Annotated in this window: 55 protein-coding genes, 1 pseudogene and 1 riboswitch; of the genes and pseudogenes, 9 read left to right on the top strand and 47 right to left on the bottom strand. The window is 74.4% G+C overall.

The genetic code is table 11. From position 1 onward, the window contains the following. Both F8274_RS07880 and F8274_RS07875 read left to right on the top strand, forming a co-directional pair. Positions 1 to 1644 (top strand): beta-1,3-glucanase family protein (locus F8274_RS07880; RefSeq protein ID WP_151461619.1); only part of this gene is annotated, 1644 nt, incomplete at its 5' end. A gap of 170 nt (positions 1645 to 1814) precedes the next feature. Next, positions 1815 to 3332 (top strand): AfsR/SARP family transcriptional regulator, encoded by a 1518-nt coding sequence (locus tag F8274_RS07875; RefSeq protein ID WP_192579746.1) that lies wholly within the window; start codon positions 1815 to 1817, stop codon positions 3330 to 3332. Between the two features lie 49 nt (positions 3333 to 3381). Here the strand turns inward: F8274_RS07875 and F8274_RS07870 are convergent, their stop codons facing one another. The 3 genes from F8274_RS07870 to F8274_RS07860 are packed head-to-tail and all read right to left on the bottom strand — an operon-like array spanning position 3382 to position 6366. After that, positions 3382 to 5259, bottom strand: a complete 1878-nt coding sequence (locus F8274_RS07870) for an ABC transporter ATP-binding protein (protein ID WP_151461617.1) — start codon at positions 5257 to 5259, stop codon at positions 3382 to 3384. Further along, complete coding sequence (locus F8274_RS07865) at positions 5256 to 5795, bottom strand: hypothetical protein (RefSeq protein WP_151461616.1); 540 nt, start codon at positions 5793 to 5795, stop codon at positions 5256 to 5258. The genes F8274_RS07870 and F8274_RS07865 overlap by 4 nt, the downstream gene beginning before the upstream one ends. Before the next feature lie 19 nt (positions 5796 to 5814). After that, the gene (locus F8274_RS07860; protein WP_151461615.1) at positions 5815 to 6366 is read right to left on the bottom strand and encodes a MauE/DoxX family redox-associated membrane protein; all 552 of its coding nucleotides are present in this window, start codon (positions 6364 to 6366) and stop codon (positions 5815 to 5817) included. 158 nt (positions 6367 to 6524) lie between these two features. Here F8274_RS07860 and F8274_RS07855 point away from each other — a divergent pair, with 158 nt between their 5' ends. Next, the gene (locus F8274_RS07855) at positions 6525 to 6740 is read left to right on the top strand and encodes a hypothetical protein (protein WP_151461614.1); all 216 of its coding nucleotides are present in this window, start codon (positions 6525 to 6527) and stop codon (positions 6738 to 6740) included. A 45-nt stretch (positions 6741 to 6785) separates the two neighbouring features. Here F8274_RS07855 and F8274_RS07850 read toward each other — a convergent pair whose 3' ends face one another. From F8274_RS07850 to F8274_RS07800, 11 genes are all read right to left on the bottom strand, one after another. After that, a complete protein-coding gene (locus F8274_RS07850; RefSeq protein WP_225853654.1) occupies positions 6786 to 7250 on the bottom strand; it encodes a S26 family signal peptidase in 465 nt (154 codons plus the stop codon). Position 7251: 1 nt separating this feature from the next. After that, entirely contained in the window at positions 7252 to 9801 is a 2550-nt protein-coding gene (pheT, locus tag F8274_RS07845; protein ID WP_151461613.1) for a phenylalanine--tRNA ligase subunit beta, read from the bottom strand. Between the two features lie 40 nt (positions 9802 to 9841). Further along, the gene (gene pheS, locus F8274_RS07840) at positions 9842 to 10915 is read right to left on the bottom strand and encodes a phenylalanine--tRNA ligase subunit alpha (RefSeq protein ID WP_151461612.1); all 1074 of its coding nucleotides are present in this window, start codon (positions 10913 to 10915) and stop codon (positions 9842 to 9844) included. 171 nt (positions 10916 to 11086) lie between these two features. Continuing rightward, positions 11087 to 11971: an RNA methyltransferase gene (locus F8274_RS07835; protein WP_151461611.1), complete on the bottom strand. Its 885-nt coding sequence runs from the start codon at positions 11969 to 11971 to the stop codon at positions 11087 to 11089. A gap of 32 nt (positions 11972 to 12003) precedes the next feature. Beyond that, positions 12004 to 12396 (bottom strand): 50S ribosomal protein L20, encoded by a 393-nt coding sequence (gene rplT, locus F8274_RS07830; protein ID WP_091263835.1) that lies wholly within the window; start codon positions 12394 to 12396, stop codon positions 12004 to 12006. A 32-nt stretch (positions 12397 to 12428) separates the two neighbouring features. After that, a complete protein-coding gene (gene rpmI, locus F8274_RS07825) occupies positions 12429 to 12623 on the bottom strand; it encodes a 50S ribosomal protein L35 (RefSeq protein ID WP_151461610.1) in 195 nt (64 codons plus the stop codon). Between the two features lie 19 nt (positions 12624 to 12642). After that, complete coding sequence (infC, locus tag F8274_RS07820) at positions 12643 to 13293, bottom strand: translation initiation factor IF-3 (RefSeq protein WP_151461609.1); 651 nt, start codon at positions 13291 to 13293, stop codon at positions 12643 to 12645. A gap of 317 nt (positions 13294 to 13610) precedes the next feature. Next, positions 13611 to 14084 (bottom strand): PH domain-containing protein, encoded by a 474-nt coding sequence (locus F8274_RS07815; protein WP_225853653.1) that lies wholly within the window; start codon positions 14082 to 14084, stop codon positions 13611 to 13613. After that, positions 14081 to 15043 (bottom strand): DMT family transporter, encoded by a 963-nt coding sequence (locus F8274_RS07810; protein ID WP_151461608.1) that lies wholly within the window; start codon positions 15041 to 15043, stop codon positions 14081 to 14083. The genes F8274_RS07815 and F8274_RS07810 overlap by 4 nt, the downstream gene beginning before the upstream one ends. Continuing rightward, on the bottom strand, positions 15040 to 15885 hold the full coding sequence (hisG, locus tag F8274_RS07805; protein WP_151461607.1) for an ATP phosphoribosyltransferase: 846 nt from the start codon (positions 15883 to 15885) through the stop codon (positions 15040 to 15042). Before hisG ends, F8274_RS07810 begins: the two co-directional genes overlap by 4 nt. A gap of 43 nt (positions 15886 to 15928) precedes the next feature. Beyond that, a complete protein-coding gene (locus F8274_RS07800; RefSeq protein WP_091263821.1) occupies positions 15929 to 16192 on the bottom strand; it encodes a phosphoribosyl-ATP diphosphatase in 264 nt (87 codons plus the stop codon). A gap of 70 nt (positions 16193 to 16262) precedes the next feature. Between F8274_RS07800 and F8274_RS07795 the strand changes: the two are divergent. Next, positions 16263 to 16450 (top strand): annotated as a pseudogene (locus F8274_RS07795) (MFS transporter); the annotation flags it as partial. Between the two features lie 277 nt (positions 16451 to 16727). Here F8274_RS07795 and ribH read toward each other — a convergent pair. The 7 genes from ribH to rpe all read right to left on the bottom strand — a co-directional run bounded on the left by ribH (position 16728) and on the right by rpe (position 22926). Further along, entirely contained in the window at positions 16728 to 17225 is a 498-nt protein-coding gene (ribH, locus tag F8274_RS07790) for a 6,7-dimethyl-8-ribityllumazine synthase (protein ID WP_151461606.1), read from the bottom strand. Positions 17226 to 17227: 2 nt separating this feature from the next. Then, entirely contained in the window at positions 17228 to 18496 is a 1269-nt protein-coding gene (locus F8274_RS07785; protein WP_151461605.1) for a bifunctional 3,4-dihydroxy-2-butanone-4-phosphate synthase/GTP cyclohydrolase II, read from the bottom strand. Next, positions 18493 to 19191, bottom strand: coding sequence for a nicotinamide riboside transporter PnuC (gene pnuC, locus F8274_RS07780; protein ID WP_151461604.1), 699 nt, complete (start codon positions 19189 to 19191; stop codon positions 18493 to 18495). Before pnuC ends, F8274_RS07785 begins: the two co-directional genes overlap by 4 nt. Further along, positions 19188 to 19799: a riboflavin synthase gene (locus F8274_RS07775; RefSeq protein WP_151461603.1), complete on the bottom strand. Its 612-nt coding sequence runs from the start codon at positions 19797 to 19799 to the stop codon at positions 19188 to 19190. Before F8274_RS07775 ends, pnuC begins: the two co-directional genes overlap by 4 nt. Position 19800: 1 nt before the next feature. Beyond that, positions 19801 to 20862: a bifunctional diaminohydroxyphosphoribosylaminopyrimidine deaminase/5-amino-6-(5-phosphoribosylamino)uracil reductase RibD gene (gene ribD, locus F8274_RS07770; protein WP_151461602.1), complete on the bottom strand. Its 1062-nt coding sequence runs from the start codon at positions 20860 to 20862 to the stop codon at positions 19801 to 19803. A 169-nt stretch (positions 20863 to 21031) separates the two neighbouring features. Beyond that, positions 21032 to 21204, bottom strand: a riboswitch (FMN riboswitch). A gap of 82 nt (positions 21205 to 21286) precedes the next feature. After that, entirely contained in the window at positions 21287 to 22243 is a 957-nt protein-coding gene (locus F8274_RS07765; RefSeq protein ID WP_151461601.1) for a response regulator, read from the bottom strand. Positions 22244 to 22245: 2 nt separating this feature from the next. Continuing rightward, the gene (gene rpe / locus F8274_RS07760; RefSeq protein WP_151461600.1) at positions 22246 to 22926 is read right to left on the bottom strand and encodes a ribulose-phosphate 3-epimerase; all 681 of its coding nucleotides are present in this window, start codon (positions 22924 to 22926) and stop codon (positions 22246 to 22248) included. A 259-nt stretch (positions 22927 to 23185) separates the two neighbouring features. Here rpe and F8274_RS07755 point away from each other — a divergent pair, with 259 nt between their 5' ends. Next, on the top strand, positions 23186 to 24073 hold the full coding sequence (locus tag F8274_RS07755) for a septum formation family protein (protein ID WP_151461599.1): 888 nt from the start codon (positions 23186 to 23188) through the stop codon (positions 24071 to 24073). An 87-nt stretch (positions 24074 to 24160) separates the two neighbouring features. Further along, a complete protein-coding gene (locus F8274_RS07750) occupies positions 24161 to 25051 on the top strand; it encodes a septum formation family protein (protein WP_151461598.1) in 891 nt (296 codons plus the stop codon). 43 nt (positions 25052 to 25094) lie between these two features. Here the strand turns inward: F8274_RS07750 and F8274_RS07745 are convergent, their stop codons facing one another. The 20 genes from F8274_RS07745 to pyrR form a co-directional block, all read right to left on the bottom strand. After that, positions 25095 to 26816 carry a M28 family peptidase gene (locus F8274_RS07745; protein ID WP_151461597.1) on the bottom strand — a complete coding sequence of 574 codons (1722 nt, stop codon included), beginning with the start codon at positions 26814 to 26816 and terminating at the stop codon, positions 25095 to 25097. Positions 26817 to 27034: 218 nt separating this feature from the next. Continuing rightward, a complete protein-coding gene (locus tag F8274_RS07740; protein WP_151461621.1) occupies positions 27035 to 28525 on the bottom strand; it encodes an RsmB/NOP family class I SAM-dependent RNA methyltransferase in 1491 nt (496 codons plus the stop codon). Then, the gene (fmt, locus tag F8274_RS07735; RefSeq protein ID WP_151461620.1) at positions 28480 to 29406 is read right to left on the bottom strand and encodes a methionyl-tRNA formyltransferase; all 927 of its coding nucleotides are present in this window, start codon (positions 29404 to 29406) and stop codon (positions 28480 to 28482) included. The genes F8274_RS07740 and fmt overlap by 46 nt, the downstream gene beginning before the upstream one ends. A 5-nt stretch (positions 29407 to 29411) precedes the next feature. Continuing rightward, on the bottom strand, positions 29412 to 29972 hold the full coding sequence (gene def / locus F8274_RS07730; protein WP_151461596.1) for a peptide deformylase: 561 nt from the start codon (positions 29970 to 29972) through the stop codon (positions 29412 to 29414). A gap of 42 nt (positions 29973 to 30014) precedes the next feature. Next, the gene (locus F8274_RS07725; RefSeq protein WP_370518202.1) at positions 30015 to 31307 is read right to left on the bottom strand and encodes a cytochrome P450; all 1293 of its coding nucleotides are present in this window, start codon (positions 31305 to 31307) and stop codon (positions 30015 to 30017) included. A gap of 66 nt (positions 31308 to 31373) precedes the next feature. Next, complete coding sequence (locus F8274_RS07720; RefSeq protein ID WP_151461594.1) at positions 31374 to 32357, bottom strand: AAA family ATPase; 984 nt, start codon at positions 32355 to 32357, stop codon at positions 31374 to 31376. 226 nt (positions 32358 to 32583) lie between these two features. Continuing rightward, positions 32584 to 34515: a primosomal protein N' gene (locus F8274_RS07715; protein WP_151461593.1), complete on the bottom strand. Its 1932-nt coding sequence runs from the start codon at positions 34513 to 34515 to the stop codon at positions 32584 to 32586. Between the two features lie 59 nt (positions 34516 to 34574). After that, positions 34575 to 35780: a methionine adenosyltransferase gene (gene metK / locus F8274_RS07710; RefSeq protein WP_151461592.1), complete on the bottom strand. Its 1206-nt coding sequence runs from the start codon at positions 35778 to 35780 to the stop codon at positions 34575 to 34577. 83 nt (positions 35781 to 35863) lie between these two features. Continuing rightward, the gene (coaBC, locus tag F8274_RS07705) at positions 35864 to 37072 is read right to left on the bottom strand and encodes a bifunctional phosphopantothenoylcysteine decarboxylase/phosphopantothenate--cysteine ligase CoaBC (protein WP_151461591.1); all 1209 of its coding nucleotides are present in this window, start codon (positions 37070 to 37072) and stop codon (positions 35864 to 35866) included. 15 nt (positions 37073 to 37087) lie between these two features. After that, on the bottom strand, positions 37088 to 37351 hold the full coding sequence (gene rpoZ, locus F8274_RS07700) for a DNA-directed RNA polymerase subunit omega (RefSeq protein WP_007075826.1): 264 nt from the start codon (positions 37349 to 37351) through the stop codon (positions 37088 to 37090). A gap of 63 nt (positions 37352 to 37414) precedes the next feature. Beyond that, entirely contained in the window at positions 37415 to 37948 is a 534-nt protein-coding gene (locus F8274_RS07695) for a guanylate kinase (protein ID WP_151461590.1), read from the bottom strand. A 25-nt stretch (positions 37949 to 37973) separates the two neighbouring features. Continuing rightward, on the bottom strand, positions 37974 to 38291 hold the full coding sequence (mihF, locus tag F8274_RS07690) for an integration host factor, actinobacterial type (RefSeq protein WP_013285515.1): 318 nt from the start codon (positions 38289 to 38291) through the stop codon (positions 37974 to 37976). Positions 38292 to 38466: 175 nt separating this feature from the next. Then, a complete protein-coding gene (pyrF, locus tag F8274_RS07685) occupies positions 38467 to 39306 on the bottom strand; it encodes an orotidine-5'-phosphate decarboxylase (protein ID WP_151461589.1) in 840 nt (279 codons plus the stop codon). A 121-nt stretch (positions 39307 to 39427) separates the two neighbouring features. After that, on the bottom strand, positions 39428 to 40702 hold the full coding sequence (locus F8274_RS07680) for an adenosylmethionine--8-amino-7-oxononanoate transaminase (protein ID WP_151461588.1): 1275 nt from the start codon (positions 40700 to 40702) through the stop codon (positions 39428 to 39430). Between the two features lie 91 nt (positions 40703 to 40793). Further along, complete coding sequence (locus F8274_RS07675) at positions 40794 to 41810, bottom strand: quinone-dependent dihydroorotate dehydrogenase (RefSeq protein ID WP_151461587.1); 1017 nt, start codon at positions 41808 to 41810, stop codon at positions 40794 to 40796. Between the two features lie 97 nt (positions 41811 to 41907). Continuing rightward, a complete protein-coding gene (gene carB, locus F8274_RS07670; RefSeq protein ID WP_151461586.1) occupies positions 41908 to 45255 on the bottom strand; it encodes a carbamoyl-phosphate synthase large subunit in 3348 nt (1115 codons plus the stop codon). Then, positions 45248 to 46420, bottom strand: a complete 1173-nt coding sequence (gene carA / locus F8274_RS07665; RefSeq protein WP_151461585.1) for a glutamine-hydrolyzing carbamoyl-phosphate synthase small subunit — start codon at positions 46418 to 46420, stop codon at positions 45248 to 45250. The genes carB and carA overlap by 8 nt, the downstream gene beginning before the upstream one ends. Continuing rightward, the gene (locus F8274_RS07660; protein ID WP_151461584.1) at positions 46417 to 47694 is read right to left on the bottom strand and encodes a dihydroorotase; all 1278 of its coding nucleotides are present in this window, start codon (positions 47692 to 47694) and stop codon (positions 46417 to 46419) included. The genes carA and F8274_RS07660 overlap by 4 nt, the downstream gene beginning before the upstream one ends. Further along, positions 47691 to 48617, bottom strand: a complete 927-nt coding sequence (locus F8274_RS07655; protein WP_151461583.1) for an aspartate carbamoyltransferase catalytic subunit — start codon at positions 48615 to 48617, stop codon at positions 47691 to 47693. Before F8274_RS07655 ends, F8274_RS07660 begins: the two co-directional genes overlap by 4 nt. Beyond that, complete coding sequence (gene pyrR / locus F8274_RS07650; RefSeq protein WP_151461582.1) at positions 48614 to 49195, bottom strand: bifunctional pyr operon transcriptional regulator/uracil phosphoribosyltransferase PyrR; 582 nt, start codon at positions 49193 to 49195, stop codon at positions 48614 to 48616. Before pyrR ends, F8274_RS07655 begins: the two co-directional genes overlap by 4 nt. Positions 49196 to 49480: 285 nt before the next feature. Here pyrR and F8274_RS07645 point away from each other — a divergent pair, with 285 nt between their 5' ends. Beyond that, positions 49481 to 49969, top strand: a complete 489-nt coding sequence (locus F8274_RS07645) for a transcriptional regulator (protein WP_013285505.1) — start codon at positions 49481 to 49483, stop codon at positions 49967 to 49969. Between the two features lie 57 nt (positions 49970 to 50026). Here the strand turns inward: F8274_RS07645 and nusB are convergent, their stop codons facing one another. The 4 genes from nusB to aroB are packed head-to-tail and all read right to left on the bottom strand — an operon-like array spanning position 50027 to position 52597. Beyond that, a complete protein-coding gene (gene nusB / locus F8274_RS07640; RefSeq protein ID WP_192579747.1) occupies positions 50027 to 50437 on the bottom strand; it encodes a transcription antitermination factor NusB in 411 nt (136 codons plus the stop codon). Positions 50438 to 50460: 23 nt separating this feature from the next. Then, a complete protein-coding gene (gene efp, locus F8274_RS07635; RefSeq protein WP_151461581.1) occupies positions 50461 to 51018 on the bottom strand; it encodes an elongation factor P in 558 nt (185 codons plus the stop codon). Positions 51019 to 51062: 44 nt separating this feature from the next. Further along, positions 51063 to 51524 (bottom strand): type II 3-dehydroquinate dehydratase, encoded by a 462-nt coding sequence (aroQ, locus tag F8274_RS07630; protein ID WP_151461580.1) that lies wholly within the window; start codon positions 51522 to 51524, stop codon positions 51063 to 51065. Further along, the gene (aroB, locus tag F8274_RS07625) at positions 51521 to 52597 is read right to left on the bottom strand and encodes a 3-dehydroquinate synthase (RefSeq protein ID WP_151461579.1); all 1077 of its coding nucleotides are present in this window, start codon (positions 52595 to 52597) and stop codon (positions 51521 to 51523) included. The genes aroQ and aroB overlap by 4 nt, the downstream gene beginning before the upstream one ends. Positions 52598 to 52735: 138 nt before the next feature. On the opposite strand from aroB, the gene F8274_RS07620 reads away from it, so the two are divergent. Both F8274_RS07620 and F8274_RS07615 read left to right on the top strand, forming a co-directional pair. Continuing rightward, positions 52736 to 53260: a DUF2243 domain-containing protein gene (locus F8274_RS07620; RefSeq protein ID WP_151461578.1), complete on the top strand. Its 525-nt coding sequence runs from the start codon at positions 52736 to 52738 to the stop codon at positions 53258 to 53260. Then, entirely contained in the window at positions 53257 to 54030 is a 774-nt protein-coding gene (locus tag F8274_RS07615; protein ID WP_151461577.1) for a cytochrome c oxidase assembly protein, read from the top strand. Before F8274_RS07620 ends, F8274_RS07615 begins: the two co-directional genes overlap by 4 nt. Here the strand turns inward: F8274_RS07615 and F8274_RS07610 are convergent. After that, positions 54020 to 54529 carry a shikimate kinase gene (locus F8274_RS07610; protein ID WP_151461576.1) on the bottom strand — a complete coding sequence of 170 codons (510 nt, stop codon included), beginning with the start codon at positions 54527 to 54529 and terminating at the stop codon, positions 54020 to 54022. The two genes, F8274_RS07615 and F8274_RS07610, sit on opposite strands and share 11 nt — an antisense overlap. Then, the coding region (gene aroC, locus F8274_RS07605; protein ID WP_151461575.1) for a chorismate synthase at positions 54526 to 55373 on the bottom strand (848 nt) is incomplete at its 5' end. The genes aroC and F8274_RS07610, both read right to left, overlap by 4 nt.

The raw sequence follows: 55373 nt of genomic DNA, 5'->3' as shown, positions 1-55373 counted from the left end.
GCCTCGCTGGCCCGCGCCACCGGCCCCGCCCTGCTCCCGCTGACCGTCACCAACGCCACCGGTCGCACCGACGCCACCTGGCTGTACGTCCTCGGCACCGACCTGACCACCGGCCGGCTCGGCTACGTCACCGCCGGCGGCGCCTTCACCCCCTGGCCGGCCGGCGGCCTGCCGCCCACCCCCGCACCGGACGTCGCCGTGCCCGGCCCGGCCAACGGGGCGAGCACCGTGCTGCGGCTGCCCCGCAACCTCTCCGGCCGGGTCTACTTCTCCTTCGGCGCCAAGCTCAAGCTCTTCCTCACCCCGGACGGCCTGGTCCAGCCCGCCCCCTGGGCGGCCGGTGACCCCAACCGGGACCTGCTGTTCGACTGGTCCGAGTTCACCTACAACGACGCCGGGCTCTGGCTCAACAGCTCGCAGGTGGACATGTTCGCCGTGCCGCACGCGGTGAGCGTCACGGGCGCCACCGGGACCACCCGGCGGACCGGGCAGCCGGTCGACGACGGGCGCAACAGGGTCATCGCCGCGATCCGCGCCCAGTCGGGCTGGAGCGGCGCCGTGCAGACCCGCTCCGACGGCACGGTGCTGCGGGTGCTCGCCCCCGGCAAGGCCGCCGACGCCGGGCTGTTCAGCCGCACCTACCTCGACCCCTACATCGCCTCGGCCTGGCAGGCGTACGCAACCAGGACACTGACCGTCGCCCCCTTCACCGACCAGCCGGGCGTCCGCTACTACGGGCGGACCAGCGGGGACGTGCTGGCCTTCACCGACGGCGGCGGCCGGCAGGTGGCCACGTTCCGCCGGCCGTCCAGCGCGGACGTCTGGGGCTGCGACGGCGCGCTGGCCGCCCCGAACGACCAGGTCGTCGGCCCGATCGCCCGGACCCTCTGCGCCGCCCTGCACCGCTCCACGCTGGGCACCCTCGACCTGCAGCCCTCCGGCGGCCCGGCCGACTTCTACCGGGGCACGCTGACCAACCACTACTCGCGGATCGTGCACGCCAACATGGCCGACGGGAAGGCGTACGGGTTCGCCTTCGACGACGTGCTGAACCAGGAGTCGCTGGTGCACGACGGCGACCCGCGGGCCGCCGGCATCACGCTCAGCCCGTTCGGCCCGGGTGGCGGCCCGAGCCCGTCGCCCAGCCCGTCCACCACGGCCACCCCGGGCCCGTTCAGCGCCACCCGCTACCTGCGGGCCGGCGGCGCGCTCGACCCGGCGGCGGGCTCGCCCGGCACGGTGAGCCTGGCGACGGCCGGTGGCAACCATGACGGCACGCCCACCAACGCGCAGGTCTTCACAGCCCGGGGCCTCACCGGCCGGTGGACCGGCGGCGCGACGGCCTTCGACCTCTCCGTCGACGCCGGCACCGCGGTGGGCGACGGCGTCCAGGTGCGGGTCTCGTACGACCGGACCGGCGACGGCGGCTGGGACCGGGTGGAGACGTACGCGTACTTCGCCACCGACCCGGTGCCCGGCTGGGAGCACTACCGGCAGACCCAGGGGCTGCGCTCGGCCACCGGCGTCCTCGGCGACCTGACCGGCGGCACGGTGCGGGTCGAGGTGTGGAACGCCATCGGCGGCACCGCCACCACGCTGGGCGTCGGCGACTCCTCCCGGATCACCCTGCCGTACACCGGCTGAGCCCACCGCCGGCGCCCCACGGCCGACCCGCCCCCGGAGCAACAGCTCTCGTCGCCGAAGCGGTCACTGTCCGAACAAATGTCATGACATGCCGCTTCCATCGATTAACATTGTTGTTTCACGGGGTGCGGGGTCGGGTCGGCCGGCCCGCGGGGGCGCACGGAGGACGCATGGGCCTGACGCTGCAGATCCTCGGTCCGGTACGGGCCTGCCGCGACGGGCGCTGGCTCCGGCTGCCCGCCGGCCGGCCGACCGCGCTGCTGGTGGTCCTGCTGCTGCAGTCCGGCACGCCGGTGCCGGTCGAGCGGCTCCGCGAGGAGTTGTGGGGCGGCCGGCCGCCCGCGTCGGCGGTGGCGAACCTGCGCAGCCACGCCAGCCAGCTGCGCCGGCTGCTCGCCGTGCCCGGCGAGCCGCCCCGGCTCCGCGCGGAGGGCGGCGGCTACCTGCTGCGCACCGGCCCGGGCGAGCTGGACGCCGCCGAGTTCGAGCGGCTCACCGCCGAGGGACTGGCCGCCCAGGCCCGGGGCGCGGTGGCCCACGCGGTGGACCGGCTGGGCCGCGCCCTCGCGCTCTGGTCGTCCGACACGCCACCGCCGGCGTACGGGCCGGGCACCGCCGCCGCTTTCGACCGGCTGCGCGAGCGCCGGGCCGTGGCCCGGGAGGCGTACGCCGCCTGCCGGCTGGAGCTGGGCGACCCCGGCTCGGCCGAACTGCGGAGCCTGCTCGGCGAGCACCTCGTCGAGAACCCGCTGCGGGAGACCGGCTGGGCGCTGCTCATGAGCGCCGAGCAGCGGGCCGGCGACCGGGCCGCGGCGCTGAGGACGTACCGCCGGGCCTGCCGGGCGCTCGCCGGCGAGCTGGGCGTGGCGCCCGGGCCGGAGCTGACCGCGCGGTACCGCGCCGTCGTGCGCGCCGCGCCCGGGTCGCGACCGGACACCCGCCGCCCCGTGGACCGCGTCCCGACGGTCCCGCACGAGCTGCCGTACCCTCTGGGGCCGTTCGTCGGCCGGCACGCCGAGCTGGCCCAGCTCGGCGCCGCGCTGGCCCGGACCCGGGACCGGCCGGTGCTGCTGTCCGTGCACGGCACGGCCGGCGCCGGCAAGTCCGCCCTGGCCCTGCGCGCCGCGACCGCCGCGCTGGACGCCTTTCCCGACGGACAGCTCCACCTCGATCTCGGCGGGTCGGTGGCCGGCGAGCCGCTTCCGCCGCGCCAGGTGGCCGACCGGGTGCTGCGGGCGCTGAACCCGGCGTCCGACCCGGAGCCCACCACCGTGGCCGAGGCACAGGCCCGCGTCCGCTCCGCGCTGTTCGGCCGGCGGGTGCTGCTGATGCTCGACAACGCCGCCGGCCCGACGCAGGTGGACGGCCTACTGCCGGCGCGCGGCGGTTGCGCGCTGCTGGTGACCGGCCGCGCGCGGCTGCCCGACGGGCACGGCCCGGCGCTGCGCCTGGACCCGTTGCCGCCCTGCGACGGGCTCGCGCTGCTGCGCGCGCTGGTCGGCGATCGCCGGGTGGACGGCGAACCCGCCGCGGCCGCCATCGTGGTGGCGCTCTGCGAGGGACTGCCCCGGGCGCTGCGCGCCGCCGCGCGGCGCCTCGGCGAGGGCGGCTCCCTGGCCCGGCTGGCCCGGCTGCTCCGCGCCGAACGATGCCGACTGGCCGGCGCCGCTCACCTGCACGCGAGCTGACCTGCCCCGCCGCCGCCCCGGCCGGCCGGGGTGCACCGGCCCTCGGCCGCTACGCCGCTGGGCTTGCCGCGAGAGCGTCCGGCGCGGCGTCGGGTGGGGCGTCCTGGCGGTAGCCGCGGGCCTGGAGGGCGAAGAGCCGGGCGTACCCGCCACCGGCGGCGAGCAGCGTGTCGTGGTCGCCGTGCTCGGCCACCCGCCCGTCGGCGAGCACCACGATGACGTCGGCGTCCCGGACCGCGTTGAGCCGGTGCGACACGAGCAGGCTGGTCCGGCCCAGGCGCAGCGTGCGCAGCCGGCTGTGCAGGTCGTGCTCGGCCTCGGCGTCCAGCCCCGAGCTGGGCTCGTCGAGGACGAGCAGGTCGCGGTCGGCCCGCAGGAAGCCCCGGGCCAGCGCCACCCGCTGCCACTGCCCGCCGGAGAGCACCACCCCGGCCCGCGGGTCGTCCCGGTCCGGCCCGCCGAAGAAGATCCGGGTGAGCAGGGTGTCGTACCCGTGCGGCAGCGCGGCCAGCACGCCGTCCACGCCGGCCTGCCGCGCGGCGGCCCGCAGCCGGTCCGGGTCGTCGCGGGAAGCAAGGTCGCCGACGGCGATGTTCTCCGCGGCCGTGAGGTCGTACGGCATGAAGTCCTGGAACACGGCGCCCAGCCGCTCCCGCAGCGCCGCCGGGTCGAACTCGCGCAGGTCCACGCCGTCCCACAGGATGGCGCCGCGCTCCGGGTCGTAGAACCGGCAGAGCAGCTTCACCAGGGTGCTCTTCCCGGCGCCGTTGAGCCCGACCAGCGCGGTGGTCGCCCCGGCCGGCAGGAGCAGGTCCACCCCGCGCAGCACCCAGGGGTGCTCCGGGGAGTAGCGGAACCAGACGTCGCGCAGCTCGATGCCGTGCCGCAGCGGCGGGACGGCGCGCGGCGCGACGGGGACCGGCAGGTCCGGTTCGGCGTGGACCACCTCGTCGTAGTGGTCGAACAGCAGCAGCGCCTGGTGGACGGAGCCGACCTGGCCGACCAGTGCGCCGAGCGCGCCCTGCACGCCGGGCACGGCCGCCAGGAACAGGGCCACGTCGCCGACGCCGACCCGGCCGGTGGCGGCGCGGGTGACCACCCAGACCACGCCCACGCCGGCCACCACGGCGCCGAGCAGCGCGAGCAGAGCCTGGGCACGGGTCTCCCGGCCGTCCAGCCGCCGCTCGACCCGGTGCATGCCGTGCAGCTCGTCGAGCATCCGCTCGCCGAAGAAGCGGCCCAGGCCGAACAGCCGGACCTCCTTGGCCGCCGGCACGCCGGTGATGAGCTGGGCGAAGAACAGGTCCCGGCGCTGGAAGTGCTCCAGCCGCAGCACCATGGCCGCGCGGGCCCGGTTGAGCCGGAGCTGCATCCACAGGGTGGGCAGGGCCGCGAGCAGCACCAGCAGGCCGGTCAACGGGCTCAGCGCGAGCAGCACGCCGAGGAAGCCGCCGATCGCCACCACGCTCTGCGCCGCGCCGAGCAGGCTCCCGGTGAGCTGGGTCGGCCCGAGGTGCCCGGTCTGCTGGGCCGCCTGAAGCCGGTCCTGGTAGGCCGGGTCCTCGAGGCGTACGAGGCCGACCAGGCGGGACACGGCGTCGAACAGGCGGTGGCGCACCAGCCGGGACACCGCACGGGTCCGTTCGGCCTCGACGTACCGGCGCAGGTGGGGCAGGACCACGCCGGCCGCGGCCGCCCCGGCCAGGCCGGCCCCGAGTAGCGCCAGCGGCAGGTCCCGGCCGGCGGCGCCGGTGAGCCGGTCCAGGACCAGCTTGGTCAGCCCGGCCACGGCCACCGGCGCGGCGCCGGCGAGCAGCGCGAGCAGGAGGTCGACCAGGGTTCCGGCGGGGGCCGCCCGCCAGGTGAGCCCGAGGGCCGCCCGGGCGTGCCGGGCGGCCCGGCGGGGCGTCAGCCGTGGCTCGGTCACCGCGCCACCGGGAGGTCCAACCGGGCAATGCCGAAGGCGGTGGACTTCACGATGCCGCGCTCGTCGAGCAGGCCGAAGGCCGGGAAGCCCTTGATCGCGAACGCCGTGGGCAGCGGGCCGCTGCCCGGTTCGACGAAGACCGTGGCGAGTCCGGTGAACAGGTCGGCGTACGTCTGGGTCTCCGGGCCCTTGCCGACGACGACCACCCAGACGTGCTCGGCGCCGCCGGGCATCTCGGCGGCCCGCTCGCGCAGCAGCGGCAGCTGCTCCTCACAGTGGTCGCAGCCCGGGGAGATGAACGCCACCAGGGTCATCGGCGGGAGGTCGGCGCGGGTCCGGAGGCGACCGTCCACCGTGGTGGAGACGAAGTCGCCGGGGATCGAACCCACCTCCAGCATCACCTCCGGCGGCGCGGACTGCCGCTCGCTGAGCAGATCGGTGTGCTCCCGCAGCCGGCGGATCACGCCGAGCAGCAGCACGAGGTTGAGCAGGCCGAGGGCGGCGACCAGGACGACGGCGACGGTCAACAGGGGCATGGGGTCTCCTTCAGGGTGGTCAGGAGCGGCCGGCCGGGTGGGCCGCCCGGGACGGGCTCGGGGCGAAGAGGGCGACCAGGTCGTCGAGGCGGACCACCAGCGCGGCGAGCGGCACGGCCAGCCCGGCGGCGAGCAGCAGGCCCGCGGGGCCGGGCGCCGGTCCGCCGACCGCTCCGGCCAGCAGGCCGAGCAGCGCCGCGGCGGTGAGGGCGAGGTTGCGCGTCACGTGCCGGGCGCCGATGGGGGCGTCGCCGGCGCCGAAGCAGCGGCAGGCCGGGCGGGCGCCGCGGCGCAGCGCGCGGACGATCGCGGCCGTGAGCACGCCCAGCAGGCCGGCGGCGAGCAGCAGGCCAGCGGGCGCCGTGCCGGGTGGGGCGAGCAGCACCACCACGGCCGCCTCGGCGGCGACGGCCAGCCGGGCGACCGCACCGGCCCACCGGGCCGGCACACCGAACTGGACGACCGTGCCGACGAACCCGGCGAAGCCCGCCCGGGTCCGCAGCTTGCCGACGACCGCGGTGAGGAACACCAGGGCCAGCAGCAGCCGCGCGGCCAGCTCCACCGCTCGCATCCGTACCACCTCCTTCGGCGGGGGGAGGCCCACGCTGCCAGCGGTGGATACATCGGGGATACATCGAGCGGCGGTGAGCGGCGGTGGCCGCTGTAGGCCCGGTGTACCGGGCGGCCGTAGCGTCCCGGCATCGATCGGTGTCGAAAGGAGGTGAACGAATGTTCCGTCGACTCGAGAGCCTGGGTGAGCGGATGCTCGGCGTGTTCGTGCCGAAGGTGACGGCCGCCGCCGGCTGTCCGCCGGACCCCTGGTGCGCCGTGTGCGGCACCTGCTACCTCAAGCGGTGCAGCTACAGCGGCTCGTGCGCGGTGAACTGCGGCGGGTGCGGCTACTACTGCACGGCCGGGGCCAGCACGATGACCACCCTCTGCTGAACGGGTGTGCCGCGCGACCGGTGCCGGTCGCGCGGCACGTCCTCGTCAGCCGCCGAGACGGGGCCGGATCACCACGCCGAGCACGTCCGGCTCGGGGATGTAGCCGCACTCGCGCGAGTCGTAACTGAACGGCGCGTTGTCGCCGAGCACCACGAGCCGCCCCGCCGGCACGGTGGCGTCGGCGCCCTGCCGCAGCAACGGCACCCGCTGGACCGGCACCGGGTCGCCGGGCACGGCGTGCGCCCGCTTGATGAGCAGCCCCGGCCCCTCGTCGGGCCGGCCCGGCCGCCCGGCGGTCATGGCCGCCGGAGCGCGGACCACCACGACGTCACCGGCCCGGACCCGGTCCAGCGGGATCCGCCGGGCCAGCACCCGGTCGCCCGCGCGCAGCGTGGGTTCCATGCTCCGCCCCACCACCGAGACCAGCAGCAGGTGCCGCCGGGCCCAGAGCAGGCCGGCGACCGCCGACGCGAGCGCGCCGGCCGCCACCAGGCCGAGAACCACCCACACGTCAGGCGCCACGCAGGGTGGCGCCGAACCGGCGGGCGGCCTCGGCCACCGCCGCGTCGCGGGCGGCCACCGCCTCCTCGCCCGCGAGCGTCCGGTCCGGTGCCCGGAACGTCAGCTTGTACGCCAGCGACCGGCGGCCCGCGCCGAGCTGCTCGGACGCGTAGACGTCGAAGAGCCGGACGTCCTCCAGCAGCGGGCCGGCCCCCTCGGCGAGGGCCCGCTCGACCTCGGCGGCCGGCACCGACTCGTCCACCACGAGCGCCACGTCGATGAGGGCCGGCGGGAAGGTCGACACGGCCGGACCGGACACCACCGGCGCTTCGGGCAGCGCGTCCAGGTTCAGCTCCATGGCGCTGGTCCGCCGGGGCAGCTCCAGCGTGGCCACCACGGTGGGGTGCAGCTCACCGGCGTACCCGACCACCGTGCCGTCGACCAGCAGCTCGGCGCAGCGGCCGGGGTGCCAGGGCGCGCGCTCGGCGGCGCGGACGGTGACCCGGTCGGCCGGGATGCCGGCGGCGGCGAGCACCGTCCGGCCGGCCTCGACGGCGTCCGCCCAGCCGGCCGCGCGGCCCGCGCCCCACCAGCCGGTCGGCTCCATCTCCCCGGTGAGCACCACGGCGACGTGCCGCGGCTGGTCCGGCACCACGGCGTCGGCGCGGGCGAACTCCTCGTCGGTGGGGCGCCGGTCCACGCCCATGGCCGGCGGGGCGCCGGCGCCGGGACGCGGGTGGAACACCACGCCGATCTCGTAGATCGCCACGTCCCGCTGGCCCCGGCCCACGTTGCGCTTCAGGATGCCGAGCAGCGGGCCGAGCAGCGTGGTGCGCAGCAGGGGCTCCTCCTCGGACAGCGGGTTGGCCACCCGCACGGCGGGGCGGCGCGGGTCGTCGGCCGGCAGGCCGAGGTGGTCGGCCAGGTCGGCGGCGACGAACGGGTGCGCCAGGACCTCGACGTGCCCGCGCTCGGCGAGCGACCGGGCGACGGCCCGGCGGCGCTGCTGCGACGCGGTGAGGCCGCGGCCGGGGGGCGCGGTGGGCAGCACCGAGGGCACCCGGTCGTAGCCGTCGAGGCGGACCACCTCCTCGACCAGGTCGGCCGGGTCGGTGAGGTCGGGCCGCCAGGTCGGCGGGGTCACGCTCAGCACGTCGCCGCCGGCCACGGCGGCCACGCCGGTCTCGCCCGGGTCGTCGCCGAGCCGGTCGGCGCCCCGGGTGACCGCGCAGCCCACCTGCTCCAGCAGCTCCACGACCCGCTCCGGCCGGTACGCCACGCCGACCCGCCGCGACGGCAGGTCCACCGGCAGGGCCACCGGGGTACGCGGCCGGACGTGGTCGAGGTCGAGGATCTCGGGGCCGACGGTGCCGCCGGCGTGCTCGGTGAGCAGCCGGACCGCCTTCTCCAGCGCGACCAGCGGCAGCGCGGGGTCGACGCCCCGCTCCCAGCGCTTGGCCGCCTCGCTGAACAGCTTGTGCCGCCGCGCGGTGCGCCCGACCATGGCCGGGTCCCAGTGCGCCGCCTCGAAGAGCACGTCGGTGGTGGAGGCGACGACCTCGCTGGTCTCGCCCCCCATCACGGCGGCCAGCGAGATCGGCCCGGTGTCGTCGCAGATCACCATGTCCTCGGCGACCAGCGTGCGGGTGACACCGTCCAGCGTGGTCAGCTTCTCCCCCGGCTCGGCCCGGCGGACCACCAGCGGGCCGCTGACCCGGTCGGCGTCGAACGCGTGCATCGGCTGGCCGAGTTCGAGCATCAGGTAGTTGGTGATGTCGACCGGCAGCGAGATGCTGCGGACCCCGGCCACGCTGAGCCGACGGGCCATCCAGCCCGGGGTCTGGGCGGTCGGGTCGACGCCGCGGACCATCCGCGCGGCGAACCGGTCGCAGCCGACGGTGTCGCGCACGTCGACCGGGTACGCGGGCTCGGCCGTCCCGCCCGGGGCGGGGATGTCGGCCGGGTCCCGGAACGGCACCCCGAGGGCGTGCGACAGCTCGCGGGCGATGCCCCGGACGCTGAGCGCGTACCCGCGGTCCGGGGTGATCTCCAGCTCGACCAGGACGTCGTCGAGGCCGACGACCGGGCGCGCGTCGTCGCCGGGCTTGGCCTGGGTGTCCTCGGGCAGCACGATGATGCCCGAGTGGTCGTCGCCCAGGCCCAGCTCCTTGGCGGAGCAGATCATGCCGTTCGAGTTGCGCCCGTAGGTCTTGCGGGCGCCGATGTGGAAGTCGCCGGGCAGCACGCCACCGGGGAGGATCACCACGACGCGGTCGCCCTGGGCGAAGTTGCGCGCCCCGCAGACGATCTCCTGCGGCTCGCCGGTGCCGTTGGCGGCGCCGACGTCCACGCGGCAGAACCGGATCGGCTTCTTGAAGCCGGTCAGCTCCTCGATCTCCAGCACCTCACCGACCACCAGGGGGCCGGTGACGGTCTCCCGCAGGTCCACCACGGAGTCGACCTCGATGCCGAGGTCGACCAGCGCCTGCTCGAGGTCGCCGGCGGGCAGGTCGGCCGGGAGGTCGACGTGCTCCCGCAGCCAACTGACAGAAACTCGCATGACTGTTAAACCACCGTCTCCGTAACTCGTGCCCGCACCGTCAGACCCCGAACGCGCGGGTGAACCGCACGTCGCCCTCGGCCATGTCCCGCATGTCGCTGACCCCGTGCCGGAACATCACGGTCCGGTCGATGCCCATGCCGAAGGCGAATCCGGAGTAGACCTCCGGGTCGATGCCGCAGGCGCGCAGCACCCGCGGGTTCACCATGCCGCAGCCGCCCCACTCGACCCACTGCGGACCGTCCCGGTGCTCCGGGAACCAGACGTCGAACTCGGCCGACGGCTCGGTGAACGGGAAGTAGTGCGGCCGGAACCGGGTCTTCGCGCCCGCACCGAACATGGCGCGGGCGAAGTGGTCCAGCGTGCCGCGCAGGTGCGCCATCGTGATGCCCTTGTCGACCACGAGGCCCTCGACCTGGTGGAAGACCGGGGCGTGGGTGGCGTCCAACTCGTCGGTGCGGTAGACCCGGCCGGGCACCACCACGTAGATCGGCGGCTTGCGGGTCAGCATGGTGCGCGCCTGCACCGGCGAGGTGTGGGTGCGCAGCACCAGGCCCGAGCTGTCCGCGCCGGCGGGCGGTGCGATGTGGAAGGTGTCCATGAGGCCGCGCGCCGGGTGGTCGGCGGGAATGTTGAGCGCGTCGAAGTTGGTCCACTCCAGCTCGACCTCGGGGCCCTCGGCCACCTCGTAGCCCATCCCCACGAACAGGTCGCTGATCTGCTCCATGAGGGTGCTCAGCGGGTGGCGGGCGCCGCGCGGCCGGCGGTCGTAGGGCAGGGTCACGTCGACCCGCTCCTCGACCAGCACCCGCTCGGCCTGCTCGCGCTCCAGGATCTCCTGCCGGGCCGCGTACGCGGTCTCGATGGCACGGCGGGCCTCGTTGACCCGCTTGCCGGCGTCGGACTTCGCGGCCGGCGGCAGCGCGCCGATCTCCCGGCGCGCGAGGGACACCGGGGACCGGTCCCCCAGGTGCGCGGGGCGCAGCGCGGTCAGCGCGTCCGGGTCGGCGGCGGCGGCGAACGCCTTCTCGGCGTCGGCCACGGCCGCGGCCAGGGCGTCCGGGTCGAGCAGGGCGACCTGCTTCGGGTCGTACGGATCGTTGCGGTAGCTCATGGCGTACGGGCACTCCCTCACGGCGGCGCCGGCCCTCACGGGCGGCTAGGCGAGTCTACGGACGCGCGGCTTCGCCGCAGCCCGCCGGTGGGAGATCGCGCAGGAGGAAGGGTCAGGCCCGCCGCCCGCCGACACCGGCGGGCTGGCTAAACGAACGCCGAGGCGCGTTCATCATCCGGCTGACTCCCCTGCTGTGTGGCCGCGCGGACCCGCGGGTCGGCGCAGTGCTCTGGCTGAAGCGTACAGGCAGACGGCCGCGGCCGCAGCCAGGTTCAGGCTCTCCGCGCGCCCGTGCAGCGGCACCCGGACCCGGGCGTCGGCCGCGGCGGTCAGCTCCTCGGGCAGCCCGTGCGCCTCGGAGCCGAAGAGCCAGGCCGTCGGGGCGGCCAGCCGGCCCGCGTCGGCGAGGTCGTCGAGGTCGCTGTCGCCGTACCCCGTGGTGGCCAGGACGGTGAGCCCGGCGGACCGCAGCGCCCCGACCACCGCGACCGGGTCGGTGGCGCGGACCACGTCGACGTGGAAGAGGCTGCCGGCGGAGGCCCGCACGCACTTGCCGTTGTAGGGGTCGACGGCGTCGCCGGCGAAGATCACCGCGCCCGCGCCGGCCGCGTCGGCGGTGCGCAGCACGGTCCCGGCGTTGCCGGGGTCACGGATCTCCGCGAGCACCGCGACCAGGCGCGGTCCGCGCGCCAGGGCGTCGTCCAGGGGTACGTCGAGGTGCCGGCAGACGGCGACCAGGCCCTGCGGGGCGACGGTCTCGGCGAGCGCGGCGAGCGCCTCGTCGGTGACCTCGGAGACGGGCACGTCGGCGCGGGCCGCGAGCGCGGCGAGGTCGGCGTGCCGGTCCAGGGCGGCCGGGGTGCCGAACAGCTCGACCACGGTGCCGGCGCGGGCGAGCGCCTCGCGGACGGCCTGCGGCCCCTCGGCCAGGAACCGGCCGGTGGTCTCGCGGTCCCGCCGGCGCTGGAGGCGGCGGGCGGCGACCACCCGCGGGGTACGCGGGGTGAACGGGCCGGGAACAGCGTCGAGGCGCCTCCCGTGCGGTGCTGACGGCATGGGAGACGCCTCGATCTGCTGGTGCGGGTGGATCAGGCGGCCTGGGCCGCGGCGCCACCGGTGCCCTCGGCCGCCACGGCGGCGCGGGCCAGCTCGACGATCGCGGCGAACGCCGCGGCGTCGTTGACGGCCAGGTCGGCCAGGATCTTGCGGTCGACCTCGATGCCGGCCAGGCGCAGGCCCTGGATGAGCCGGTTGTAGGTCAGGCCGTTGGCCCGGGCGCCGGCGTTGATCCGCTGGATCCAGAGCTGCCGGAAGTCGCCCTTGCGGTCGCGACGGTCCCGGTAGGAGTACTGCATCGAGTGCAGCACCTGCTCCTTGGCCTTGCGGTAGAGCCGGGAGCGCTGACCGCGGTAGCCGCTCGCGGTCTCCAGCAGGGTACGACGCTTCTTCTGGGCGTTCACAGCCCGCTTGACGCGTGCCATCTCAACTCCTTCTTCGGTTCAGGTGGCGCGCGTCAGCGGCCGAGCAGCTTCTTGATGCGCTTGGTGTCGGCCTTGGCCAGCTCGACCGTGCCGGTCAGCCGGCGGGTCTGGGTGGAGGGCTTCTTCTCCAGCTTGTGGCGGAGGCCGGCCTGCTGGGCGACGATCTTGCCCGTGCCTGTGACCTTGACCCGCTTGCCCGTACCCGTGTGGCTCTTCATCTTCGGCATGTGGAACGTCTTCTCCCTGTTACTGGCCGCTGGTGTCAGCGGTCGGGCCGGTCTCGCCGGCTGCTGCGGTCTCGCCGGCCTCCGGGGTCTCGCCACCTGCCGGGGCGGCCGACTCCTCCGCGGCCCGGTCCCGGGGCCCACCGCGGGACGCCGTGGCGGCGACCGCGGAGGCCTTCACGGCCCGGTGCGGAGCGAGAACCATGATCATGTTTCGGCCGTCCTGCTTCGGCGCGGCCTCGACGTATCCCAGGTCCGTGATCTCGGACTCGAGCCGGCGCAGGAGCCGGTAACCCAGCTCCGGGCGGCTCTGCTCGCGACCGCGGAACATGATCGTCACCTTGACCTTGTCGCCCGCCTTGAGGAACCGCACCACGTGACCCTTCTTGGTCTCGTAGTCGTGCGGGTCGATCTTCGGCCGGAGCTTCATCTCCTTGATGACGGTCTGCTGCTGGTTACGCCGCGCTTCGCGCGCCTTCAGTGCGCTCTCGTACTTGAACTTGCCGAAGTCCATGAGCTTGCACACCGGCGGGCGCGCCATCGGCGCAACCTCGACCAGGTCCAGGTCGACGTCCGCGGCCAGCTGCAGGGCGCGCTCCAGCGGGACGATGCCCACCTGCTCACCCTCAGGGCCGACCAGTCGGACCTCACGTGCCCGGATCTGCTCGTTCACGCGTGGTTCGACGCTGATGGGGCCTCCTCGAGTCGAGTCTTCCGTGGTGCCGACTCCGCGGGCTCCCGGTCGGGAGCCGACCCGGAAAGCAGAAGGCCCCGGCGCATGCCAGGGCCTGCTCGACCGGTCGGCACGATCACAGGATCGCGCATCCGGAACCGGGGCGTGCCCGGAACCGGGAGACCGGGACCCGGCCACCTACGGGGGCGACTCGGGTGGGAGCAGGCGCTCCGCTTCAGGACCGCCCACAGGGCGGTCTGGTCGACTCCGCAACACTACACCCTCGGACCAGCCCGCCCCAAACCGGGGCGCGGCGGTCAGCGCGGGGCGGCCGGGTCGCCGACGAGGGCGGCCAGGTGGGCCTGGTGCAGGCGGCGCAGGGCGCGGACCGCCTCGACGGCGCGCTCCTTGTCGGCGGCCTGGAGGGCGACCATCGGCAGCAGGTCGTCGTCGTGCAGCTCCAGGCTGGCCCACGGGGCGCCCCGGTCGAACCGGACCCCGCGGATCACCTCCCAGGGCAGCTCGTACGAGCCGATCACGTTGCGGACCCGGACACTCCGAGCGTCGGCCACCACCCGGGGGCGGGTGAAGACCAGGAAGCCCAGGGCTCCGAAGACGCCCAGCCCCACCATGGCGAGCTGGTCGCCCCGCTGGAAGCTGCCGTAGCCGTCGCCCGTCGCGCCGGTCAGGGAGGTGGCCACCAGGCTGAACACCACCAGCAGCGTGACGGCCGACGCCCAGCAGACCACCCGGACCCGCCGCGGCCGCACGGTCACCACTGAATCGCTCACGAAACCAGTCTGCCATCCGGCTCGGGCTCACGTTCCGCCGCCACACGGACCGGGCGGCGCCGGCGCACGCCGGCCACGACCACGGCCGCTCCGGTGAGCACCGCCCCGGCCAGCACCGGCAGCCGCACCCCGGCGCCGCCGGGCACCGCCACGTCCAGCACCAGGGCCCCGCCGAGCTGCCCGGCCACCAACGCCAGGCCGGTGCGCAGCACCCCGGCGGCGCGGACGCCGACCAGCAGGGCGAGCACGATGCCGACCCCGAACAGGCCGCCGACGTAGAGCCACCACTCGGTCGGCCAGTTCGGGCGGGTGGCCAGGGCCCCGGCCAGCGCCGCCACCCCGGCGATCACCGAGGTGCTGACCGCGAAGTTCACCGCCAGCCCGGCCGCCGGACCGATCGCCGCGGCGACCCGGCCGTTGAGCGCGGACTGCAGCGCCACCGCCAGGCCGCCGGCCACCGAGAGCAGCACCAGACCGACCGCCAGGTCGCCGACCGGCCGGCCGAGCTGCGCCATGGTCACCGCGGCGATCCCGAGCAGCGCGCCGACGACCCGGGGCAGGGTGAGCGCCAGCCGGCCCGTCGCGGCCAGGCCGACCCGGTCGACGGCCAGCCCGCCGAGGCTGCCGCCGGCCACCTGGGCGATCGTGAAGACCGCCACCCCGAGCGCCGGCACCACGAACGGGCCGATCACCACGATGGCGGCGCCGCCCAGCCCGCCCAGGTAGGCCCACCAGGGCAGGCCGGAGTGGCGCAGGCCGGCCAGCCCGGCGCGCATGGACGGGACGGCGACCAGCCCCAGCAGCACGATCAGGCAACCGCCGAGGTTGTTGACCATGGCGCCGACGAGGGGATCGCCGGCCCGCTCCCCCAGCTCGGCGTTGACCACGCCCTGCGCGGCCGAGGCCACCCCGCCCAGGACCACCACGGCCAGGGCGGCCGGGACCGGCAGCGGCCTCACAGCCGGCAGGCGTGGATGTTGGTGACCAGGATGGCCCGGGCGCCCAGCTCGTAGAGCTCGTCCATGATCCGGTGCACGTCGTCGCGGAGCACCATGGCCTGCACGGCCACCCAGCCCTCCCGGTGCAGCGGGGAGACGGTCGGCGACTCGATGCCCGGGGTGAGCGAGCTGGCCCGGTCCAGCAGGCCGGCCGGCACGTCGTAGGCGAGCATCACGTAACGGCGGGCGACCAGCACGCCGTGCAGCCGGCGCAGCAGCTGCTCCTGCTGGGCGCTGCCGGCGGCGCCGGCCCGGCGGACCACCACCGCCGAGGAACGCAGGAGCGGCTCGCCGAAGACCACGAGACCGGCCTGGCGCAGCGTGGCCCCGGTCTCCACCACGTCGGCGACCACGTCAGCCACGCCCAGCCGGATGGCGTTCTCCACCGCGCCGTCCAGCCGGATCACCTCCGCCTTGACACCCAGCTCGGCCAGGTGCCGCTCGACCAGCCCCGGGTACGCGGTGGCGATCCGGTGCCCGCCGAGCTGCTGGACCGAGTCCACGTCGTCGGGGCGGGCGGCGAACCGGAAGGTGGCCCGGCCGAAGTTGAGGTCGACGACCTCCTCGGCCGGCGCGCCGGAGTCGACCAGCAGGTCCCGGCCGGTGATGCCGACGTCCAGGTCGCCAGAGCCGACGTAGGTGGCGATGTCCTTGGGACGCAGGTAGAAGAATTCGATGTCGTTGGGCTCGTCCCGGCAGACCAGGTCCTTCGGGTCGGTGCGCTGGCGGTAGCCCGCCTCGCGCAGCATCCCGGCGGCCGACTCGGCCAGGGCGCCCTTGTTGGGTACGGCGACACGCAGCATGGGAGTGCTCCTTCGATCGACGAGGTGATCAGCGGACGGGCACTCACAGATGTCGGTAGACGTCCTTCAGCTCGAGACCGGTGGCCAGCATGAGCACCTGAGCCTGGTAGAGCAGCTGGGAGATCTCCTCCGCGGCCCGCTCCGGACCCTCGTGCTCGGCGGCCATCCACGACTCGGCCGCCTCCTCGACGACCTTCTTGCCGATGAAGTGCACGCCCTTCTCCAGGGCGGCGACCGTGCCCGAGCCCGGGGCGCCGGCAGCGGCCTTGGCCTGCAGCTCGGCGAACAACTCCTCGAACGTCTTCACGGTAGGCGATTCTTCCAGCCGTACCGGGTGACGCCTCCCCCCGGGTCCGGCGCGGCGGGACGCCGACCACATGGTGGACGTCTCGCTCGCACTGACGGTCAGCATGATCGCCGAGTCGATCCCGCTGCTGGCCCTCGCGATCTGGGTCAAGGAACTGACCGGCTCCGACGGGCTGGCCGGCGCCACCTTCCTGGCGCTGACCGCGCCGATGGTCCTCGCCCCGGGCCCGGCTGGGTGGTCGACCGGGCGCCGCGCCGTCGGCCGCCGCGCCCTCCGCCGACACGACCACCGGTTGAGCGAAGGCGAGGGGCAGCGGCGGCGGGCTTCCGAAGCCGGGCGGTAGCCCCTGTGTGCCTTTCGACCTGACGTCGGTAACGACTCGGCACGGGCGGCGCCGGCACCCCGACGCCCGGGCGGTGCGAGGTGTCAAGGCTCTCCGGCGGGGTGGCGGCGAGTCGTTGGTGACATCAGCTCGAAAGGCGGTGAGGACCCGTGGCCGGGCCGACAGCGCCAGGCCGAGCGGCGGGCGGCCGGATCAGGCGAAGCCGACCCGGTGGCCGCTCGCGGCGTCCAGGCCACGGATGGCCAGTGCGGCGTCCAGCGCCGCCACCGTGGCCGCCCAGCCCTTGTCCTCCGCCGAGCCGGGCAGCCCGGCCCGGTCCCGGGCCTGCTCGATGGTCTCCACGGTGAGCACCCCGTGGGCCACCGGCTTGCCCTCGTCCAGCGCCACCCGGGTCAGTCCCTCGGTGACCGACTGGCAGACGTAGTCGAAGTGCGCGGTGGAGCCGCGCACCACCACGCCGAGGGCGACCACCACGTCGTACCGGCGCGCCATCGCCTGGGCCACCACGGGCAGCTCGACCGAGCCCGCCACCCGGGCCACCACGGACCGCGCGCCGGACGCCTCGGCGGCGGCCACCGCCCGGTCGACCATGTGGTCGGTGAGGTCGCCGTGCCAGCGTGCGGCCACGATGCCGACGGTCAGCCCGCCGGCGTCCACCGCGGTCACACCCGGTTCGCCGAATCCCGCCATGTCTACGCTCCGATCTCGTCGCCGGCGACCGGGCGGCCCATCGGCGCCTCGGTCACCTCGTCCAGCCCCTCCAGGAGGTGGCCCATCCGGTCCCGCTTGGTCCGCAGGTATCGCACGTTCTCCGGGTTGGACCGCACGGGCAGCCCCTCCCGGCCGCTCACCGTGAGGCCGTAGCCCTCCAGGCCGGCCCGCTTGGCCGGGTTGTTGGTCAGCAGCCGCATGGAGCGGACGCCGAGGTCGTAGAGGATCTGCGCGCCGGTCCCGTAGTCCCGCGCGTCGGCCGGCAGCCCCAGGTCGAGGTTGGCGTCCACGGTGTCCCGGCCCTGGTCCTGGAGCTGGTACGCCTGGAGCTTGTGCAGCAGGCCGATGCCCCGCCCCTCGTGCCCGCGGACGTAGAGCACCACGCCGCGCCCCTCCTGGGCCACCCGGGCCAGCGCGGCCTGCAACTGCGGGCCGCAGTCGCAGCGCAGCGACCCGAACACGTCCCCGGTGAGGCACTCGGAGTGCACCCGCACGAGCACCTCCCGTCCGTCACCCAGGTCGCCCATGACGAGCGCCACGTGCTCGGCGGTGTCGTGCTCGGCCCGGTAGCCGAGCGCCCGGAACACCCCGTACGGGGTGGGCATCCGCGCCTCGGCGACCTGCTCGACCTGCTTCTCGGTGCGCCGCCGGTAGGCGATCAGGTCGGCGATGGTGACCAGGGTCAGCCCGTGCTCGGCGCAGAACTTCTCCAGGTCGGGCAGGCGCATCATGGTGCCGTCGTCGTTGACCAGCTCGCAGAGCACCCCGGCGGGGCGCAGCCCGGCCAGCCGGGTCAGGTCCACGGCCGCCTCGGTGTGCCCGGGGCGGCGCAGCACCCCGCCCTGGCGGGCGCGCAACGGCACCACGTGCCCGGGGCGGGCCAGGTCGGTCGGGCCGGTCGACGCGGCGGCGAGCAGCCGGATGGTGTGCGAGCGGTCGGCCGCGGAGATGCCGGTGCTGACCCCCTCCCGCGCGTCCACGGTCACCGTGTACGCGGTGCCCCGCCGGTCCTGGTTGGTGTGGTGCATGGGCGGCAGGTCCAGCCGGTCGCACTCGCTCTCGGTGAGCGGCACGCAGATGTAGCCGGAGGTGTAGCGGACCATGAACGCGACCAGCTCCGGCGTGGCCAGTTCGGCCGCGAAGATCAGGTCGCCCTCGTTCTCCCGGTCCTCGTCGTCGACCACCACGACGGGCCGGCCGGCGGCGATGTCCGCCACCGCCTGCTCGATGCTGCCGAAGGTGCTGCTCATGCCACGGCCTCCGAGTACGTCGGCGGGATCGGGGTGCGTGCGGGCGGGGTCGCGCGGGAGGTGCGCCACCAGGCGTACAGGCCGGCGAGGCAGAACACGCCGTAGACCAGGTACATGGCGGCCGACGGGTAGAAGCCGCCTTGGAGCAGCAGCGGCACGCCGACCGCGTCGACGGCGATCCAGATCAGCCAGAACTCCACCCAGCCGCGGGCCATGCCGTAGGTGGCCAGCAGGCTGCCGACCAGGATCCAGGCGTCCGGCAGGGGCCCCCAGGAGCCGAGCGCGGCCAGCACCGGGTACGCGGCCGCGGTGCCGACCGCCGCGGCGGCGAGCAGGCCGAGCCGCTCCCGCCAGGTGGCCCAGCGCGGGGTGACCGCCGGGTGCTCGCCGCCGCCGGAGCGGCGGTTGCGCGACCAACGCCACCAGCCGTAGACGCTGACCGCGAAGAAGAAGACCTGCCGGCCGGCCTGGCCGTAGAGGTCGTGCGCCTGCGGGGTGGCGAACACCCCGCCGAGGAAGACGGTGAACAGCAGCGCGTTGCCGATCATGCCGACGGGCCAGGCCCAGACCACCCGGCGCAGCCCGAGCAGCGCGGAGGCGAGGCCGAAGACGTTGCCGACGATCTCCCGGACCAGCACCGGCGAGCCGGCCACGTGCACCTGGGCGTCGAGCAGCCAACCGAGCGGGCCGGTCACCGGACACCTCCGGCCGCGCGGTCGCCGAGCAGCCGCTCGACGTACTTGGCCAGCACGTCCACCTCGAGGTTGACCGGGTGGCCGACGCCCTTGGCGCCGAGGGTGGTGAGCTTCAGGGTGGTGGGGATCAGCCCGACGGAGAACCAGTCGTCGCCGACCTCCGCGACGGTCAGCGAGATGCCGTCGACGGTGATCGAGCCCTTCTCCACCACGTAGCGGGACAGCCCGGCGGGCAGCCGGAAGCGGACCGTCTCCCACTGCGCGGCCGGCTCCCGGGACAGCACCTCGCCGACCCCGTCGACGTGCCCCTGCACCAGGTGGCCGCCGAGGCGGCTGTTCAGCGCGGCGGCCCGCTCCAGGTTGACCGGGTCGCCGGGGCGCAGCGCGCCGAGCGCGGTGCGGCGCAGCGTCTCCCCCATCACGTCGGCGGTGAAGATCCCGCCGTCGACGTCGACCACGGTGAGACAGACCCCGTTGACCGCGATGGAGTCGCCGTGCCGGGCGTCCGAGGTGACCAGCGGGCCGCGGACCGCGACCAGTGCCGAGTCACCCCCGGTCTCCGTGGTCCGGACGATCTCGCCCAGTTCCTCGACGATGCCGGTGAACATGTCAGGCCTCCCTCTTCCGGGGCAGCGCGGTGATCCGCAGGTCGGGGCCGACCTGCGTAACGTCGGTGAGTTCCAGGTCGATGGCGTCGGCGATGGTGGTCACGCCGGCGTCCAGCAGCGCGGTCGGGCCGGCGCCGAGCAGCTTCGGCGCGACGTACCCGACGACCTTGTCGACCAGGCCGGCGGCGAGGAACGCGCCGGCCAGGGTGGGGCCGCCCTCCAGCAGCGCGGCCCGCACGCCGCGGTGGTGCAGCTCCGCGAGCAGCGCCGCGAGGTCGACCCGGCCGTCCGGGCCGGCGCCGACCTCCGCGGCGGTGGCCACCCACGTCCGGGCGGCGCCGTCGCGGACCCGGGCCTCGGCGGGGGTACGCCCCGAGCTGTCCACCACCACCCGCAGCGGCTGCCGGATGGCCAGGGTGCCGTCGCGCAGGTTGCGGGCGGTGAGCCGGGGGTCGTCGGCGAGCACGGTGCCCACCCCGGCGATGACCGCGTCGACGGTGCCGCGCAGGGCGTGCACGTCGATGCGGGCCGCCTCGGAGGTGATCCACATGCTGGTGCCGTCGGCCGCGGCGGAGCGCCCGTCGAGGGTGGCCGCGTACTTCCAGATGAGGTACGGCCAGCCGCGGCGCATCGAGGTGAGCCAGGCGATGTTGCCGGCCTCGGCCTCGTCGCCGCGTACCCCCAGGTCGACCTGGACGCCGGCGGCGCGCAGGGTGGCCGCGCCGCCGGAGGCGACCGGGTTGGGGTCCGGGACGGCGACCACCACGCGGGCGACGCCGGCCGTGATGAGGGCGTGGCTGCAGGGGCCGGTGCGGCCGGTGTGGTCGCAGGGTTCCAGGGTGACGACGGCGGTGCCGCCGCGGGCGCGCCGGCCGGCCTGGGCCAGCGCGACGATCTCGGCGTGCGGACCGCCCGCGTAGGCGTGGAAGCCCTCGCCGACGACCTCGCCGTCGGCGTCGAGCAGGACGCAGCCGACCACGGGGTTGGGGCTGGTGGCGCCGAGGCCGCGGGCGGCCAGCGCGATGGCACGACGCATCGCCTCGTCCACGGAGACGCTCGCCATCGCCAGCCCTGCCCTCTCGCTCGCCGGTCGCGCGCGGGCGGGTCGGGGACAGAACGGCACGGGTGCCGCGGACACGCGGCGGCGGAGATCCGGGGACGGCACAGCCGACCCCGGGGAGCCCACGCGGCGGCTGAGGGTGCTCAGCGCCCGGCAGGGCTCTCCCCGTCCCGCGCGCTGTCTCCCATCCGGACTTTCTGGGGGCGGACGAGCCGCACCCCAACCGTCGGCCCCGGATTCTCACCAGGTCCACCGTCCGGCCGAAGCCGTCCGGGTCGCGGGCTTACCACGGTCGGACCGTGGATCACCGCCGGTTCGGAATTTCACCGAGCCCCGCCAGCGCGTGGTGGGTTACACCGGAAGTCTTACACGTCGCGAGGCGGGTCGCGCCACAGAGGCGAGCTACTTCACAGCACGGGTCGGATCGTCACGTCACGCCCCGCCGGCGGTCGACCGCGACGTACGACCCGGGTTGGCTCTTGGCGACCGTTTTCATCTCGGAGGCCACGGCGATCGCCTCGAGGGGGTCGGTGAAGCGTTTGCCGGCGTCGGAGAGGGAGACGCCGATGGAGAGGGTGACCAGGGCGGCCCGGCGGATGTTGCCCCGCCGGTCCTTCAGCTCGACGAAGCCGCGCTCCCGGTCGGTCGGGTCGTAGAGGGCGTCGGCCGCCTTCTCGAAGTCGACCACGGCCCGGCTGGTCAGCGGCCGCACCTGGGACGGGGTGCACACGATGACGAAGTCGTCGCCGCCGACGTGGCCGAGGAAGGCCGGCGGCAGGCCGATCGAGACCACCGCCCGGTGCAGGCTGCGGGCGAGCGCCGAGATGAACTCGTCGCCGCGGACGAAGCCGTAGCGGTCGTTGACGCTCTTGAACCGGTCGATGTCGATGTAGCCGACGGCGTAGTCGACGCCGCTGCGCACCCGGTCGCTGATCTCCCGCCGGATCCGGCTGTTGCCGGGCAGCCCGGTCAGCGGGGAGACCTCCCGGAACTCCTTGTTGCGGCGCAGCGTGGAGCTGACCCGGGCGACCAGCTCGGCGGTGTCGAAGGGCTTGACCAGGTAGTCGTCGGCGCCCGCGCTGAGGCCGTTGACCTTGTCGGAGGTCATCCCCTTGGCGGTCAGCATGATCACCGGCAGGGCCGAGGTCATCGGGTCGGCGCGCAGCCGGCGGGTCAGCTCCAGCCCGTCGATCCGCGGCATCATGAGGTCCACCACGGCCAGGTCCGGCCGGTGCCGCTCGATGACCTCCAGGGCCTCCTGGCCGTCGCCGGCGTGCAGCACCTCGAAGCCGTGCAACCGCAGGTTGAACTCGACGAAGCGGGCGATGTCCTCGTCGTCGTCGACGACCAGGATCACGTCGGGTCGGTCGCCGGCCGGGTCCATGGTCAGACCCCGGTCGCTGCGCGTTCCGCCAGGCCGCGCAGCCGGCGGACCGCCTCGGCCGGGTCGTCGGCCCCGTAGACCGCGGTGCCCGCGACGAAGGCGTCGGCGCCCGCCGCGGCGGCCTGTTCGATGGTGTCCGCGGCGATCCCGCCGTCCACCTCGATGCGCAGCTCCAGGTGGCCGCTCGCGACGTGCCTTCGGGCGGCGCGCACCTTGTCGAGCAGTTGGGGGATGAACCGCTGGCCGCCGAAGCCGGCCTTGATCGTCATGATCAGCAGCGTGTCGAAGCTCGGCAGCAGGTCCAGGTACGGCTCGATCGGGGTGTCCCGGTCGATCGCCAGCCCCGCCTTCGCGCCGGCCGAGCGCAGGTCCTTGGCCAGCGCCACCGGGTCGTCGCACGCCTCGGCGTGGAACGTCACGTTGTACGCCCCGGCGTCGGCGTACCCGGGCGCCCAGCGCCGCGGGTCCTCGATCATGAGGTGCACGTCGAACGGAAGCTGGGTGGCCGCCCGCAGGCTCTGCACCACCGGCAGCCCGATGGTCAGGTTCGGCACGAAGTGGTTGTCCATGACATCCACGTGCAACCAGTCCGCGGCGTGCTCGACGGCGCGGACCTCGTCGGCGAGGCGGGCGAAGTCGGCGGCCAGGATGCTGGGCGCGACGATCAGCGGCGGTACGGTCACGGGGCCAGTGTACGAAGGCGGTCACCCGGCGTCCGCAGCGCGGCACCGCCGGGAGCCCGCTGTGACCCCGACGTGACCCGCCGTGCAGAATCGGCCGGTCCGGCGCGGAAAGTCGACACGAAAAGTCATCGGCGGCTGGCCGAACGATCGAAACAGGACGAAACTCCTACAGGGACTGTCACGTATGCTGCACGCCCGGTCGCGGGGAACGCCGCACGCGCCGCGGCGACCGGCTGTCATCTCCCGGGAAGGGCGGACGATGCGACGGTGGCTCCTGGCGCTGGCGCTGGCCGGCACGGCGACGGTGGCCCTGACCGGCTGCGTCCCACCGCACCGGGCCGACGGGGACCTCACCGACGACTGGGCCGCGCTGCCGGCGCCGCGCCTGTTCGTCCCCGCCACGGACGCCTGCCTGGCCCGGCTCACCGCCGTGGTGCAGGCCGCCACCTACGAGACGGTCGACTGTGCGGGCAGCCATCTGGCCGAGACGGTGCACGTGGGCACCTTCACCGGGCCGGCGGCGGAGGGCGCGCGTCCGGAGCCGGGCTCGCCCGGGCTGCGCACCGCCCGCGCCGAGTGCGACCAGCGGGCCCGGGAGGTGATCGGCGGGGACTGGCACTCCGCCCGGCTCACCTTGAACATCGCGCTGCCCCCGGTCACCGCCTGGGTGAGCGGCGCCCGCTGGTTCCGCTGCGACCTCGCCGAGACCGACAGCATCGACAACACCCGGCCCATCAACCGGGTGGGCAGCCTGCGCGGCGCCATGGTGGGCGACAGCCCGCTGGTACACCGCTGTTTCGACCCGAAGCTGATCGGCGACAACCTGAACTACATGGCCCCGGTGCTCTGCACCGAGCCGCACCGCGCCGAGTTCGTCGGCGTGTTCGAGGAACGGGACATGAGCTGGGCGGACTTCACCCGGGCCGCCCCCGAGGTGCACCGCCGCTGCATGGCGCTGATCGCCGCCTTCGCCGCGGTGCCGAACAACGCCGACCTGCCGTACCGGGCCGGTTCGATCTTCTACCCGCCGTCGCAGCGGGAGTGGGAGGAGGGCGACCGGGGGGTGCGCTGTTTCCTGTGGAGCGACGACCGGAAGCTGACCCGGTCGGTGCGCGGGGCCGGCCCGGAGGGACTGCCGGTCAGCTGAGCCCCGGTGTCGTATGCTGCACCGCCGAGGCGTACCCGGTGCTCCGCGCCGGTCGGGCGACCACGGACGACGGGGAGGTCGGTCGGGATGCGGCGATGGTGGGCGGTGGTCGCCGTGGGTGTCACGGCGGTGTTGGCGCTCGGCGGCTGCGGCGCGCCGGCCGGGGTCGACCGCGACCTGGCCGACGACTGGCCTGCGTTCGGCGCCCCGGTGGCCTTCCTGCCCCAGTCCGGCGCCTGCCACCCCACGGTCCAGGACGTCGGCTACCTCAGCGGCTGGAACCCGGTGGACTGCGCCGCGGCGCACCGCGCCGAGACGCTGTACGTGGGCACCCTGACCGGCCCGGACGCCGGGCGCGGCACTCCCCCGCGGGCCGGGTCGACCGGCGCCCGGACCGCGCACGCCGAATGCGCGAAGCAGGTCAACAAGGCCGTCGGCGCCGAGTGGCGCTCGGGTCGGCTGCGGCTGTCGGTGGTCTTCCCGTCGGCCCCGGCCTGGACCGGCGGGGCCCGCTGGTTCCGCTGCGACGCCGCCGAGGTGGCCAGCCTGGACGACGGCAGCGTCGTGGCGCGACGCGGCAGCCTGCGCAACGCCCTGAAGGCGGGCTCGCCCCTGGCGCTGGGTTGCTTCAACCCGAAGCTCAGCAAGGACGAGGTGGAGGAGATGCGGCCGGTCGCCTGCACCGCCAAGCACCACGCCGAGTTCGTCGGGGTCTACCGGTTCCCCGACCTCAGCTACGCCGAGTTCCAGCGCACCACGCTCCGGGCGCACAAGGGCTGCCGCGGGCTGATCGCGAAATACGTCAAGGTGCCCGACAACAGCGACATGGTCTACCGGGCCGGCACGATCATCTACCACCCCTACGAGGAGGAGTGGCAGGACGGCGACCGCGGCGTGCAGTGCTTCCTCTGGGTCTCGGACCGGACGCTGACCCGCTCGCTCAAGGGCGGCGGCAGCCGGGCCCTGCCGGTCACCTGAGCGGGAGCGGGGCGGACCCGCAGGTCCACCCCGCCCGGGTCACTCAGCCGACCTGGAGTGTCACGTCCTCGACGACGAAGCTGGTCTGGAGCGAGGCGTCCTCCACCCCGGTCCACTTCAGCGTGACGGTCTGCCCGGCGTACGCCGCCAGGTTGAAGCTGCGCTGGGTGTAGCCGCTCGCCTTGTTGAGGTTCGAGTAGGTCGCCAGCGTGGTCGTGCCGACCTGCACGGTCAGCTTGTCGTAGGCGGTGCTCGTCGTGGTCTCCGCCGTGTCGATGTGCAGCCAGAACGACAGCGTGTAGCTGGCGCACCCGGCCGGGATGCTCACCGACTGCGACAGCGTGTCGGTGTGGGTGCTGCCGTAGCCGTCGAGCCACGCCTTGTAGGAGCCCGTCCGGGCCGCCTGGCTCGTCGAGTTCGTGATGACGCCGGAGGTGGCCGTCCACGGCGTGCTGCCCGACTCGAAGCTGCTGTTGCCGATGAGCTGGCCGCCGGCGCAGCCGCCGGCGCCGGTCACCGTGAGGCTGTAGGCGGTGGTGCGGGTGACCGAGCCGGTGGCGTTGACCGTGATGGTGAAGGTGCCGGTGGTCGCCGATGCGGAGGCGCTGACCGTCATGGTGGCCGAGCCGCCGGAGGTGACCGAGGACGGGCTGAAGCTCACCGTCACCCCGCTCGGGGCGCCGGTGGCCGACAGGCTCACCGTCTGGGCGCTGCCGCTGGTGGTGGCGGTGCTGACCGTCGCGGTGGTGGAGCCGCCCCGGGCGACGCTGCCGGAGGTGGGGCTCACCGCGACGGAGAAGTCGTTGGTCGGGGTGCCGCCGCCGACCGCGAGCTGCCAGATCGCGTACGCCACACCGTCGGCGCTGCGGTTGAGCACCGTCGCGCCGATGTTGGCGGTGGTGTCGCAGGAGCGGTGGTAGCAGGGGTCGTACGCCGAGTTGGCGGTGCCGCCCCACTTGCTCACCTGGGCGCTGGTCTTGCGCGCGCTGGCGCCGGCCGCGTAGCCGGAGGTGGGGATGCCGGCCTGCTGGAAGGAGTAGTCGTCGGAGCGGCCCTGGCCCTCGACGTTCTCCTCGGGCTGGAGGTTCAGCGAGTCCCAGTACGCCTTCAGCGGCGCGGCCGTGGTGGAGGTGAGCCGGTTGATGAAGTAGCCGCCGTTGGTCGAGCTCACCATGTCGAAGTTGTAGTAGCCCTTGATGTAGCCCTTCTGGGTGGCGCTGAGCGAGTTGACGTAGAACTCCGAGCCGTTGAGGCCCTGCTCCTCGTCGGTCCACCAGGCGAACCGCACCCGCTTGGTCATGCTCGGGTTCTGACCGGCCAGGACCAGCGCGTTCTCCAGCAGGGTGGCCGAGCCGGAGCCGTTGTCGTTGATGCCCGGGCCGGCGGAGACGCTGTCCAGGTGCGCGCCGAACATGACGACCTGGTCGGCCGGGCCCTGCGGCCACTCGGCGACGAGGTTGTTCGACCGGTAGGTGCAGGTCGTGCAGACCTGCTCGGAGACCGTGTAGCCGGCGGCCTGGAGCTTGGCCTTCACGTAGCTGACGGAGGCGGTGTAGCCGGCCGAGCCGGCCCGCCGGTTGCCGCCGTTGCTGCTCGCGATGCTGTTGAGCTGGGTGAGGTGGGCCTGGACGTTGGTGACCGAGATGTCCGGCGCGGTGGCGGCGAGCGCGGGGGCGGCGCTCGCCGGGGCGGGGGCGGCCAGGGTCGCCGTCACGGCGGCGAAGAGGGCGAGCGCGAGGCCCGCGGTCGGCGTTCTGCGTCTCATGGGGACTCCTCGTGGGGGTCGGCGGGACGTGCTGGCGGGGTGGGCGCGACCCGTGGGCCCCGGTGGGAGCCTCGGCGTCGGCGGACCGGCGCTCGGACAGTTACATGCATCGATGTAAGAGTCAACGGAGATGTCACATGACACAAAGCGGGACCGGCGTCGCCGGTCCCGCTTTTGTGGTCCACCTCTGGACATTCGGCCCGTCGGCGGGCCCGCGCTCAGCCCCTGCGCAGCACCGCCAGGAACATGGCGTCCGTGCCGTGCCGGTGCGGCCACAACTGGACCGTGGGGCCGTCCCCCAGCCCCGGCATGCCGGCGGGCAGCAGCGGGCGGGCGTCGACGAAGTCGACCGGGAAGCCGCACCGGCGGGACGCCTCGGTCACCGTCACGTGCGTCTCCACGACGTGCGGCGAGCAGGTCACGTAGGCGACCAGGCCGCCCGGCCGGACGGCGCGCAGCGCGGCGGTGAGCAACTCCCGCTGCAACCGGGTCAGCGGCGGCAGGTCCGACGGCTGGCGGCGCCAGCGGGACTCCGGCCGCCGGCGCAGCGAGCCGAGGCCGGTGCATGGGGCGTCGACCAGCACCCGGTCGAAGTGCCCCTCCGGCAGCTTCGGATCGGCCCCGACCGTGCGCCCGTCGGTGTGCAGCACGGCGACCGGCAGGCCCCGGGTGGCCTGCTCGACCAGCCGGGCCCGGTGCTCGGCGACCTCGACCGCGGTGAGCCGGGCGCCGCGCTCCGCGGCCAGGGCGCCGAGCAGGCCGGCCTTGCCGCCCGGGCCGGCGCACAGGTCGAGCCAGCGGCCGTCCGGGCCGTCCAGCGGCGCCACCGCGAGGGCGTTCGCCACCAGCTGGGAGCCCTCGTCCTGGACGTGCGCGCGCCCCTCGGCCACCGCCGCCAGCTCACCCGGCGCGCCGCCGGAAAGGTAGACCGCGTAGGGCGAGAAGGCGCCGGGCGCCCCGCCGACCTCGTCGGCCAGCGCCACCGGGTCGGCCAGCCCGGGCCGGGCGCACAGGTGCACCGGCGGGCGCTCGTTGTCCTCCATGAGCAGCCGGGCCGTCTCGCGCAGGTCACCGCCGAGCGCCTCGGCGAAGGCCCGCACGATCCACTGCGGGTGGCTGTACGCCAGCGCGAGGTGGCCGATCGGGTCCGTCTCCTCGGACGGGGCGAGCTTCGCCACCCAGCCGTCGACGTCGCGGCTCGCCACCTCGCGGAGCACCGCGTTGGCGAAGCCGGTGGCCCCGGGGCCCACGGTCCGGACGAGGTCCACGGTGGACGACACGGCCGCGTGCGCCGGCACCCGGGTGTGCAGCAGTTGGTACGTCCCGAGCCGCAGCGCGTCGCGCACCGGCGGGTCGATCCGCTGCACGTCCCGGCCGGCCGCGTCCGTGATGATCGCGTCCAGGGTGCCGGTGTGCCGTAGCGTGCCGTAGGTCAGCTCGGTGGCGAAGGCGGCGTCCCGGCCAAACAGACCCTCGTCGCGCAGCATGGCCGGCAGCACGAGGTTGGCGTACGCGTCGTCCCGGTGCACCGCCGCGATCGCCTGGAACGCGACGTGCCGGGGCACGTCGACGGCCGGCCGGACCGGCCGCCGGGGGCCACCCCGCCGGTCGGCGCCGAAGCGCCCCTCGCGCGAGCGCTCGCCCCGAGGCCCGGACGGCCCGGTCACGCGAGCACCTCGCCGGCGGCGACCCGGGCGCCGCGCGCCCAGTCGCCGGCCGACATGGCCTTCTTGCCGGCCGCGCGCACCTCGCCGAGCTGCACCGGGACGGTGCCCGTGCCGGCCAGCACCCGCGACTTCTCCACCAGCAGCTCGCCCGGCTTCAGCTCCGGGCCGTTGGCCACCGCGCTGACCGGGCCGAGCTTGACCCGGTCGCCCCGGAACGTGGTCCACGGGCCGGGGGCCGGGGTGCAGGCGCGGATCCGGCGGTCCACCGCGAAGGCGGGGTCGGCCCAGCGGACGCGGGCGTCCTCGACGGTCAGCTTCGGCGCCAGGGAGACCCCGTCGGCCGGCTGCGGCTCGGCCCGGGCGGTGCCGGCCGCCAGCGCGTCGAGCACCGCGACCAGCAGCCCGGCGCCGGAGTGGGCGAGCCGCTCCAGCAGGTCGCCGGAGGTGTCGGCGGGCCGCACCTCGTCGGTGACGGTGCCGTAGACCGGGCCGGTGTCCAGCCCTTCCTCCAGCTGGAAGACGCTGGCCCCGGTCAGCTCGTCGCCGTGCAGCACGGCGTGCTGCACGGGCGCCGCGCCGCGCCAGGCGGGCAGCAGCGAGAAGTGCAGGTTGATCCAGCCGAGCCGCGGGATCTCCAGCGCCGCCGGCGGCACCAGCGCGCCGTAGGCGACCACGGGCACGCAGTCCGGAGCCAGCTCGCGGAGCCGGTCCAGGAACTCGGGCTCGCGCGGCCGGGCCGGGGTGAGCACCTCGACGCCGTGCGCGTCGGCCCAGGCGCCGACCGGGGACCGGACCAGACCCCTTCCCCGGCCGGCGGGCGCGTCGGGGCGGGTGACCACGGCGAGCAGGTCGTGGCCGGAGGCGGCGACCGCGTCCAGCGCGGGGACCGCGACGGCCGGCGTGCCGGCGAAGACCAGGCGCATCCGGGTCACCGCCCCAGGCCGAACGGGTTCGCGGCGGCGTGCGGGCTGAGCTTGACGGTCGGCGGGGCGGCCTCGTCGTACCACTCGGCCTGGCGGATCGCCTTCATGGCCTCCTTGCGACCGGCCGGGTCGAGCCGGTCGACGAAGAGCACCCCGTCGAGGTGGTCGGTCTCGTGCTGCACGCAGCGGGCCATCAGGCCGGTGCCGACGATCTGCAGCGGGTCGCCGTAGCCGTTGAAGCCCTTGGCGATGACGTTCTGCCGGCGCTTCGTGTCGAAGTAGAGCCCCGGGATGGACAGGCAGCCCTCCGGGCCGTCCTGCTCCTCCTCGTCGGGAAACTCCAGCACCGGGTTGACCAGGTGCCCCAGGACGTCGTCGACGTCGAAGGTGAACACCCGCAGGCCCACCCCGAGCTGCGGCGCGGCCAGGCCGGCGCCGCTCTGCTCGCGCATCGTGTCGGTCAGGTCGGCGACGAGCTTGCGCAGCTCGACGTCGAAGTCGACGACCGGGTCGGCCGGCGTGCGCAGCACCGGATCGCCGAACAGACGGATGGGCTGGACGGTCACGCGGAGTGGCTCCTTGTCTGGGACGGGTGGTGCCGTACCAGTCTACGGAGTCGATCCGGTCGCCCCGGCCGGCGTACCGCGATCGGTGACCGGCGACGCCCCGTCACCCACGGTAACCGGCAGGGTGGCGTATCCGCGCAGGGTGAGCCGGACCCGCCGCTCGCCGCGCCCGGCCAGGGCGAGGCCGGGCAGCCGGCGCAACAGCAGCGGGAACGCCACCTGCGCCTCCAGCCGGGCCAGGCCCGCGCCGAGGCAGTAGTGCGGGCCGGCGCCGAAGGACAGCGGGTGCACCTGCGGGCGCCACGGGTCGAACCGCTCCGGCTCCGGATAGCGGCCCGGGTCCCGGTTGGCCGCGCCGAGCATCACGATGAGCCAGCTCCCGGCCGGCAGGTCCACGCCGCCGTGCCGGGCCGGCTCGGTGCTCATCCGGGAGGTGAGCTGCACCGGGGAGTCGTAGCGCAGCAGCTCCTCGACGTAGCCGGGCGCGAACTCGGGGTGCTCGCGCAGCGCCGCCGCGTCGCGGGGATGGTCGAGAAGCACCACCAGGCCGTTGCCGAGCAGGTTGGTGGTCGTCTCGAAGCCGGCCACCAGCAGCACGATCAGGTTCGCCAGCAGCTCGTCGCCCGAAAGCCGGTCACCGTCGGTGTCGTGCGCCTGGACCAGCGCGGTGGTCAGGTCGTCGGCCGGTGCGCGCCGGCGGGCCGCCACCAGCTGGGTGAAGTAGTCGCGCAACTCGCCCGCGCCCCGGTCGGCCACCGCCAGCTCCTCGGGGGTGATCTCGGGCTCCAGCACGCCGGTCAGGTCGGTGGCCCAGCGCCGGAACAGCGGCCGGTCGGCCGCCGGCACCCCGAGCAGCGCGCAGATCACCCCCACCGGCAGCGGGTACGCGAACTCGGCCATGAAGTCGACCGGCGCGGCGTCCCGGCCGCGCTCCAGCATCCCGTCGATCAGCCGGTCGGCCTGCGCCTCGACCACCTCCCGCATGGCGGCGATGCGGCGCGGGGTGAAGGCCCCCGCCGCCAACCGACGCATCCGGCTGTGGTCGGGCGGGTTGGTGCGCAGCATCGACCGGGAGATCGACAGGACCGCGGGGCTCTCTCGCCAGCCGGGCAGGAACTGGTCGCGCAGGTCGTCGTCCATCACCCCGAACCGGGCGTCGCGGAGGATCGCGTCGGCCTCGGTGTAGCCGGTCACCACGTAGAAGACCGGCCCGGCCTGGACCACCGTGCCGTGCGCGCGCAGCCGTTCGTACGTCGGGTAGGGGTCGACCCGTCCCGAGGGCGACATCAGCAGCGCGAGGGCGTCAGCAGGATCCACGGTCGGCCTCCCAGGCATCGGAGACCTTCATCATGCTCCGGCGCGGCCGATCGGGCGATCCCGTCGCCGTGCCCGCGGCCCCGGTCAGGCGCCGGCGCCCGGCTCCCCGGCCAGCACCGCGTCCCCGCCGAGCAGGGCGTGCTCGGGCAGCGGCAGCGCGAGGCCGTGCGCGGCCTCCCAGTCGTGGATCAGGCTGGGCCGGGCCTGGGCGGCGAAGAAGTCGACAGCGCTCAACCCGCCGACCACCGGCTCGTCGACCTCGGCGACCAGCCGGGCGGGAACCAGCGGGAAGCCGCTCTGCAAGGCGGCGCTGAGCCGGCGGTGGCCGTCGACCACGAAGAAGTACTCGCCGGTGTAGCCGATGGTCAGCGGCTCCAGGGCCTCGTCGCCGGACCCGGCCACCTCGCCGACGAACTCCGAGTCCCACAGACCGCGCAGCGTGGCGATGTCCTCGGTCGGGTAGACCCGGGCCGGGTCGAGCAGCAGCAGCGGCTGGCCGTCGCGCAGCACGTCCGCGCCGAGCCGCCCCTCGTAGACGTCGACGACGTGCTGGATCACCTGCTCCGGGGTGGCCCGGGTGGTGTCGCAGACGAGGTCGTAGTTGCGCAGGCGGGCCTTGTCGACGCCGTAGCGCACGATGAACCGGCTGCGCTCGCTCTCGCTGCGCTCGCGGAGCTTGGCCTTCGCCTCCTCCATCGAGGTGTAGCTCTCCGCCGGGCCGGACGGGCGGGCCAGCACCCGCCGGGCCGCCTCGGTCGGCTCGGTGATCATGTGCACCTTGAGCGCGTCGGTGAAGAAGTGCCAGGCCAGCCGGGAGTCCATGACGAGGCTCTCGCCGGAGGCGGCGATGTCCCGCTGGAGCTGGTCGACGTAGCCGTCGACGGCCTGGTCCAGCTCGGCGTGCAGGTTGAGCTGCAGGGCGGTCATCTGCCGCTCCTGGGCCATCTGGCGGTAGAGGTCGCCGACGCTGACCCGGCGCAGCCCCAGCCGCTTGGCGATCTCGACGGAAACGGTGCTCTTGCCGCTGCCGAGGTCACCGTTGAAGACGATCGACTGACGAACGGTCACGACTGGTCCACCCCTGATCACCGGCTGATTGACATCATCGAATCCGCGTCGGCTCGACGCACTCCCGCTTCGCCGCGCCGCGCCCGGGAGCCGTCGTGCGCCTGGGCATGACGGGCGATGCTATCACGCGTTCTCCACCCATTTGCCGGACGCGGTGTGCGGCAAACCCCAGCTCACGACCGTACGCGACGGTCCGGGTGCGGCACGTCACGGGCGGCGGGCGGGCTCAGAACAGGCTCAGCGGGTCGATCTGGAGCCGGACCGGGTCCGCCGCCTTGCGGGCGCTGCGCTGGCCGGCGGCCGCGTGCAGCGCCCCGGCCAGGGCGGCCGCCCGGGCGCGGGGCACCCGCACCAGCATCCGTTCCCGCCCCTCGTCGGCCGGCACCGGGCCGAGCACCTCGGCACCGTCCGGCAGCCGGGTGCCGGCCAGCAGGTCGGCCACCGCGTCGGCCCCGCCGGTGACGCTGGCCATCCGCACCGCCGGCGGGAAGCCCAGCTCACGGCGCTCGGCCAGCTCCCGGGTGGCGAACCAGGCGGAGTCCCAGCGCAGCAGCGCCTGCACGGGCGCGAGCGCGCCGTCGGCGACCACCACCACCCGGCCGCCGGCCGGCCCGGGCCGGGCCAGCGCGGCCGCGGCCAGCCACCGGCGCAGCGCCTCCTCCCCCGCCCGCAGGTCGGCCCGCGTGAGCAGGGCCCACGAGTCGAGCAGCAGCACGGCCCCGTAGCCGCCCTCGGCGACCGGTTCCGCCCCCGGGGTGGCGATCACCAGACCCGCGCCGGCCGGCACGCCGTCGAGCACCTCCTCCCGCCCGGAGGTGCGCACCGGCACCCCCGGGAACGCCCGGCCCAGCTCCTCGGCGGTCCGCCGGGCGCCGGTGACCGACGCGCGCAGCCGCCGCCCCCCGCACTCCGGGCAGGCGTACGCGGCGGCGACCCGCCCGCACCAGCGGCAGGCGGGCACCCCGTCGGCCGACGGCAGGCCCAGCGGCCCGGCGCAGTGCGGGCAGCGGGCCGGGGCCCGGCACTCGGCGCAGGCCACCGAGGGCAGGTAGCCGCGGCGGGGCACCTGCACCAGCACCGGCAGGTCGGCGCGGAGCGCGTCCCGGGCGGTCGTCCAGGCCAGGCTGGGCAGCCGGGCGGTGGCGGCCCCCGGGTCCCGGGCCAGGTGCGGGTCGTCACCGGTCGGCGCGATCGCCGGCATGCGGGCCCGGACGGTCGCCCGGTCGGCGGCCACCTCGCGGGCCCAGCCGGTCTCCACCAGCAGTTGGGCCTCGGCGGTGCGGGCGTAGCCGCCCACGAGGGCGGCGGTCCCCCCGAGCTGGGCGCGGGTGAGCAGCACCTCCCGGGCGTGCGGGTAGGGCGCCCTCGGCTCGGCGTGCAGGTCGTCCCCGTCGTCCCAGACGGCGACCAGGCCGAGCCGCTCGACCGGGGCGAACATGGCCGCCCGGGTGCCGATCACCACGGGCACGTCGCCGCGCCGGGCCGCGAGGAAGGCGCGGTAGCGGCGGGCCGGACCGGCCGCCGCGGAGAGGCAGGCGTGCCGTCCCGGCCCGAGGACGGCGGTCAGGGCCGCGTCGAGCCGGTCCAGGTCCCGGGCGTCGGCCACCACGACCACCGCGCCCCGGCCGCCGGCCACGGTGGCCGCCACGGCGTCGGCGTACCGGTCGGCCCAGTCCTCGCCGGGCAGCGCGGACCAGACGGCCCGGGGTGCCCGGCCGGCGGTGAGGGCGCGCAGGAGGGCCGGCCCGGCCGGGTAGTCGCGCCAGCCTCGCGGGTCGACCGGCGTGGGGTCGGTCACCTCGCCCGGGGCGTCGTCCGTGTCGGCCGTGTCGGTCGCCGTGACGTCCTTCTCGACCCGGGCGTGCCGGGGCGGGACGGCGAGCCGGAGCACGTCGGCGAGGCTGCCGGCGTAGCGGTCGGCGACCGCGCGGGCCAGCGCGGCCACCTCCGGCGCCAGCACCGGCACCGGGGAGACGACCTTCTCCAGGTACGCCAGCTTCGGGTGCGCGGACTCGGCGACGCGCTCCAGCAGCCAACCGTCGACGAGCTGCCCGGCGAAGCGGACCTTCACCCGCACCCCGGGCCGGGCGTCGGCGTCCAGGGTGTCGGGGACGAGGTAGTCGAAGGGCCGGTCGAGGTGCGGCAGGGGCACGTCCACGCAGACACGAGCGACCGGCGACCCCTCGGCGGGTCGCCGGTCGCCGCGCCTGGCGCCGGTCAGGCTCCCGCGGCCGACTTGAGGTCGGCGGCCCGGTCGGTGCTCTCCCAGGTCAGGTCCGGCAGCTCGCGGCCGAAGTGACCGTAGGCGGCGGTCTGCTGGTAGATCGGGCGGAGCAGGTTGAGGTCCCGGATGATCGCGGCGGGGCGCAGGTCGAAGACCTCGGCGACGGCCTTCTCGATCGAGGCGACCGGCACGGTCTCGGTGCCGAAGGTCTCGATGAAGAGGCTCACCGGGTGGGCCTTGCCGATGGCGTACGCGACCTGCGCCTCGCAGCGCTCGGCCAGGCCGGCGGCGACCACGTTCTTGGCGACCCAGCGCATCGCGTACGCGGCCGAGCGGTCCACCTTGGACGGGTCCTTGCCGGAGAACGCGCCGCCGCCGTGGCGGGCGTAGCCGCCGTAGGTGTCGACGATGATCTTCCGGCCGGTGAGGCCGGCGTCGCCCATCGGGCCGCCGATCTCGAAGCGCCCGGTCGGGTTGACCAGCAACCGGTAGCCCTCGGTGTCCAGGCCGAGGCCCTCCAGCTCCGGGGTGATGACGTGGTCGCGGACGTCCGGCGTGAGCAGCGATTCGAGCGAGATGTCGGCCGCGTGCTGGCTGGAGACCACGACGGTGTTGAGCCGCGCCGGGCGCAGCCCGTCGTACTCGATCGTCACCTGGGTCTTGCCGTCGGGCCGCAGGTAGGGGATGGTGCCGTCCTTGCGAACCTGGGCGAGCCGGCGGGCCAGCCGGTGGGCGAGCGCGATCGGCAGCGGCATCAGCTCGGGCGTCTCGGAGCAGGCGAAGCCGAACATCATGCCCTGGTCGCCGGCGCCCTGCGCGTCCAGCGCGCTCTCCGACGAGCCGGTGCGCAGCTCGAACGCGTTGTCGACGCCCTGCGCGATGTCCGGCGACTGGGCGCCGATGGAGACGCTCACGCCGCAGGAGGCGCCGTCGAAGCCCTTCTTCGACGAGTCGTAGCCGATCGACAGGATGGTGTCCCGCACGATGGTGGGGATGTCGGCGTACGCCTTCGTGGTCACCTCGCCGGCGACGTGCACCTGGCCGGTGGTGATCAGGGTCTCGACCGCCACGCGGCTGTGCGGGTCCTGGGCGAGCAGTGCGTCGAGAATGCCGTCACTGATCTGGTCGGCGATCTTGTCCGGGTGGCCTTCCGTGACCGATTCGGACGTGAAGAGACGTGTCACGGCACTCCTAAGCATGTGAAGACTTTTAAAGGTCGCTCGGCGGCAGTTTAGTCACCGTGCTCCCAGGGTGACCCGGGGAACCGGAGAGTGACCAACCGTCAGGACCGCCCCGGCAACCGGGCGGCCACGAGGTCCCAGACGGCGTCGGCCAGGTCCTCCTTGGGCTGCTCGGGCATCCGGTGCACCGACCCGTCCGCCCCGATCACGGTGGCGGCGTTGGTCTCGGCCCCGAAGACCTTGTCCACCCCGACCTCGTTGATCACGATGAGGTCGGCCCGCTTGCGGGCGAGCTTGGCCCGGCCGTTGGCCTCGGCGTCGCCGGTCTCCGCCGCGAAGACCACCAGCACCTGCTCCGGTCGCCGGCGCCGGCCCAGCTCGGCCGCGATGTCCGGGTTGGTGACCAGCTCGATCGTGGGCGCGCTGCCGTCGTCCGACTTCTTGATCTTACCGGGCGCGTACGTCGCCGGGCGGAAATCGGCGGGTGCGGCGGCCATCACCACGGCGTCCGCGTCGGCGGCCGCCTCGAGGGTCGCCTTGCGCAACTCCTCGGTGCTGCCCACCCGGACCAGGTCCGCACCGGCCGGATCGGCGAGCGCGACGTTGGCCGAGACCAGGGTGACCCGGGCGCCCCGGGCCACGGCGGTGCGGGCGAACGCGTAGCCCTGCTTGCCGGAGGAGCGGTTGCCGAGGAAGCGGACCGGGTCGAGCGGCTCCCGGGTGCCGCCGGCGGTGACCACCACGTGCCGGCCGGCCAGGTCGGCGGGGGCGGCGCCGCCGCGGGCCAGGGCCCGGCGGGCGACCGCGAAGATCTCGGCCGGGTCGGGCAGCCGCCCCTTGCCGGTGTCCTTGCCGGTGAGCCGGCCGACCGCGGGCTCGATCACCAGGACGCCGCGGGACCGCAGGGTGGCCACGTTGGCGACGGTGGCCGGGTGCTCCCACATCTCCGTATGCATGGCCGGCGCGAGCACCACCGGGCAGCGCGCGGTCAGCAGGGTGTTGGTGAGCAGGTCGTCGGCGAGCCCGTGGGCGGCCTTGGCGAGCAGGTCGGCGGTGGTGGGCGCCACCACGACCAGGTCGGCGTGCTGCCCGAGGCGGACGTGGGGCACCTCGTGCACGTCGGACCAGACGTCGTCGGCGACCGGCTGGCCGGAGAGCGCGGCCCAGGTCGGCGCCCCGACGAAACGGAGCGCCGACGCGGTCGGCACGACCCGGACCCGGTGACCCGACTCGGTGAGGAGCCGGAGCAGCTCACACGCCTTGTAGGCGGCGATGCCGCCACCGACCCCGAGGACGATCTCGGCGGCCATCGGCGCGGGCGGGGCTTACGGCTGGTCGGTCGGCTCGGCGGTGAGCAGACCCGCGTTGATCTCGCGCATGGCGATGGAGAGCGGCTTCTCCTGGGGGGTGGTCTCCACCAGCGGGCCGACGTACTCCAGCAGGCCCTCACCGAGCTGGCTGTAGTAGGCGTTGACCTGGCGCGCGCGCTTGGCGGCGAAGATGACCAGCGCGTACTTCGAGGTGGTCTTCTCGAGGAGCTCGTCGATCGGCGGGTTGGTGATGCCTTCGGGGTTGGCGATGGATCCCACGAATTAACCTCTGCGTCGTTGTGCACCGCCCGGGGGCGGTGGCCTCTCAGGAGCGGTGGCCTCTCAACCGCTCGGGCGCGGTCGGGCCGGAGCCAGGAAGGAAGAACCGAGCAAGCCTACCAGCTCCTCGGCCGCGCGCTCGGTCCGGTCGTGCACGACGGCGTGTGCGAAGGCGGCCGCGACGGCGGGGTCCGGCCGGTACGCCGGCGGGACGAGCAGCACCAGCCGCGCGTCCGGCGCCACGGCCCGGACGGCGAGCGCGCCGGGCAGGTCCAGCGGGAGCAGCACGGGCCGCCCCTCGGCGAGCCGGGACCGCACGCCCGCGCGCGGCACCCCGCGCCGGTGGGGCCCGATCCGGCTCCACTCCAGCAACTCGTCGGCCGCGACCATCCGGTCGAAGTCGCCCGCGCCGACGAAGAGCCGGTCGACGCCGTCCACCTCGCCGGGGCAGGCCGACCGGGTGGTCGCGGCCACCGGCACCCACACGGACGGAAAGCGCGCCCGGACCAGCTCGACGACACTCTCCCGGCCGGCCCCCGAAGGTCCGGCCAGGACAGTGAGCCGAGCCGCCGGGCGCGCCTCGTCATCCGTGCTCACCGCTTGTTTCTACACGGTGGGCCGTTCAGTTGGCGGCGAACTCTCCAAGCAGCGCCTTGCGCTGCTGCTCGCCCAGGCCACGCAGCCGACGGCTGTCAGCGATCTTGAGCTTCTCCATGATCTGGGTGGCTCGGATCTTGCCGATGCCCGGCATCGCCTGGAGCACGGCCGAAACCTTCAGCTTGCCCACGACGTCGTCGGACTCGGCCCGCTCGAGGACGGTGGCGAGGGTGGTCTTGCCCTGCTTGAGCTGCTCCTTCAGCTCAGCACGGGCCTTGCGGATCTCCGCGGCCTTCTCCAGCGCGGCAGCGCGCTGTTCGGGGGTCAGTGACGGGAGCGGCACCAGTTCTCCTCAGGTCCCTAGTACGGCGGGCGGGGCGCACCACCGCAGCTGTGAAACGTGGTGTCGCTGGCAACCAAAGGGGTCAGTGGTTCCCAGCGCGGGGAAAACTAGCGGTCAACGGCGTTTTCGGCAACGTGGGCGCGCGAAGATCAACGGAAAGTGACCGAGCCGTCAGTCAGTCCCGCGTGGCCAGGGCGGCCCGGCACTCGGCCAGTACCCGGTCGGTGGCGGCGCGCAACGCGGCCTGGTCCGGCCCCGCGCCCAGCACCTCCCGGGAGTACGACGGCAGCACCGAGGGCAGGGCGGAGCCGAAGACGACACGCAGGTCGGCGGCCGTCGCACCCTGCGCGCCGAGCCCCGGGGCGAGCAGCGGACCGTTCACGGCGGTGAGGTCGTGACCGGTGTCACCGATCGTCGCGCCGACCACGAGCCCGAAGCTGCCGAGCGGCTCGGCACCCCGGTTGAGCTGGGAAATCTCGTCGATCACGGTCTGCGCCACGGTGCGCCCGTCGGCCCCGACGGCGCGCTGCACGGCGGCTCCCTCGGGATTCGAGGTGAGCGCCAGGACGAAGACGCCGCCGCCGTGCGCGGCCGCCAGCTCGAACATCGGCGCGAGCGAACCCACCCCCAGGTAGGGGCTCGCGGTGACCGCGTCGACATACAGCGGGCTGGATGGATCAAGGTACGCCGAGGCGTACGCGCTGACCGTCGAGCCGATGTCGCCGCGCTTGACGTCGAGGAGAACGAGCGAGCCCGCATTTCGCAACTGTCGGATAGTTGACTCAAGAATTCCGACCCCGCGCGCCCCGAATCGCTCGAAGAACGCCGACTGGGGCTTGACCACGGCCACCCGGTCACCGATGGCCTCCACCACCCTCCGGCAGAACCGGTCCAGGCCGTCCACGTCGTCGGTCAGCCCCCAGCGGGCCAGCAGCCCGGGATGCGGGTCGATTCCCACGCAGAGCGGTCCCCGCTCGGCCACGGCCCGGTGCAGGCGGGCGCCGAAGGTCTCCATCGCGTCTCTCCCTCTCCTGGCGCGGCACCGGGCCGCGTCGTTGTCCGGCGACGGCGTTCCGCCGCCGTGCGTCTCGTCCGCCGGCCGGCCCGGCGGCCGTCCGGCGCGTGCCGCGCCGGGCTCAGCCGGCCTTGACGGCCGCGGCCACGCCGGCCGCGATCCGGGCCACGTCCGCGTCGTCGCAGACGTACGGCGGCATGGTGTAAACGAGGTCCCGGAACGGGCGCAGCCAGACGCCCTGCGCCACCGCGGCGGCGGTGGCCCGGGGCAGGTCCACCTCGTGGTCGAGCTGCACCACGCCGATCGCGCCGAGCACCCGGACGTCGGCCACCCCGGGGGCGTCGCGCAGCGGCGCCAGGCCGGCCCGCAGCCCCTCTTCGATGCCCGCCACCCGGGCGGCCCAGTCCCCGGCCCGCAGCAGGTCCAGGGAGGCGTTGGCGACCGCGCAGGCGAGCGGGTTGCCCATGAAGGTGGGGCCGTGCGCCAGCACCCCGTCGGCGGAGATGCCCCGGGCCACCTCGGGGGTGCAGAGCGCCGCGGCCAGGGTGAGGTACCCACCGGTGAGCGCCTTGCCGACGCACAGCACGTCCGGGGCGACCCCGGCGTGCTCGGCCGCGAACATGGTGCCGGTCCGGCCGAAGCCGGTGGCGATCTCGTCGAAGACCAGCAGGATCCCGTGCGCGCGGGTCACCTCGCGCAGCACCCGCAGGTAGTGCGGGTGGTGGAAGCGCATCCCGCCGGCGCCCTGCACCACCGGCTCGACGATCACCGCGGCCAGCTCGCCGGCGTGCCGCTCCACCGCGTCCACCAGCGCCGCCTCGTACGCCGGGTCGGGCGGGGTGTCGAAACCGGACGGTGGCACCGGCGCGAACACCTGCCGGGGCAGCACGTCGCCCCAGAGGTGGTGCATGCCGCCCTCCGGGTCGCAGACGCTCATGGGGTGGAACGTGTCGCCGTGGTAGCCGCCGCGCCAGGTGCCCAGCCGGCGGCGTTCCGGCCGCCCCAGGGCCCGCTGGTACTGCAGGCACATCTTCACGGCCACCTCGACGCTGACCGAGCCGGAGTCGGCCAGGAAGACGTGCTCCAGGCCGTCCGGGGCCAGCTCCACGAGGGTTCGCGCCAGGCGCACCGCGGGCTCGTGGGTGAGGCCGCCGAACATCACGTGGCTCATCCGGCCGAGCTGGTCGGTGACGGCGGCGTCCAGCACCGGGTGCCGGTAGCCGTGGATCGCCGCCCACCAGGACGACATCCCGTCGACCAGTTCCCGGCCGTCGGCCAGCCGCAGCCGCACGCCCTCGGCACTGTCCACGACGTACGGTGGGTTGGCCGGCGGCAGGGCCGCGTACGGGTGCCAGACGTGCCGGCGGTCGGCGGCGAGGATCTCCTCGGGCGTCACGGTTCTCCTTCGTGGTGTCGGCGCGGTCCGGCAACTCCCGCGCGGCGCGACCGCCGCCGCGCCGCGACCTGGAGTCGTCGTCCGGCGCGGGTCAGCGCCGGGCGGCCGCCCGGGCCACCGACCGGACCAGGGCCGGGCCCCGGTAGATGAAACCGGTGTAGAGCTGGACGAGGCTCGCGCCGGCGTCGAACATCCGGGTCGCGTCGTCCGGGTCGAGGATGCCCCCCACCCCGATCACCGGCAGCCGGCCGCCGGTCTCCCGGTGCACGAAGGCGACCACGTCGCGGGCGCGGGCGGTCAGCGGGCGGCCGGAGAGCCCGCCGGCCTCCGCGCCGCGCGCCCGGTCGGCCGGGGCGAGCCCGTCGCGGGCCAGGGTGGTGTTGGTGGCGATCACCCCGGCCGCGCCGCGGTCGAGGCAGACCTCCAGCAGCTCGGCGACGGCTGCCTCGGTGAGATCGGGGGCGATCTTCACGAGCACCGGCTTCTCCCCCACGAGCGCCGCGAGCAGCGCGTCCAGGTGGGACCGGTCCTGAAGGGACCGCAGCCCCGGGGTGTTCGGTGAGGACACGTTGACCGCGAAGTAGTCCCCGTGCCCCTTCAGCGCGCGGTGGGAGGCCAGGTAGTCCTCGACGGCCTCGTCCAGCGGGGTCACCTTGGACTTGCCGAGCGAGATGCCGAGCGGGACGCCGAGCGGGCGCGGCAGCGCCGCCAGCCGGGCCGCGAGGGCGTCGGCGCCGGCGTTGTTGAAGCCCATCCGGTTGACCACGGCCTCGCTGTCACGCAGCCGGAACAGCCGGGGCCGGGGGTTGCCCGGCTGGGCGTGCGCCGTGACGGTGCCGACCTCGACGAAGCCGAAGCCCAGCGCCGGCCAGGCCGGCAGCGCCACCCCGTTCTTGTCCATCCCGGCCGCGAGCCCGACCGGATTCGGGAACTCCACCCCGAACACGGTCCGCGGCGCGCGCACCGCGTACCGCGCCCGCAGCGCCGCGAGAACGCCCGGTCGCCCGGCCACCCCGCCGAGCCGCTCCAGCGTCCATTCATGGGCGACCTCGGCGTCCCCACCCCCGATCCGGAACAACCGGGGCCGGACCACCTTCTCGAAGATCACGCCCGCCTCCCCCGCCCGACCGCGTTGATCATGAAGTTGTTGTCACGACACGCCGACGCGCCGGACAACAACTTCATGATCAACGGCTGCGGGGTGGTCACTCGCCGGCCCGGAGGGCGGCGTGGAGTTCCTGGAGGGGACGGACCCGCATGTCGCCCCGGATGCGGGCCTCGATGCCCATCACGGCGGCTGCCGCGCCGGGCACCGTGGTGACGCAGGGGATGTCCGCCGTCACGGCGGCGCTGCGGATCTCGTAGCCGTCGGAGCGGGCGCTCGCGCCGGAGCCCTGCGGGGTGTTCACCACCAGCGCCACGTCGCCGCCGAGGATCAGCGAGACGGCGTCCTCGCCCTCGCCCGACTCGTAGTGCTTGCGGATCTGCTCGCAGGCGATGCCGTGCCGGCGCAGCACCTCGGCCGTGCCGGTGGTGGCCACGATCTCGAAGCCCAGGTCGGCCAGCCGCTTGATCGGGAAGATCATGCCGCGCTTGTCCCGGTTGGCCACCGAGACGAAGATCTTCCCGGCGGTCGGCAGCGACCCGTACGCGGCGGACTGCGACTTGGCGAAGGCGTGCCCGAAGTTGGTGTCGATGCCCATCACCTCGCCGGTGGACTTCATCTCCGGGCCGAGCAGCACGTCGATGCCCTTGCCCGACGGGGTGCGGAACCGCTTGAACGGCAGCACCGCCTCCTTGACCGCGATCGGGGCGTCTGCGGGCATGGTCCCGCCGTCGCCGGTGGGCGGCAGCATCCCCTCGGCGCGCAGCTCGGCGATGGTGGCGCCGAGCGCGATCCGGGCCGCCGCCTTGGCCAGCGGCACGGCGGTGGCCTTGGAGACGAACGGCACCGTCCGGGAGGCGCGCGGGTTGGCCTCCAGCACGTAGAGCATGTCGTTCTGGAGCGCGTACTGGACGTTGAGCAGGCCCTTCACGCCGACCCCGCGGGCGATCTCCTCGGTGTAGCGGCGCACCTCGGCCAGGTGCGAGCCGGCCAGGGTGATCGGCGGCAGCGCGCAGGAGGAGTCGCCGGAGTGGATGCCGGCCTCCTCGATGTGCTCCATCACGCCGCCCAGGTAGACCGCGCCGTCGGCGTCGACCAGGGCGTCCACGTCGATCTCGATGGCGTCGTCGAGGAAGCGGTCCACGAGCACCGGGTGGTCCGGCGAGATGTCGGTGGCCCGGCCGATGTAGTCGCGCAGGGTGGCGTCGTCGTAGACGATCTCCATGCCCCGGCCGCCGAGCACGTACGACGGGCGGACCAGCACCGGGTACCCGATCTCGTCGGCGATCCCCTTGGCCTCCTCGTACGAGGTGGCCATGCCGTGCGCCGGGGCGCGCAGCCCGGCCCGGGACAGCACCGCGCCGAACGCGCCGCGCTCCTCGGCCAGGTGGATCGACTCCGGGGAGGTGCCGACGATCGGCACGCCGGCGCTCTTGAGCCGCCGGGCCAGGCCGAGCGGCGTCTGCCCGCCGAGCTGCACGATCACCCCGACCACGCCGGGGCCGCCGGCCGCCCGGCCGGAGGAGTCCTCGGCGTGCCAGACCTCCAGCACGTCCTCGAAGGTGAGCGGCTCGAAGTAGAGCCGGTCGGCGGTGTCGTAGTCGGTGGAGACGGTCTCCGGGTTGCAGTTGACCATGACGGTCTCGTAGCCGACCTCCCGCAGCGCCTGCACGGCGTGCACGCAGGAGTAGTCGAACTCGATGCCCTGGCCGATCCGGTTCGGCCCGGAGCCCAGGATGAGCACCTTGGGCCGGTCCGAGGGCCCGACCTCGGTCTCCTCGTCGTACGTCGAGTAGTGGTAGGGCGTCGTCGCCTCGAACTCGGCCGCGCAGGTGTCCACCGTCTTGTAGACCGGCCGGATCCCGAGCCGGTGCCGCAGGGTGCGGACGCCGTCCTCGGCCGCCAACTCGGGGCGCAGCGCGGCGAGCTGCCGGTCGGAGAGGCCGGCCCGCTTGGCGCGGCGCAGCAACTGGGCGTCGAGCACCGGGGCGTCCACGATCTCGGCCCGCAGCTCCACGAGCGCGGCGATCTGGTCCAGGAACCAGGGGTCGATCCCGCCGGACGCCTCGGTCACCTCGGCGATCGACGCGCCGAGCCGCAGCGCCCGCTCGACCGTGTAGATCCGGCCGTCGTGCGGCATGCGCAGCGCGGCGAGGGTGTTCTCCCGGGTGGCCCCCACCGGGTCCGGGGTGGTCCAGAAACCCGATGATCTGGTTTCCATCGAGCGCATCGCCTTGTTCAGCGCCTCGGTGAAGTTGCGCCCGAGGCTCATCGCCTCGCCGACCGACTTCATGGTGGTGGTCAGCTCCGGGTCGGCGCCCGGGAACTTCTCGAACGCGAACCGGGGGATCTTCACCACCACGTAGTCCAGGGTCGGCTCGAACGCCGCCGGGGTCTTCAGGGTGATGTCGTTGGGGATCTCGTCGAGGGTGTAGCCGATGGCCAGCTTCGCGGCGATCTTGGCGATCGGGAAGCCGGTGGCCTTCGACGCGAGGGCCGAGGAGCGGGACACCCGCGGGTTCATCTCGATCACGACGATCCGGCCGTCGGCCGGGTTCACCGCGAACTGGATGTTGCAGCCGCCGGTGTCGACCCCGACCTCGCGGAGCACCGCGATGCCCAGGTCACGCAGGCGCTGGTACTCCCGGTCGGTCAGCGTCATGGCCGGGGCCACGGTGACGCTGTCGCCGGTGTGCACGCCCATCGGGTCGAGGTTCTCGATCGAGCAGACCACCACCACGTTGTCGTGGCGGTCGCGCATGAGTTCGAGCTCGTACTCCTTCCAGCCGAGCACGCTCTCCTCGATGAGCACCTCGTGCACCGGGCTGGCGGCCAGGCCGGCCCCGGCGATGCGGGTCAGGTCCTCGTCGGTGTGCGCCATGCCGGAGCCGAGACCGCCCATGGTGAACGACGGCCGGATCACCACCGGCAGGCCCAGCTCACCGACGGTCTCGCGGACCTCGTCCATCGAGTGGCAGACCCGCGAGCGGGGCACCAGCGACGACGGGTCGTCCACACCGAGGCGTACGCCGGCCTTGGCCACGATGTCCTTGAACAGCTGCCGGTCCTCGCCCCGGTTGATGGCGTCGATGTTGGCGCCGATCAGCTCGACGCCGTACTTCTCCAGGACGCCGGCCTCGTGCAGGGCGACCGCGGTGTTCAGCGCGGTCTGCCCGCCCAGGGTGGGCAGCAGCGCGTCGGGGCGCTCCTTGGCGATGACCAGCTCGACGAACTCCGGGGTGATCGGCTCGACGTAGGTGGCGTCGGCGAACTCCGGGTCGGTCATGATCGTCGCCGGGTTGGAGTTGACCAGGCTGACCCGGATCCCCTCGCTGCGCAGCACCCGGCAGGCCTGCGTGCCGGAGTAGTCGAACTCGCAGGCCTGACCGATCACGATCGGGCCGGAGCCGATCACCAGGACGTGCTTGAGGTCGGTCCGCTTAGGCATTCGTGCGCCCCTCACTCTGCTTCCGGTCGGGGCTGCGGCCCTCGATCAGCTCGGCGAAACGGTCGAAGAGGTAGTCCGCGTCGTGCGGGCCGGCCGCCGCCTCCGGGTGGTACTGGACGGTGAAGGCGGGCACGTCCTTCGCCCGCAGCCCCTCGACCACGTTGTCATTGAGGCAGACATGGGACACCTGGACGCCGCCGAACTCGGTGTCGATCACCTGGTCGGGGACGACCGCGCCGTGCGCCGCGCCCGGCACCTCGACCGCGAAGCCGTGGTTGTGGCTGGTCACCTCGACCTTGCCGGTGGCCCGGTCGAGCACCGGCTGGTTGATGCCGCGGTGGCCGTAGCCGAGCTTGTAGGTGCCGAAGCCGAGCGCCCGGCCGAGGATCTGGCTGCCGAAGCAGATGCCGAACAGCGGGATCCGCCGGCCCAGCACCTCCCGCGCGAGGGCGACCGGCCCGTCGGCGGTGGCCGGGTCGCCCGGACCGGGCGAGAAGAAGACCGCGTCCGCGCCGGTGGCCAGCAGGTCCTCGATGCGGGAGCCGGCGGGCAGCACGTGGGTGGTCACGCCGCGGGCGGCGAGCCGGCGCGGCACGTTGCGCTTGATGCCCAGGTCCAGCGCCGCCACGGTGAACCGGTGCTCGCCCTGCGCCTGCACCACGTACGGCTCGGCGGTGGTCACCTCGGCGGACAGGTCCGCGCCGACCATCTGCGGCGTGTGGCGGACCCGGTCGAGGAGGGCGACAGCGTCGTCGTCGACGCTGGAGATGCCGACCCGCATGGCGCCGCGCTCGCGCAGGTGCCGGGTGAGCGCCCGGGTGTCCACGCCGCTGATGCCGACCACGCCCTCGGCGGCGAGCCGGTCCTCCAGCCCGCCGGTGGCCCGCCAGTTGGAGCCGATGCGGGCCGGGTCGCGCACCACGTAGCCCGCCACCCAGATCCGGGCGGACTCGTCGTCCTCGCCGTTGACGCCGGTGTTGCCGATGTGCGGCGCGGTCTGCACCACCACCTGGCGGTGGTAGGAGGGGTCGGTGAGGGTCTCCTGGTAGCCGGTCATGCCGGTGTTGAAGACCGCCTCACCGAAGGTCTCCCCGACGCTGCCGTACGCCTCGCCGTGGAACGTGCGCCCGTCCTCCAGGACGAGAATCGCCGATCGCCTCTTCACTTGACAGCCTTTCCGTCCAGGACCGTCGGCTCGCCGCGCAGGAAGGTCGCCACGATGCGACCCGGCAGCGTCATGCGGGCGTACGGGGTGTTGCGACTGCGGCTGGCCAGCTCCGCGGGCTCGACGACGCGGCGGGCGGCCGAGTCGACCAGGATCAGGTTGGCCGGTACGCCGGGGGCGGGATCGAGGCCGTGGGAGTCCAGCCCGGCGATCCGGGCCGGGACGCGGGACATCCGCTCGGCGATGAGGTCCCACTGCGGCCCGAGCACGTCCAGCGCGATGGAGAGCGCCGTTTCCAGGCCGAGCATGCCCGGCCGGGCGTACGCCCACTCGCACTCCTTGTCCTCCACGGCGTGCGGCGCGTGGTCGGTGGCGACGATGTCGATCACGCCCTCGGCCAGTGCCGCCCGCAGCGCGGCGACGTCGGCGGCGGTGCGCAGCGGCGGGTTGACCTTGTAGACGGGGTCGTAGGTGGTGGCCTTCTCGTCGGTGAGCAGCAGGTGGTGGGGGGTCACCTCGGCGGTGACCTTCACCCCGCGCGCCTTGGCGTGCCGCAGCACCTCGACGCTGCCCGCCGTGGAGACGTGGCAGATGTGCAGGCGGCTGCCCACGTGCTCGGCCAGCAGCACGTCGCGGGCGATGATCGCCTCCTCGGCGACGGCCGGCCAGCCGGTCAGCCCGAGCCGGGTGGAGACCTCGCCCTCGTGCATCTGCGCGCCCTCGGTGAGCCGGGGCTCCTCGGCGTGCTGGGCGATCACCCCGTCGAACGCCTTGACGTACTCCAGGGCCCGGCGCATCAGCTTCGGGTCGGCGACGCAGTGCCCGTCGTCGGAGAAGATCCGCACCCGGGCCGCGGAGTCGGCCATCGCGCCCAGCTCGGCCAGGCGCTCACCGGCCAGGCCGACGGTGACCGCGCCGATCGGCTGCACGTCGACCAGCCCGGCCTCCCGGCCGAGCCGCCACACCTGCTCGACCACCCCGGCGGTGTCGGCCACCGGCGAGGTGTTCGCCATGGCGCAGACCGCCGTGTAGCCGCCCAGCGCCGCCGCCCGGGAGCCGGACTCCACGGTCTCGGCGTCCTCCCGGCCCGGCTCGCGCAGGTGGGTGTGCAGGTCGACCAGGCCGGGCAGGGCCACCAGGCCGGTGGCGTCGAGCACCGTGGCGTCCGGCGCGGCCAGGCCGACGCCGGTCTCCGCCACGACGCCGTCGCGGATCAGCAGGTCGGTCGGCGTGCCACCGACCACACTCACGTTCCTGATCAGGTACGCGGTCACCGGTTGTTCCCTCCGAGCAGCAGGTAGAGGACGGCCATCCGCACGGAGACCCCGTTGGCGACCTGTTCGACGATGGTGGAGCGGGGCGAGTCGGCCACCTCGGGCGTGATCTCCATCCCCCGGTTCATCGGCCCGGGGTGCATGACGATCGCGTGCTCGGGCAGCCGGCGCATCCGCGGCCCGTCCAGCCCGTAGCGGCGGGCGTACTCGCGGGCGGAGGGGAAGTAGGAGTCGTTCATCCGCTCCCGCTGCACCCGCAGCATCATCACCACGTCCACACCGGGAAGAACGGTGTCGAGGTCGTAGGAGACATCGGTGCCGGGGGCCAGCGCGGGAGAGATGTCAACCGGGATGAGGGTCGGCGGGCCGACCAGGGTGACCTTCGCGCCGAGGGTGGAGAGCAGCAGCACGTTGGAGCGGGCCACCCGGGAGTGCAGCACGTCGCCGACGATCGCCACGTGCAGGCCGTCGAGGCGACCCAGCCGGGACCGCATCGTGTAGGCGTCGAGCAGCGCCTGGGTGGGGTGCTCGTGGGTGCCGTCGCCGGCGTTGACCACCGAGCCGTCCACCCAGTTGGCCAGCCGGTGGGGGGCCCCGGAGGCGGGGTGCCGGACGACCACCGCGTCGGCGCCCATGGCCTGGAGGGTGAGCGCCGTGTCCTTCAGGCTCTCGCCCTTGGCCACGCTGGAGCCCTTGGCGGAAAAGTTGATCACGTCGGCGCTGAGCCGCTTGGCGGCCGCCTCGAACGAGATCCGGGTCCGGGTGGAGTCCTCGTAGAAGAGGTTGACCACGGTCCGGCCGCGCAGCGCGGGCAGCTTCTTGACCTCCCGGCCGGCCACGGTGGCCATCTCGGCCGCGGTGTCCAGGATCCGGGTGGCGGTCGCCGCGTCCAGGTCGGCCCCGGAGAGCAGGTGACGGATCATGAGGCGCCTCCGTGCAGCCGGACCTCGTCCGCTCCGTCCGTCTCGGCCAGGGTGACCTTGACGCTCTCGGCGAGCGCGGTGGGGATGTTCTTGCCCACGTAGTCGGCGCGGATCGGCAGCTGGCGGTGCCCCCGGTCGACCAGGACGGCGAGCTGCACCGAGGCCGGGCGGCCGACGTCGCTGAGCGCGTCCAGGGCGGCCCGCACGGTGCGGCCGGAGAAGAGCACGTCGTCGACGAGGATCACCCGCCGGCCGTCGATCCCGCCCGGGGGCAGGTCGGTGGGGCCGACCGCGCGGGTGGCGTGCCGGCGCAGGTCGTCGCGGTAGAGCGTGATGTCGAGCACCCCGACCGGGACGGTCACGTCCTCGAAGGTGCTGATCCGGGCGGCGAGCCGCTTCGCGAGCGGGACCCCGCGGGTGGGGATGCCGAGCAGCACGGTGTCGGCGGCGCCCTGGGTCTTCTCCAGGATCTGGTGGGCGATGCGGTCGACCACCCGCGACACGTCGGCGGCGGCGAGGATCACCTTCACCGAGGGTTGTCGCGGCGGCGACGGGTGGGCAGCCGGTGGGTAGGCCACGGCGGACCTCCTTCCCCGCCTCACGGGACGGGTCGTTAAAGGACGTCTGGTTGGCTCCGGCGGGCCGCGGAGGGCCCGGACCGGGGCTTCACGCCACGTTACCAGCGGTCACCGGGTCGGGCGCCGCCGGGACTGACCAGCGGGTCAGCGTGGAGAAATGCGGACAACCCGTACGCCGGGCCGACCGGGGTCGTCACGAACACTTGACCGCGTGTCGCAATCCCCGTACCGTCACGCTCCGTAGCGATAGCTGGGAGAACCCCGAGCAGCACTGGGAGTGTCCGAATGCCCTCTGAATACGCCAAGTCGCTGGGCGCCCGCCTGCGCTCCATCCGCCAGCAGCAGGGCCTGTCCCTGCAGGGGGTGGAGGAGAAGTCGAACGGGCGGTGGAAGGCCGTGGTGGTCGGCTCGTACGAGCGTGGCGACCGCGCCGTCACCGTGTCCCGCCTGGCGGAGCTGGCCGACTTCTACCGCGTTCCCGTCTCGGAGCTGCTGCCGGACGGCAGCGGGGTGCGTCACGAGCCCACCAGCAAGATCGTGCTGGACCTGGAGCGGCTCTACGACGAGGCCTCCGAGGACCTGGCCTACGTCGCCCGGTACGCCCGGGCCATCCAGCAGCAGCGCGGTGACTACAACGGCCGGGTGCTCTCCATCCGCGCCGACGACCTGCGCGCCCTCGCGATCGTCTACGACGCCTCGCCGTCGGGCCTGATCGAGCGGCTCACCGAGCACGGTGTGCTGGTCGCCGACCCCCGCGCGTTCTTCGCGTCCTGACCCGCCCACGACGAAGGGCCCGCGCCGTTCGGCGTGGGCCCTTCGTCGTGCCGGGGTTCAGCGGGTGGCGTACTCGGCGATGCGGCCGAGGATGCCGTTGAGGAAGCGCGGCGAGTCGTCGGTCGACATCTGCCGGGCCAGCTCGACGGCCTCGCTGATCGCCACCGCGTCGTCGATCTCGTCGACGTAGAGCAGCTCGTAGACCGCGATCCGGGCCAGGTTGCGGTCGACCGCCGGCATCCGGTCCAGCGTCCAGCCCTCGGCGTAGCTGGCGATCACCTCGTCGATCCGGTCCAGGTGCGCGGCCACGCCCTCGACCAGGCCGACCGCGTAGCCGACGTGCTCGGGGCGGGGCTTCTCGATCCGCTCCAGGTAGCCGGCGAGCACCTCGGCGGGCGGCCGGTCCCGCAGGTCGGCCTCGAAGAGCACGTCCAGCGCCCGCTTGCGCGCCTTCCGGCGCGCCGGCATCTGCTGCTTGGGACCCTCGGCCATCAGGCTCGGCCGAGGTAACGGCCGTCGCGGGTGTCGACCTTGATCTTCTCGCCGGTGGTGATGAAGAGCGGCACCTGGACGGTGGCGCCGGTCTCGACGGTGGCCGGCTTGTTGCCGCCGGTCGACCGGTCGCCCTGCAGACCCGGCTCGGTGTAGGTGATCTCGAGCACGACCGAGGTGGGCAGCTCGATGTAGAGCGGCAGCCCCTCGTGGGTGGCGACGGTGGCCTCGGCCTCGGGGAGGAGGTAGTTGGCCGCCTCGCCGACGGTGCCGCCGGGGACGGTGATCTGGTCGAACGTCTCCAGGTCCATGAAGACGTAGTCCTCGCCGTCGGCGTAGAGGTACTGCATGGTGCGCTTGTCGACGGTGGCGGTCTCGACCTTGGTGCCCGCGTTGAAGGTCTTGTCGACCACCTTGCCGGACAGCACGTTCTTCAGCGTGGTACGCACGAACGCACCGCCCTTACCGGGCTTGACGTGCTGGAACTCGACGACGGCCCACAGCTCGCCGTCGAGGTTGAGTACCAGGCCGTTCTTGAGGTCGTTGGTGGAGGCCATTTCCTGCCTTGATCTTCAATTGGCGGACAGACCCACGAAGTCTACTAGCTGTGTCGAACCGACTGCCCGGCGCTGGTGGGGCCGGCCGTGGCCAGGTGCCGCAGGGCCAGCCGGTAGCCGTCCACGCCCAGCCCGCAGATCACCCCGGTGGCCACCGCGGAGACCACCGAGTGGTGCCGGAACTCCTCCCGGGCGTGGATGTTGGAGATGTGCACCTCGACCAGCGGGCCGCGCAGCAGGGCGCAGGCGTCCCGGACCGCGATCGAGTAGTGCGACCAGGCGGCCGGGTTGAGCACCACGGCCGCACCCTCGTCGGCCGCCTCGTGCAGCCAGCCCAGCAACTCGTGCTCCGCGTCGGTCTGCCGGACCACCACGTCCAGCCCCAGCTCGCGACCGGTCTCCTCGCACATGGTCACCAGGTCCGTGTAACTGGTCACCCCGTAGACGTCGACCTGGCGGGTGCCGAGCCGGCCCAGGTTCGGGCCGTTGAGCACGTAGACCCTCACGAGCTGATCTCCTCGTACGCCCGCGCCAGCAGCTCGTCCGACGGCGCCTCCAGGATCGCCGGGCGGGCCGGGCCGTCCAGGACGACGAAGCGCAGCCGGCTGCCCCGGGCCTTCTTGTCGACCCGCATGGCGGCCAGCAGCTCCGGCCAGGCGTCGGCCCGGTAGCCGGTGGGCAGGCCGAGCGCCGCCACCACGGCCCGGTGCCGCGCCGCGGTGGCCGCGTCCAGCCGCCCGGCCAGCCGCGCCAGGGTGGCCGCGTAGACCAGGCCCACGGCGACGGCATGACCGTGCCGCCAGCGGTAGCCCTCCACCTTCTCGATGGCGTGGGCCAGCGTGTGCCCGTAGTTGAGCACCTCACGCACCCCGGACTCGCGCAGGTCACCGGAGACCACGTCCGCCTTCACCCGCACCGCCCGCTCGATCAGCTCGCGGGCCACCGGCCCGGTCGGGTCCAGCGCGGCGGCCGGGTCCCGCTCCACCAGGTCGAGGATCACCGGGTCGGCGATGAACCCGCACTTGACCACCTCGGCCATCCCGGCGGCCAGGTCGGCCGGCGGCAGGCTGTCCAGCGTCGCCAGGTCGCAGATCACCCCGGCCGGCGGGTGGAAGGCGCCGACCAGGTTCTTGCCGGCCGCCGTGTTGATCCCGGTCTTGCCGCCGACGGCGGCGTCGACCATGCCGAGCAGGGACGTCGCCACCGGCACCCAGCGCACCCCGCGCAGCCAGCTGGCCGCCACGAACCCGGCCAGGTCGGTGACCGCGCCACCGCCCACCCCGACCACCGCGTCGGTGCGGGTGAAGCCCGCCTCGCCGAGCCGGTCCCAGCAGGCCGCGGCCACGTCGACGTGCTTGGCTGCCTCGGCGTCCGGCACCTCGATGAGCAGCGGGGCCACGCCGGCTTCGCGCACCCGCTCGGCCAGTTCCTCGGCCAGCCCCTTGAGCGGGGGCGCGTGCAGGAAGGCCACCCGCTCGGCGCCGGGCAGCAGCCGGGGCGGGGGGTCGAGCAGGTCGCGTCCCACCAGCACGTCGTACGGCCGGTCGCCGCCGACCGGAATCCGGGTCACCTCGTCCATCGCGGGCAGCCTAGTCGAGCGGGCGGCGCCGGGGCGGCGACTGTCCACTCCGTGGCCAATCCGCTTGCGCCGGCGTTTGACCGGGCAGGAGCGGGCAGTAACGGTGGGGACGGACCCCCCGACGGCGGAGGTGCAGGCATGACCCGACCAACCATCGACGGCGCGGACATCCGGGTGCCGGCGACGATCCTCGGCGTGGGCCTCGGCGGCTTCGTCGACGGCATCCTGCTCCACCAGGTGCTCCAGTGGCACCACCTGCTGAGCAGCACGGACACCGACCGGATCGGGGTCAGGTACTACCCGGTGGACACGGTGCCCGGGCTGAAGATGAACACGCTCTGGGACGGGCTGTTCCACACGGTGACCTGGGTGGCGGTGCTGACCGGCCTGGCCCTGCTCTACGCCCGGGTCACCCGGTCCCGGGGCCGGCTGTGGCGCTCCCCCGCGCTGTGGGGCTGGGCGCTGGTCGGCTGGGGCCTGTTCAACCTGGTCGAGGGGCTCGTCGACCACCAGATCCTCGGCATCCACCACGTACGCACCGGCCCGCACCAGCTCTGGTGGGACCTCGGCTTCCTCGCCCTCGGCGTGGTCCTCGTCCTGATCGGCTGGGCCGTGCAGCGGCGGGCCTCCGCCGTCGACGTGTGCGCCCCGGAACGGCGGTGAGCCTCGCCCACGCCGGGCACGCCGCCGGCGGCTTCCCGGCCGCCGCGCTCGTACCCCCGGTGCTGTTCTGGGCCTACCTGGCCGCGGCCCTGCGGCAGCGGGACCCGGGCCGGCCCGGGTGGGACCACCGGCGGACGGCGAGCTTCGGCCTCGGCGCGGCGCTGCTCGCCGCCGGGCTGGTGCTCCCCGCCGCCGACCTGCCCGGGCACATGGCGCAGCACCTGCTGCTCGGCATGCTGGCGCCGCTGGCCCTGGTGCTCGGCGCGCCCGGCACGCTGGCCCTGCGGACGGTGGACCGGCGGGTCGGTCGCGCGGCGCTGCGGCTGCTGCGCCACCCGGCCCTCCGGGTGCTCGCCCACCCGGTGACCGGGCTGCTGCTCACCGTGGGCGGGTTGTGGCTGCTGTACCTCACCCCGCTGTACCGGGCCACCCTCACCCATCCGGCGCTGCACGGGCTGGTGCTGCTGCACTTCGTGCTCAGCGGCTACCTGTTCACCTGGTCGATCGCCGGACCGGATCCCGGGCCGCACCGGCCCCGGGTCCCCGTCCGGCTGGTCGTGCTCGGGGCGGGGGTGGCGGGGCACGCCGTGCTCGCCCAACTCCTCTACGCCGGCGCGCTCGTGGACGTACCGGCGACCGGGGACGAGCTGCGGGCCGGCGCCACGGTGATGTACTACGGCGGCGACCTGGCCGAGATCCTGCTGGCCCTCGCCCTGCTCGTCACCTGGCGGCCGGAGCGTGCGCTCCGGCCCGTGCCGGTCAAGGCTTGAGCAGGGCCGCGATCTCGGTGGCGATCTCCTCCGGGGTCCGCCCGTCGGTCAGCACCGTCGCGGTGGCGACCTCGGCGTAGAGCGGGCGGCGCTGCTCCATGAGGTGCCGGAGGGTGGCGCGCGGGTTCAGCGCCAGCAACGGCCGGCCGGCGCCCAGGCCGACCCGCTTCACGGCGTCGGTCAGCTCCACCGACAGGTGCACCACGGTGTGCCCGACCAGCGCGGCGCGGTTGTCCTCGGCGAGGACCGCGCCGCCGCCGAGGGCGAGCACGCCCGCGTGCGAGGCCAGCCCCGCCGCCACCGCGGCCCGTTCGAGGGTACGGAAGTGCTCCTCCCCCTCGTCCACGAAGATCTCCGGGATCGGCTTGCCGGCGAGCTGCTCGATGTCGGTGTCGGTGTCCCGGAACCCGACGCCGAGCGCCGCGGCGAGCGCCCGCCCCACCGTGGTCTTGCCGGAGCCGGGCGCCCCGACCAGCACGCAGACCGGCCGGGTGCTCATCTGATGACCAGGGCGTCGAGGTAACCGGACAGGTTGCGGCGCATCTCGGCGACCGAGTCGCCGCCGAACTTCTCCACCGCCGCCTCCGCCAGCACCAGGGCCACCATGGCCTCGGCCACCACGGCCGCGGCCGGCACCGCGCACACGTCCGACCGCTGGTTGATCGCGGTGGCGGGCTCACCGGTGAGCACATCGACGGTGGACAGCGCCCGGTTCAGCGAGGAGATCGGCTTCATGGCCGCCTTCACCCGCAACGGCTCGCCGGTGGTGATGCCGCCCTCCAGCCCGCCCGCCCGGTCGGTCACCCGGCGCACCCCGGTGGCCGTGGGCAGGATCTCGTCGTGCGCCTCCGAGCCGCGCGAGCGCGCCTGCGTCCAGCCGTCGCCGATCTCCACGCCCTTGATGGCCTGGATCGACATCAGCGCGGTGGCCAGCCGGGCGTCGAGCTTGCGGTCCCACTGCACGTGGCTGCCCAGGCCCGGCGGCACCCCGTACGCCAGCACCTCGACCACGCCGCCGAGCGTGTCGGCGGCCTTCTTGGCGGCGTCGACCTCGGCGACCATCCGGGCGCTGGCCTCCGGGTCGAGGCAGCGCAGCGGGTCGGCGTCGATCCGGGTGGCGTCGGACGGGGTCGGGCGCAGGCCGGGCTTGACGCCGATCGGGCCCAGCTCCACCACGTGGGAGACGATCTCGACGCCGAGGGCCTGCTTGACCAGGGCCTTGGCGACCGCGCCCACGGCGACCCGCGCGGCGGTCTCCCGGGCGCTGGCCCGTTCCAGGATCGGCCGGGCGTCGGTGTGGCCGTACTTCTGCATGCCGGCCAGGTCGGCGTGGCCGGCATGCA

This window comes from Micromonospora sp. AMSO31t, from assembly GCF_008868175.1.
Taxonomy (GTDB): domain Bacteria; phylum Actinomycetota; class Actinomycetes; order Mycobacteriales; family Micromonosporaceae; genus Micromonospora.
Note: the sequence above shows the minus strand (reverse complement) of the source record. Positions and strands in the feature narration are given on the sequence as shown.

What these genes read in the sequence shown, in the direction of transcription:
- carB (WP_151461586.1), bottom strand. Translation starts at nt 45,255, where the DNA reads ATGCCTAAGCGGACCGACCTCAAGCACGTCCTGGTGATCGGCTCCGGC.
- nusB (WP_192579747.1), bottom strand. Translation starts at nt 50,437, where the DNA reads ATGCCGGCGCGCCGGAAGGCGCGCAAGCGGGCGCTGGACGTGCTCTTC.
- rpmI (WP_151461610.1), bottom strand. Translation starts at nt 12,623, where the DNA reads ATGCCGAAGATGAAGAGCCACACGGGTACGGGCAAGCGGGTCAAGGTC.
- F8274_RS07775 (WP_151461603.1), bottom strand. Translation starts at nt 19,799, where the DNA reads ATGTTCACCGGCATCGTCGAGGAACTGGGCGAGATCGTCCGGACCACG.
- ribH (WP_151461606.1), bottom strand. Translation starts at nt 17,225, where the DNA reads ATGGCGGGATTCGGCGAACCGGGTGTGACCGCGGTGGACGCCGGCGGG.
- metK (WP_151461592.1), bottom strand. Translation starts at nt 35,780, where the DNA reads ATGCTTAGGAGTGCCGTGACACGTCTCTTCACGTCCGAATCGGTCACG.
- F8274_RS07835 (WP_151461611.1), bottom strand. Translation starts at nt 11,971, where the DNA reads ATGCCGTCAGCACCGCACGGGAGGCGCCTCGACGCTGTTCCCGGCCCG.
- F8274_RS07645 (WP_013285505.1), top strand. Translation starts at nt 49,481, where the DNA reads ATGCCCTCTGAATACGCCAAGTCGCTGGGCGCCCGCCTGCGCTCCATC.
- F8274_RS07855 (WP_151461614.1), top strand. Translation starts at nt 6,525, where the DNA reads ATGTTCCGTCGACTCGAGAGCCTGGGTGAGCGGATGCTCGGCGTGTTC.
- F8274_RS07865 (WP_151461616.1), bottom strand. Translation starts at nt 5,795, where the DNA reads ATGCCCCTGTTGACCGTCGCCGTCGTCCTGGTCGCCGCCCTCGGCCTG.
- F8274_RS07655 (WP_151461583.1), bottom strand. Translation starts at nt 48,617, where the DNA reads ATGATCCGTCACCTGCTCTCCGGGGCCGACCTGGACGCGGCGACCGCC.
- F8274_RS07755 (WP_151461599.1), top strand. Translation starts at nt 23,186, where the DNA reads ATGCGACGGTGGCTCCTGGCGCTGGCGCTGGCCGGCACGGCGACGGTG.
- pyrF (WP_151461589.1), bottom strand. Translation starts at nt 39,306, where the DNA reads ATGGAGACCTTCGGCGCCCGCCTGCACCGGGCCGTGGCCGAGCGGGGA.
- pheS (WP_151461612.1), bottom strand. Translation starts at nt 10,915, where the DNA reads ATGAGCTACCGCAACGATCCGTACGACCCGAAGCAGGTCGCCCTGCTC.
- pheT (WP_151461613.1), bottom strand. Translation starts at nt 9,801, where the DNA reads ATGCGAGTTTCTGTCAGTTGGCTGCGGGAGCACGTCGACCTCCCGGCC.
- F8274_RS07745 (WP_151461597.1), bottom strand. Translation starts at nt 26,816, where the DNA reads ATGAGACGCAGAACGCCGACCGCGGGCCTCGCGCTCGCCCTCTTCGCC.
- F8274_RS07765 (WP_151461601.1), bottom strand. Translation starts at nt 22,243, where the DNA reads ATGGACCCGGCCGGCGACCGACCCGACGTGATCCTGGTCGTCGACGAC.
- aroB (WP_151461579.1), bottom strand. Translation starts at nt 52,597, where the DNA reads ATGGACGAGGTGACCCGGATTCCGGTCGGCGGCGACCGGCCGTACGAC.
- rplT (WP_091263835.1), bottom strand. Translation starts at nt 12,396, where the DNA reads ATGGCACGCGTCAAGCGGGCTGTGAACGCCCAGAAGAAGCGTCGTACC.
- efp (WP_151461581.1), bottom strand. Translation starts at nt 51,018, where the DNA reads ATGGCCTCCACCAACGACCTCAAGAACGGCCTGGTACTCAACCTCGAC.
- ribD (WP_151461602.1), bottom strand. Translation starts at nt 20,862, where the DNA reads ATGGCGAGCGTCTCCGTGGACGAGGCGATGCGTCGTGCCATCGCGCTG.
- F8274_RS07610 (WP_151461576.1), bottom strand. Translation starts at nt 54,529, where the DNA reads ATGAGCACCCGGCCGGTCTGCGTGCTGGTCGGGGCGCCCGGCTCCGGC.
- F8274_RS07750 (WP_151461598.1), top strand. Translation starts at nt 24,161, where the DNA reads ATGCGGCGATGGTGGGCGGTGGTCGCCGTGGGTGTCACGGCGGTGTTG.
- F8274_RS07620 (WP_151461578.1), top strand. Translation starts at nt 52,736, where the DNA reads ATGACCCGACCAACCATCGACGGCGCGGACATCCGGGTGCCGGCGACG.
- F8274_RS07785 (WP_151461605.1), bottom strand. Translation starts at nt 18,496, where the DNA reads ATGAGCAGCACCTTCGGCAGCATCGAGCAGGCGGTGGCGGACATCGCC.
- coaBC (WP_151461591.1), bottom strand. Translation starts at nt 37,072, where the DNA reads ATGGCCGCCGAGATCGTCCTCGGGGTCGGTGGCGGCATCGCCGCCTAC.
- fmt (WP_151461620.1), bottom strand. Translation starts at nt 29,406, where the DNA reads ATGCGCCTGGTCTTCGCCGGCACGCCGGCCGTCGCGGTCCCCGCGCTG.
- hisG (WP_151461607.1), bottom strand. Translation starts at nt 15,885, where the DNA reads ATGCTGCGTGTCGCCGTACCCAACAAGGGCGCCCTGGCCGAGTCGGCC.
- F8274_RS07725 (WP_370518202.1), bottom strand. Translation starts at nt 31,307, where the DNA reads ATGCCTGGGAGGCCGACCGTGGATCCTGCTGACGCCCTCGCGCTGCTG.
- F8274_RS07860 (WP_151461615.1), bottom strand. Translation starts at nt 6,366, where the DNA reads ATGCGAGCGGTGGAGCTGGCCGCGCGGCTGCTGCTGGCCCTGGTGTTC.
- F8274_RS07875 (WP_192579746.1), top strand. Translation starts at nt 1,815, where the DNA reads ATGGGCCTGACGCTGCAGATCCTCGGTCCGGTACGGGCCTGCCGCGAC.